Genomic DNA, 55,026 nt, shown 5'->3' on the forward strand with positions numbered 1-55,026 from the left:
GCAGCGTCCAGTCGCCCGGTGCGGCGAAGAACCGGAAGTCGCCGGTCGCCGACGCCACCACCTCGGCGGTGAACTCATCGGAGGAATCCAGCAGGCGCACAAAAGCACCGCCCACCGTCTGGCCGTTGCCATCGACCACGCGGCCGGTGATCACGGTTTCCTTCTCCACGTCGACGCCCGCCGGAATGGCCAGGCCCTGCTTCGGTGCACTGCACATAACTAGCTTCCCAACTCGATCGGGGCTCCCACCAGAGAGCCGTATTCGGTCCAACTGCCGTCGTAGTTCGTCACGTTCTGGTGTCCCAGGAGTTCCTGCAACACGAACCAGGTGTGCGAGGAACGCTCACCGATACGGCAGTACGCGATGGTTTCTTTTTCACCGTCCAGCCCCGCGTCGGCGTAGAGCTTGGCCAGCTCTTCATCCGACTTGAAGGTGCCGTCTTCGTTGGCTGCCTTGCTCCACGGGACGTTGATGGCGCCGGGGACGTGCCCGGGGCGCTGGCTCTGCTCCTGCGGGAGGTGCGCGGGAGCCAGGATCTTGCCGGAGAACTCGTCGGGCGAACGCACGTCGACCAGGTTCTTGGCACCGATGGCGGCGATCACCTCGTCGCGGAAAGCGCGGATGGAGTTATCCGGGGCGGCGGCCTGGTAGGACGTCGCGGGCCGGGAGACGGTGTCGGTGGACAGCGCGCGGCCATCCAGCTCCCACTTCTTGCGGCCGCCGTCGAGCAGCTTCACGTCCTGGTGCCCGTACAGCTTGAAGTACCAGTAGGCGTATGCGGCGAACCAGTTGTTGTTGCCGCCGTAGAGGACCACGGTGTCGTCATTGCTGATGCCCTTGTCGGACAGCAGCTTCGAGAACTGCTGCTGGTCGACGAAGTCACGCTTGACCGCGTCCTGCAGATCGGTCTTCCAGTCCAGCCTGACGGCGCCCTCGATGTGGCCGACGTCGTACGCGCTGGTGTCCTCGTCCACCTCCACGAACACCGTGTTAGGGGCGGAAAGGTTGTCTTGCGCCCATTGGGCGGAGACCAGTACGTCAGAGCGTGCCATAAAGGGCTTCCTTTCAGGGTAATTAGTTGGTTTTGTCGGGTTACTGAGCCGACGGTTGTGTGCGGCGAAAACGGGTGACGAGAGGGTACAGCTGGCAGCCCAGGCAGATGCCGAAGGCGGCGTTCAAGAAGGCAGCGCCCAGCGCGAACGCCGTCGCGATCAAACCGAGCAATGTGACGCCGGTGGCGAACCCGATGGTTCCGACCGCGGCGAAGGTGAAGCCCAGCAGTTGGGCGAACTGCAGCGGCGGGATGGGCTCGCGCTCGGTAACCGGGCTCAGCCTGGGCTGAATCAGCGTCCGGAAGATCGTGCCGTAGGGGCCGCGATGCGGCCCGAGCAGCGCGCCGATCGCAAAGACCACCGCTTGGAGTCCCAGGATGACCGCGGCCGCCACCGGCGACACGGCAGATACCGCCAGGGTGACGATGAGAACAGTGGTGGTGACCCAGGCGACGAAGCGGGGTCCGCGAACGTCAACCTGCGTGATTGCGGGCGTTGAGTTGGCAGTGGTCATGGGTTGTTGTGCTCCTAAGGGTGGCGGATATGGCTACACCTGTTACGGCACACTCGAAGGTGGCCGCGATTAGCAGCAACAACAGCAGCAGCCCGCGACGCGGCACAGATCGACGGCGCGTCGTTTGGTGAGCATCGGCTCAAGGCGGGCTTGCACGGCGACGAGTTTACCCCGGCTGCGTCAGGCCTTGCAGGGCAGTGCGCAGGTCCGCGGCCTTCGGTACTCCCGAGACTCGATATGCCTGCCGTCCGGTGGCATCGAAGATGAAGGTGGTCGGCAGTGACAAGACCGACAGGGTCCGAGCCGCGTCGGGGTTTGCGTCGATATCGACCTCTATATGCGCCACCTCGGGCTGCTCGGCCGACACCTGGTCCACGACGCGACGGACCGCCGCGCACGGGCCACACCACACCGCGCTGAAGTGCACGATTGTCGGTCCGGTGGCCGAGAGCGCGATACCGGGCGGGGCCTGCGCCTCGTCCGCGCCACCGGGGCCGGCACGCAGCTTGCCGGACTTGCTCTTGATGGCGACCGCGATGAGGCTCGACGCCAGCAGTGCGACCGCGATCGCGATGACCGCGGTCACCAATGGCGATGAGCCGCTCGCCGGAAGAGCGGACAAACCTGGCGTCATGACTGCTTGAACGCGTCCAGGGAGATGGTTACTCCCTTGGCGATACCTTCGATGATCACATCTGATCCACGTGCGCCGACCGTTGTTGGTTCGATGGCAAAGGGGAGCTTCTGCCGGGGGACCACTTTGGTGAACGCGGCGAACACACCCGCCTGCTGGTCCTCGGGCACGTCGCGGTCGGCCGTTCCCGGGCCTGTGACCACGGATGTGGCGACGAACTGAAGGTCTGTCTTGTCGCGTCCCCCGACGGAGACGTCTACGGACACGGTCACCTTATGTTGGAAATCACCCGTCTTCGGAGTGCCGGTGAACAGCAGACCGGTTCCGGTGGAGATGCCCGATTCGGTGGTGCCGCCGGTGGCGTCGTTCTGTTCTTTCGGAGGTGGTTCGACGGCGAGGTCGTTGATCCCCATGAATCGACCCAGGTGATTGGAGTCGATGATGATCCGGCTCTCCACCCGATCCACCCGCAGCGGGGAGTCCGGGCGGATCAACCAGGACGCCTGGGAGATATCGATGCCGTGCAGCGTGCCTTCCAGCGTTGCCTTCCCCGTCTCCGCGTGGTCCACGCCATGCGCCTTGATCTCTACTTCCTTGTACCGGTGCGCCAGAGCCTGGGGGATGAACGGGAACACCAAGATGGCGACGGACGGATCGGAGCTCAGGTTCGCCTCGGCGCGCAGGGTCCGGGACAGCCGGTATTCGGCGTAAATCGCAAACCCGAAATCGGTGCCGGTGGCCACGATTGCCAGTGCACATACCGCCGCGATAGTGGCGATCAGGGGTTTGCGCATCTGCACATTCTGGCGTACTCACGCGCGTTCGCGGTTCCCGGCCACGGACTGCTGGTGTTCATGCAGGCGGCTCATCCACGCTTACAAGCAGGTGGCGCGGTACATTATGGAACACCTGGAGACCGAAGCACCCGGGTGTTGGAGGGCTCGTTGGACCTGTTGCTGCTGACCGCTGACCCAAATCCGGACGCGGTGCTGCCGTCCTTGTCGCTGCTCGCCCATACCGTGCGACCAGTGCCCAGCGAGGTGTCCTCGCTGTTAGAGGCGGGCTCCGCCGACGTGGCGATCGTCGATGCGCGCACCGATCTGGCGTCGGCGCGCGGACTGTGCCGACTGCTGGGCGCGGCCGGATCCTCGGTTCCGGTGGTCGCCGTGGTCAACGAAGGCAGCCTGGTGGCAGTCAACGTCGATTGGGGTCTGGACGACATCCTGCTGCCCGGGACGGGACCCGCTGAGATCGACGCGCGGCTGCGTCTGCTGGTGGGGCGCCGTGCTGGTGCGGTCAACGTGGAGAACGCCAGCAAGGTGGTGCTCGGTGAACTGGTCATCGATGAGGGCACGTACACCGCGCGGTTGCGTGGCCGCCCCCTCGACCTCACCTACAAGGAGTTCGAGCTGCTCAAGTATCTGGCGCAGCATGCCGGCCGGGTATTCACCAGGGCCCAGCTGCTTCAGGAGGTGTGGGGATACGACTTCTTCGGTGGCACCCGCACCGTGGACGTCCATGTGCGACGGCTGCGCGCCAAGCTGGGCGGTGAGTACGAATCGCTCATCGGCACCGTGCGCAATGTCGGCTACAAGGCGGTGCGCCCACCGCGCGCGAAGGGCGATGCCGGCGGATCCGAGAGTGCCGGTGCCGTGGACTCTGATGACGACGCCGAGCTGGACGACGACGTGCTCGATGACGTGGACGATGACGGCGCCGACGAGGACATCACCGCCGAACCAGGGGCGCGCAACGCGGGCTGAATCCCGACTAGCGTGGCGGTATGACCGAATGGGTCCCGCTTCTTGATGATCAGCGCCAATTACAGATACGTGAGTTGATCGTCGAGGCCACTCGCGTCGACGGCATTGCCCCGGTGGGGGAGCAGGTGCTGCGGGAGCTGCGTGGAACCGGGGCCAAGCATCTGGTGGCTGAGGACGGCGACGATGTGGCGGGGTACCTGAACTTGGTGCTGCCCGATGAGGGCGCCGCCGACGAGAATGCCACGGCGATGGCCGAATTGGTGGTCGCACCGGAGGCGCGGCGCCGCGGAATCGGCTCGGCGATGATCCGGCTTGCCCTCGCGGAGGGTGGTGACGGTACCCGGATCTGGGCGCATGGCGACCTTCCGCCCGCCCGCACACTGGCCGCGACGCTCGGACTGGTCGCGTTGCGGCGACTGCACCAGATGCGCCGACCGCTGGCAGATCTGCCTGCCATCTCCGCCGATGCGAGTGTCGTAATCCGCCATTATGCTGGGCCCCAAGATGATTCGGATATTCTGCGGGTCAACAATGCCGCATTCGCCTGGCATCCGGAGCAGGGAGGCTGGGGTCAGGACGATCTGTCCGCCCGGTTTGCCGAACCGTGGTTCGATCCGGATGGTTTGTTCCTCGCGCACGATGCGCAAACTGGCAATCTTCTCGGATTTCATTGGACCAAAACGCATTTGGACAAGCCCGGAGTGGGCGAGGTGTATGTCGTCGGGGTTGACCCCGCCGCGCAGGGCCGGGGACTAGGCCATCTGCTGACTCTGGTGGGGCTGCACCATCTGGCCGACGCCGGTCTGGGCACCGTGTTGCTGTACGTCGAGTCGGACAATGGCGCGGCCCTGCGGACATATGAGCGGCTGGGATTTGCGGTGTTCCACACCGACGCGGCATACGGTCGGGCCTGACAAGGCGTTTACCTGCGATAACGACCGGACTGTCAAGTCTGTGAGTTCACTTTCCGTTCACCTGCGGTCGGGTGCCCGTCCATCGTCTGCCTTTAGTTTCCGGGGTGCGCGTAGAAGATCCACCCCCATCACCCGTCTTCCCATCACTCATGCGAGAAAGCGAGAGCCGTGAACCTCAAGGCCGTGAATCTTAAAAGCACCGGCACCACGATCTTCGCGGCAGCCGCCGCGGTCGCCTTGACCGCCGGCCTCGCCGCCTGCGGCAGCGACAACACCACGGGAGGCTCCTCCTCGAGCGCATCGGGCGCTGCTTCCGGCTCGGGTGAGTGTGCGGGCAAGGCCAAGCTGAGCGCCGAGGGTTCGTCGGCCCAGAAGAACGCCTTCGACATCTTCGCCAACGAGTACTCGACCGCGTGCTCCGGCAAGTCGATCAACTACAACCCCACCGGCTCGGGCAAGGGACGCGATAACTTCATCGCCGGACAGGTCGACATCGGCGGCTCCGACTCGGCGCTGTCCGAAGAAGAAGCGGGCAAGGCAAAGGAGCGCTGCAGCGGCAACGAGGCGTGGAACCTGCCCGTCGTCTTCGGCCCAATTGCCTTGGCGTACAACCTTCCCGGTGTCGACAAGCTGGTTCTGAACGCGGACGCGGCCGCCAAGATCTTCACCGGAGCCATCACCACCTGGAACGACCCGGCCATCGCCGCCCTCAACCCGGGTGTGACGCTGCCGGACACCAAGGTCACCCCCGTGTACCGCAAGGACAAGTCCGGTACCAGTGAGAACTTCGGCAAGTACCTCACCACCGCCGCGCCGGAGAGCTGGACCAAGGGCAGCAGCGGTACCTGGGAGGGCGGCGCCGGTGAGAGCGCCGAGAAGTCCTCGGGTGTGGCCGAGAAGGTCAAGGCTCTGCCCGGTGCCATCACCTACGTGGAGAAGGGCTACGCCGACGACCTCAAGATGCCGTACGCCCAGATCGACAGCGGTGCCGGCGCCGTCGCGCTGACCCCGGAGACCGCCGCCGCCTCGGTGGAGACCGCCAAGTTCGCGGGCGAGGGCAACGACCTCAAGCTGGACCTGGCCTCGATCTATGGGACCAAGACAGCCGGCGCCTACCCGATCGTGCTGGCCACCTACGAGATCGTCTGCTCCAAGGGCTACAAGGACGCCGACGTCGCCGCCGCGGTGAAGTCGTTCCTGACGGTCGCGGTGAACCAGGGTCAGAAGGGTCTGGCCGATGTCGGCTACGCCCCGCTGCCCACGCAGTTCAAGTCCCGTCTGGAGACGGCCATCAAGGCGCTCTCTTAGCAGCTGATTCGTCCCCACCCGGTGAGCTTGGGTGACCCGGGTGGGGACGTACCATCAACGACATAGACAGCGAGTTCAATGAGCAGCCAGACCAGCGGGATCGATCCCGTGGGGGTAGCCCGTCCGGCGGATCTTGACGGATCGGTCTTCGAGGAGAAGCCACAACCCATGAGCGACGAGGGCGACCATCAGCCACCCGCCAAGGCCACCAATACGGTCACGAAGACGGTCACCCGTCCCGGCGACCGCATCTTCTCCGGACTCGCCAAGGGGTCAGGTGTATTCGTTGTCGCGCTCATCGGTCTGGTGGCCGTATTCCTGATCCTGCGTGCCGTGCCGGCGCTGAGTAACGACGACGAGAACTTCTTCCTCTACAACGGGCCGTGGCGCACTGACGACACGTCGCACATGCAATTCGGCGTGCTCGATCTGTTCCAGGTCACCGTCTTCGTCTCGGTCTTCGCGCTCTTACTCGCGATGCCGGTGGCTCTGGGCATCGCGATCTACCTGACCGAGTACGCACCCGCGCGGGTGCGTGGCCCGCTTGCCTACGTCATCGACCTACTGGCCGCGGTGCCGTCCATCGTCTACGGCCTGTGGGGCATCTACGTACTGGCTCCGGCGATCGCGCCGGTTGCCCTGTGGCTCAACAGAAATCTCGGATTCATCCCGCTCTTCGCCGATAGCCCCGTGAACATCGGAGGCGGCGGCAACCTGTTCACCGGCGGCATTGTGCTGGCGGTGATGATCCTGCCGATCATCGCGGCCGTGACGCGCGAGGTCTTCATTCAGACCCCCAAGGGGCAGATCGAGGCCGCGCTCGCGCTGGGCGCCACCAAATGGGAAGTGGTGCGCACCACCATCATTCCCTTCGGTACCTCCGGATATATCAGCGGTTCCATGCTGGGGCTCGGCCGTGCGCTGGGTGAGACCATCGCGCTGATGCTGATCCTGTCGGGCACCTCGGTGGCGTTCGGATGGTCGCTGTTCGACAGCGGAAGCACCTTTGCAACCCATATCGCTTCCAACGCATCGGAATTCAATAACGAACTAGAGGCCGGAGCATACATCGCGGCCGGGCTGGTGCTGTTCGTGCTGACATTCCTGGTGAACTCGGCGGCCCGTGCCGTCGTCGGCGGAAAGGGCCGGGCATGACCTCGACTCTCGACAGGCCCGTGAAGGAGCCCGCCTTCCATCCGCTCTCGGGCCGGCGCAAGGCCACCAACGCCCTTGCCACGGTGTTGGTCTCGGCCGCGGTGCTGATCGCGCTGATCCCGCTGGTGTGGGTGCTGTACACGGTGTTCGACCGTGGATTCACCGCCATCCTCAGTGCGGACTGGTGGTTCAAATCGCAGAACATGATGACCAACCGGATCGCGGGCGGCGGCGCCTATCACGCCATCGTCGGCACGCTGTTCCAAGGTCTGTTCTGCGCGATCATCTCGGTGCCCATCGGCATCTTCGTGGCCATCTACCTGGTCGAGTACGGTGCGAACTCCCGGTTGGCCAAGGTCACCACGTTCATGGTCGACATCCTGACCGGTGTGCCGTCCATTGTCGCCGCGCTCTTCATCTATGCCCTATGGGTGGCCACGCTCGGGCTGCCGCGGTCGGGCCTTGCGGTCTCACTGGCTTTGGTGCTGTTGATGATTCCGGTGGTGGTGCGTTCCTCGGAGGAAATGCTCAAGATCGTCCCGAATGATCTGCGCGAGGCCTCCTTTGCTCTGGGCGTGCCCAAGTGGAAGACCATCGCGCGCATCGTGCTGCCGACGGCACTCTCGGGTGTGGTCACCGGTGTGATGCTGGCGCTGGCACGCGTCATGGGCGAGACCGCGCCGCTGCTCGTGCTCGTCGGTTACAGCAAGCTGATCAACTACGACATGTTCGGCGGGGAGATGGCCTCACTGCCGGGCATGATGCTCGATCAGCGCAGTGGTTCGGTGGTGGGTCTTGCCGAGTCCCGGCTCTGGGGCGCTGCCCTCACCCTCATCTTGTTGGTCGCGATTCTCAACGTGATCGCCAAACTCATTTCGCGTTTCTTCGCGCCCAAAAAGGTCTAGGAAGGTAGTCATGGCCAAGCGTCTCGATCTGAAGGACGTCAACATCTACTACGGCAAGTTTCATGCCGTTCAGGATGTCGCGCTGTCGGTTCCGCCTCGCAGCGTGACGGCGTTCATCGGCCCGTCCGGTTGCGGCAAGTCGACGGTGCTGCGCACCCTCAACCGGATGCACGAGGTGACGCCCGGTGCCCGTGTCGAGGGTTCGGTGCTGCTCGATGGAGCCGACATCTACGGTGCCGGGGTTGACCCGGTGTCGGTGCGTAAGACCATCGGCATGGTGTTTCAACGGCCAAACCCATTCCCCACCATGTCGATTCGCGACAACGTGGTGGCCGGCCTGCGGTTGCAGGGTGTGCGCAGCAAGAAGACCCTTGACGAGGTCGCTGAGCGTTCGCTGCAGGGCGCCAACCTGTGGAACGAGGTCAAGGACCGTCTCGACCGCCCGGGCGGCGGGCTCTCCGGTGGTCAGCAGCAGCGTCTGTGCATCGCCAGAGCCATCGCCGTGCAGCCGGACGTGCTGCTGATGGACGAGCCGTGCTCGGCCTTGGACCCCATCTCCACGCTGGCTATCGAGGATCTGATCTCCGAGCTCAAGCAGGAGTTCACCATCGTCATCGTCACGCACAACATGCAGCAGGCCGCGCGCGTCAGTGATCAGACCGCGTTCTTCAACCTGGAGGCCGCAGGCAAGCCGGGCATGCTGGTGGAAATCGACGACACCGAGAAGATCTTCTCCAACCCCAGCCAGAAGGCCACCGAGGACTATATCTCCGGTCGTTTCGGCTGAGCCAGATCGCACGATTGGCGCCGAGTCTGCATCTCACGACGGTTTTGTGCCTCGAAACGTCGTGAAATGCAGACTCGGCGGAATACCTAGGGCCGTGCGACTGTCTTAGTCGGCATGACAAAGGCAGTGCAGTTCGACCAGTACGGCGATATCGATGTCATGCAGGTGCGTGAGGTGCCGCGTCCGGTACCCGGGCCCACGGACGTGCTTGTGCAGGTGCGTGCCGTGGGAATCAACCCCGGTGAGGCGAAGATCCGTACCGGGATGCTGCACGATCGGTTCCCTGCGACCTTCCCCTCCGGGCAGGGCAGCGACCTAGCGGGTGTCGTGGTGGAGGTCGGTCACAGCGTGGCGCGTTTTGCACCAGGGGACGAGGTGTTCGGCTATACCGACGATCGGGCCAGTCACGCCGAGCTCGTCGTTGTTCCGGCCAGCCAGCTGGTGACCAAGCCCGAGAGTTTGTCGTGGGAGGTGGCAGGCAGTCTGTTCGTGGCGGGTACCACCGCCTACGCCGCGGTCGGTTCGGTTGATCTGGCTCCGGGTGACGTGGTCGCCGTCTCTGGCGCGGCGGGTGGAGTGGGCACCATCGCCGTACAGCTCGCCAAGGCCGCTGGTGCGACCGTGATCGGTATCGCGGGGCCGGGTAACGACGAGTGGCTCACCGCGCATGGCGTCATCCCGGTCAACTACGGCGACGGGCTGGCGGACCGCATCAAGGCAGCAGCGCCCGAGGGGCGGGTCGACGCCTTCCTCGACCTCTTCGGCGGGGGCTACGTGGAGCTGGCGCTCACTGAGCTTGGAGTGGAGCTGCGGCGAATCGACACCATCATCGACTTCGCGGCGATCGAGCGATACGGCGTGCAAAGTGTGGGAAACGCCGAAGGCGCCTCCGCGCAGGTGCTCGCCGAGCTGGCCGCACTGATTGTCGACGGAAAGCTGGATGTGATTGTCGCGCAGACGTTCCCGCTGGACGAGGTGCGCAATGCGTACGAACTTCTAGAGCGGCAGCACACCCGGGGAAAGATCGTTTTGGTGCCTTAGCCGCTCAGAGCGACGTCAGGTGGTCGTGGCCCTGTCCCTCGGGCGGCAGGGTGCCGGTCACCTGGAAGATGACCCGGCGGGCGACCTCGACCGCGTGGTCGGCGAAGCGCTCGTAGAAGCGGCCCAGCAGCGTCACGTCGACGGCGGCGGCCACTCCGTGCTTCCACTCGCGGTCCATGAGCACGGTGAACAAATGCCGGTGCAGGTCATCCATCGCATCGTCTTCCTCGTTGATGCGAGCGGCCTTCTCCGGGTCGCGAGTCAGCAGCACCTCTTGCGCACTGTTACCCAAATCGACCGCGACGCGGCCCATTTCGGCAAAGTATCCGTTGACCTCTTCGGGCAGTGCGTGCTGCGGATGGCGGCGCCGGGCGATCTTGGCGACGTGCAGCGCCAGAGCGCCCATCCGGTCCACGTCGGCGACGATCTGGATGCTGCTGACAACCTCGCGGAGGTCTCCGGCCACGGGAGCCTGCAGGGCCAAGATGGCGAAGGCGTTTTCCTCGGCGGCGGCGCTCATCGCGGTGATCTGCTCGTGGTCGGAGATGACCTGCTCGGCGAGCACGAGATCGGCCTGCAGCAGTGCACGAGTGGCCCGCTCCATGGCGGCTCCGGCCAACCCACACATCTCCCCCAGCTGTGCCGATAGTGAGGACAGCTGCTCCTGAAACGCGGTACGCATGGATCAAGCCTACGGACCCGCCGTCGTTGAGTCATGGCCCTGGCGTGAACGGCGAGTGAATGCCGCCACAGGTTCCGTGAAAGAAACTGATATCAGCGTCTAAATAGACGGACTATCCGCAGGTAGCGTCGCCGGCGTTGACGACCGTCAGGTCCATGGGGAGCTCGGCGGGCGCCATCGCGCCCGAGGACAGCTGTAACGGCACGGTCGAGCCGGCGGCGGGCGGAGCCTGCAAGTTCGCGGTGGAGGCGTAGTCACTGCCGAGGACCACACGCACGGTGGTTTGCGCGCCGTTGATTCGCTGGAGCTTGGCACCGCCGAAGGAGGCGGCAACGGTCGCGGCCTGCTGCTCGTGCCCCGGCGAGAAAAAGACTGTGGTGGAGGGCAGAGCGGACGGATAGTCGTCGGTAGTGGTGATGCCGAATCCATAGTGGGTCAGTTGGCTCGCAGCCGACGCTGCCAGGCCCGTTTGGCCCGTGCTGTTGGACACGTGAACATTGATCTCGCTGGGCTCGGTGGTCACCAGATCGACAGGCTCACTTGGTGTGGCGGCCGGAGTTGGTGTGGCGGTGGATGTTTCGCCGAGTTCGCTTGCTGCTCCGTGCTCGCTGGACGCCAACGTGGTGTCCTGGGTGGTGGTGCCGGGCATCGGAACGCGGGTGCCGTCGGGCTGCAGCTCACCGGGCAGCGGATCGTCATTGATGATGGCGTCGAAGATCTTTCGGATATCCGTGGTGCGGGGCGTCTCATTGCCTTCGGAATCGGTGCCGTCGGTCGGCACCGTCAGGAAGGTGATTCGGCCGGCCTTCACGTCCTGGAGCGACTGACCCAGGTCCACAAGGTCTTTGGTCCTGATGTTGTCGACGTAGGAGTCGTCGATGAAGGTGTTCACCACGTTGTTGAGCTTGCTCAACGAGAAGAACGTGTTGTGCGAGATCATCGAACGAAGCAGGGACGACAGGAACAACTGCTGGCGTTTGATGCGTCCGTAGTCGCCGTTGTATTCGGTGGTGACCTGGCGTGCGCGCACGTACTGCAGGGCGGTGTGCCCGTCAATCGTTTGGCGCCCAGCGTTTTCCAGCACGGTGCCCAGCTCGTAGTCTTCGATCGGCGTGGGCGTGCACACCTCGACGCCGCCGAGCGCGTCGACCATCTTGGAGAAGCCGGCGAAGTCCACCCCGAGGAAGCGGTTGATGTTCAACCCCGACATCTTCTGGATGACCTTGACCAGGCATTTGGGTCCGCCGAATGCGAATGCCGAATTGAGTTTGGTTTCGGTGTACGCCTTATCGGGTCCGTAGGACCGGGTGTCTTCGTTCCAGACCTCGCACAGTGTCGGCTGGATCGCCAGGTCGCGCGGGAAGGAGACCACCGCGACACGCTTACGGTTCGCCGGGATGTTGACCAACATGATGGTGTCCGAGCGGGTGCCTTCGGCATCGGAGGTGTCTCCGGCTCCCATGCTGCTGTTGGCCCCTGCCCGGGTATCCACGCCGATGATCAGGAAGTTCTCGTCGCCGTATTGAGCGTTGGGATCGCGAATATCGTGAGAGTTGGGGTCCAGCGCCTCGACGCGGTTGAGTCGGTTGTTCTTGACATTGCTCCACTGCCACGCACCGCCAGTCAGAGCCAGGGAGCACACCGCGACGACGGCGGCGATGGAGCGTCCGAGGTAGATGGGCCGCCGCGAGCGCTTGGGTTCAGGTTCCCGAACAGAGGCTTCCGGATTGCCCACCCGGATCGGGATGGCGCGGGTGTCGATGTTGTCGTCCAGATTCGATGCCCGGACGCGGCGTGCGGCGGCCTTGTCGTAGAGGGGGGCGTCGTCGGGGTAGTCCACAAAGTCGGGGTGCTCATCGACCGGTTCATCGGGGTGGTGATCGAGATGGGGCATGTCCTGCGGCACCTGCGGCAGGACATCGGTGTGGCTCTCGTCGGCGATCGGGCCGGGAGCGGGCTCCTCGGCGCGGTCCTCGTCCTCTGAGCGGGCGTGCCGCCGCGATCGGCGCCCACCGCCAGCACCCTCGCGGGCCAGGAGGTCGGCCACGGACAGGGAGTGCGAGCCGGTCTCGTGTGCCGACGGCGCGGTCTCCTCCGGCGCAGGAGTTGGCTTGGCTCCGCTGGGAGCCGGTCGGGGAGGCCGTGCGGCCGGTCTGGGTGCGGGCCGGGGAGAACGCGACGACGGCTCGGCGCGCAGCGTCTCGCGCACCGACTGCTCGATCTCCAAGCGCCGGGTCCACTCGTCGTCGGTGGGGTCAGGCAGCGAGTGATTCAGCGCCGGCGGTGGTGTCCACGGTGTGTTGGATCGTTCCGGCGCCACGTCGATGTCAGGATGACTGCCAACGGGCTCGATGGCGCGTTCCCATGGGGCCGCGCCATATGCGCGTGGTTGGGCAGGAGTGGCGTTGGGGCCATCACCCATGTTCAACCTCGCTTAAAACGTCTGGACAGTTGCAAGTACACGGCACACCGGCAGCACATAGCGCCGTGCCCGGGGCACGGTCGTCGTCACATGCTACTGAGCATTGCCGCAGATCACCATGCCCAGTGACCGAGATGTGACCCCACGTCACCCGCCAGAGTGCATGACATCGGCGGCCGAGGGAACAGTGCAATCGTCGGGGTCATTGAGCCAGCCATCGGGTAGCGACACCTTGCCCGGTGACCCCTGGCGCCCGCGGGGGCCGTTTCCGCCTTCGGGGAAAGGAGCCGTGGCGTCCAGCTGATGGAGAAGGGTGTCCAGCTCGGCGAGGGTACTGACGAGTGCGAGCGCCCGGCGGAGGTCTCCACCGGCCGGGAAGCCGTGCAGATACCACGCGATGTGCTTGCGCATATCGCGCAACGCCTTGTCCTCCCCAAAATGGTCGACGAGCAACACCGCATGACGCCGCATGATGTCCGTGACCTGACCGAGATTCGGGGGCTCGGGAATCGTCTGACCGTTGAATACGGCACTCAACTCGGCGAAGAGCCAGGGGCGGCCGAGGCAACCGCGACCGATGACAACACCGTCGCAGCCCGTCTGCTCCATCATCACGACCGCATCGGCGGCATCGAAAATGTCGCCGTTCCCGAGGACGGGGATGGTTGTGACGTGATTCTTGAGTGCGGCGATCTGGTTCCAGTCGGCGGCCCCGGAGTAACGCTGCGAGGCGGTGCGCGCGTGTAGTGCGACGGCCGCGGCGCCCTCTGCCTCGGCGATGGCTCCGGCATCCAGATGGGTGTGGTGGTCGTCGTCGATGCCGACGCGGAACTTGACCGTCACCGGTATGTCGGTGCCCTCGGTGGCCCGTACGGCGGCGGAGACGATCTGGCCGAACAGTCGCCGTTTGTAGGGAAGCGCGGCGCCTCCGCCATTTCGGGTGACCTTGGGTACCGGGCAGCCGAAGTTCATATCGATGTGGTCGGCGAGATTCTCGTCGACCACCATCTTGGCGGCGCGGTAGGTCGTTTCCGGATCCACCGAGTAGAGCTGCAGCGAGCGTGGCGACTCTTCGGGGGAGAAGGTCGTCATGTGCAGGGTGACGGGGTGGCGTTCGGCGAGTGCCCGCGCGGTCACCATCTCGCAGACATACAGTCCGCTCACGGTGCCGGTGGTGGCCAGCTCGAGCTCCCGGCACAACGTCCGGAACGCCACGTTGGTGACACCCGCCATCGGCGCCAGTACGACCGGGCTAGGCAATGCCAAAGACCCGATCCGCAGTTCGCGGGATCGGGCCTTCGGGAGGTCGACGGATGCGGTCACGTGTCAGTCGATTAGACGCTGACCGCTTCCCTGGCCGCCTTGGCGGCGTTGCGTTCGGCGCGTTTGGCCTGGCGCTCCAGGTACTTGGCCTTGACTTCCTCGAAGTCTTCGGAGGTCTTCCTGAGGTCGCCGATGATGCGTTCGACACCCTCGCGGTACTCGTCGCCCTCGCCGTTGATGTCGTCACGATCGAAGATGCGCCACTTGCGCAGCACCGGCAGCACCACCTCATCGAGGTGAGACTGCGGGTCGTAGACACCGCCGGTGGCGATGGTAACCGCGTTACGGCGGAAGCCCGGAATCGTGTAGCCGGGCATCTTGAAGTTGTCGAGCACCCGGAAGATGGACTTCATGGCCTGGTTCGGGGCGATCTTGAGACCGGCCTCGACCATGTTGCGGTAGAAGATCATGTGCAGGTTCTCGTCGGTGGAGATGCGCTTGAGCAGCTCATCGGCGATGGGCTCGGCGCAGGCCTTACCGGTGTTGCGGTGCGAAACACGGGTGGCCAGCTCCTGGAAGGTCACGTACACCACCGAGTCGAACAGGCTCTCGGCGAAGAGCTCCTCGCCGCCCTGCCGGTTCTGGCCGGGGGAGAAGCCGCGGGTCATCTGCTCCACGCGCAGCTTCTCGAGTTCGAACGGGTCCACCGAACGGGTCACCACCAGGTAGTCGCGGATGGCGATGCCGTGGCGGTTCTCCTCGGCGGTCCACCGGTTCACCCAGGTGCCCCACGGTCCGTCCATGGTGAAGTTCATGGCGATCTCGCGGTGATACGAGGGCAGGTTGTCCTCGGTGAGCAGGTTGGTGATCATGGCGACCTTGGCCACCTCGGAGAGCTTGGACTGCTCAGGATCCCAGTCCTGGCCGCCTAGGGCCTTGTAATTTTTGCCCTCTGACCAGGGGACATAGTCATGCGGGTTCCAGTCCTTGGTGACGCCGAGGTGGCGATGGACATTCTCCTCGACCACGGGCTCAAGCTCATGGAGCAGCTCCAGGTCGGTGAATTCCTTCTGCATGGACATCCCTCAGGTTCGACAGAGTTATCTGTATCTGGAAGTTGCAGTCAATATATCTGTAAACGGCGGTTGCATACAAGTGGACGAACTGTGGCGCACAACAACCTGCCCGCGGGCCCTCTGGCGTGGGGATAAAGGCATTTCTCGCTCGAGCTGCGAGGCCTGCACACCCGCAGTATGCTTGCTGACAACCCAAGGTGGAGGTGTAACCAGTGAAGTCTGTAGTCAACGCGGCCATTGTCACGGTTGCGGGTGCGGGTTTTTCGTTGGCGATGGCTGGGCTGGCCCATGCGGGTGGTCCGACCGATACCACCGGGCAGTTCTACAGCGACGCCTCCTCGACCCTCAAGGGTGAGGGCTACACGGTCGTTGTGGCCGGTCGCTCCGGTGATCAGGTAGGCCTGGACAACTGTCTTGTCTCGCACCAGGAAGCATTCACCGTCAAGAAGGGTCAGGACGACCGCGGAAAGATGGTTCATGTGACCCTGCGCTGCTACAAGGCAGAGGTCGCGGCGGCTAAGAAGGCTGCCGAGGAGAAGGCGAAGTCTGCGGCGGCGTAGTCGGCCCCGTCGTTGTCGTCGGCGCCGAGTTCGCGCCCTGTAGCAGTATCTGTACGCAGTAATCCACGAACCGCTGGCGTTCCACCTTCAGCTCCTCATTCAGGTATCCCCTGAAAAGGCTTGTCAGCGCACCGACCAAACTGGTCGCGACCAGTTGTTGCTGCACCTCGTCGGCCAGATTGGTACTGAGCTTTCCCTGCAACAACGCGACGAATCGCGGCAGCCAATCGTAACCGGACTCCGAGAGCGTTGGCTCAAATGTCGGCGCTATCAAGAGAACTCGCCCCATGGTGGGTTCGTCCACCATCAGCCGGACGAACGCGTCGACACCTTCGTGTGCCGACCGCGCGCCGCTGAGCGCTTCGATCGCACGAAATCCCACGTGGTCGTAGACCGCCCGGACAAAGGTGTCGCGGTCGGAGAAGTTCTCGTAGAAGTACCGTTCGGTCATGCCGGCGGATCGACATACGGCACGGACGGTGACGGCAGGCCGTGGGCTCACGCCGAGTAGCCGCACGCCGGCTGCCATGAGCTCGCGCCGCCGCTCATCGGCGCGCTCGGCCGCCGAGATACCCGCCCAGCTACGTCGCTGCGCTTGACCGTTCGTCACGGGCCTCCTAATCTGATACCAAAGTTGACAACCTTGATTGTCACTATACTTCGAACTGCAATGGAGCGTTCCGAATGGTCAACGATATGTCCGAGCTCGCCCAGTCTGCCGCGGAATCCGGTGCGTTCGTGTCGGGCTGCCCGGTGAGTCATGGCGCGGCCTCGTCGACCACCGTGCCGCTTGGCCCGGAATCGTTGACGTGGAAGTACTTCGGCGATTGGCGTGGGGTGCTGCAAGGCCCCTATGCCGGGTCCATGCAGAACATGCATCCACAACTGGGCGCGGCCGTCGAACAGCACTCCTTGTTCTTCCGGGAACGTTGGCAGCGGCTCCTGCGCTCGTTGTATCCGATCGGTGGCGTCGTGTTCGACGGGGATCGCGCACCGATGACGGGTGCCGAGGTGCGCGACTATCACGTCAACATCAAGGGAGTCGACGATCAGGGGCGCCGGTACAGCGCACTCAATCCGGACGTCTTCTACTGGGCGCACGCGACCTTCTTCATGGGCACGATCGTCGTCGCGGACTGGCTCAGCGGCGGTATCGGTGAGGCCGAGAAGCGTCAGCTCTTCGATGAGCACATCACGTGGTACCGGATGTATGGCATGAGTATGCGGCCGGTGCCGAAGACCTGGGAGGATTTCCAGGAGTACTGGGATCACATGTGCACCAACGTCTTAGAGGACAACAAGGCCACGCGCGATGTGCTTGACCTGTCCACTTTGGCGGTGCCGCCGTTTGCGCCCTGGATTCCCGAGGGGCTGTGGCGGTTCCAACGGCGTTTGGTGGCGCCGATGTTTGTCTGGCTGACCGTTGGGCTGTACCACCCGGCCGTTCGGGAACGTTTCGGCTACACCTGGTCTGCGCGCGACGAATGGTGGCACCGAAAGTTCGGGCAGGCCGTAAACGTGCTCTTCAAGTTCGTGCCCGAGCGCAAGCGCCGTCACCCCCGGGCCCGCGCCGGATGGGATCGCGCGGTTGGGCGTACACCGGCGGATGCGCCGCTGCCGCAGACCCCGGACCGCAACCTGCCACCGCTGGATACCTGGGGCAGCCCCAACCACTACAACCCCAAGGTGTCATAGCCGTTGTTCGCCTTTCGCCGGTGACAGCGCGGTCTACCTGCCATGATTTCTGCTCATGGCAGGAAGTTGGGGCTCTGTCCTTACCGGACTCGTTCCGCTCGGATTGGTTGTCGCGCTCTCGCCGATCACCGTCATCCCGGCAGTGTTGGTCTTGCAAGCGCCACGGCCACGGCCGAGTGGGCTTGCCTTCCTAGCCGGATGGCTCTTCGGCCTCGCCGCGCTCACGGCGCTGTGTGTCTCGGCCACAGGTTTACTCGGCGGGCTACACCGATCGGCGCCGAACTGGGCCTCATGGGTGCGGGTGGTCCTCGGATCGGCGCTGATCCTGTTCGGTATCTATCGATTGCTGACCCGGCATCATCACACCGACTCACCAGCCTGGATGCGAACGTTCTCCACCATCGGCCCGGCCCGGGCGGCGATCACCGGGACGGCCCTGGTGCTGGTGCGGCCGGATGTCCTGTTCATTTGCGTCCCAGCTGGATTGGCGATTGGTGCCAGTGGGCTGGATCTCGCTGATCGGTGGACGGCAGCAGCGTTCTTTGTCGTTGTCGCCGCCTCGACCGTCGCTATCCCGATACTGGCCTACGCGGCGGCGGGCCACCGGCTCGATGACACGATGAGCCGGCTCAAGGATTGGATGGAGAAGAACAACGCCGCCCTGATGGCCACCATCTTGATCGTGATCGGTGTGATGGTGCTATACAACGGAATTCACGCGTTGGCCTGAGGCCGTGTTCAGCCGCGTGACGGCTTCGGGTAGTCGTTGTAGAACCCCTCACCGGATTTCACGCCCAGCTTGCCGTCATCTACATATCGCTGCAGAAGGTCCCGCGATGTGGTGGGGATATGGGGGAAGTGCTTGATGTAGTTTTCTTCGATGTCCAGTGCGACATCGAGGCCTACCTGATCGATCGCGCGAAACACACCCACCGGGCTCATGTGTGCAGCGACCCAGATCCGGTCGAATTCTGTCGGTGTCGAAACACCCTCGGCGACAACGGCCAAGGCTTCCCGCTTGATGGCAGCCCACACCCGATTGATGATGAAACCAACACTTTCCGTGCGTGCGACGGCCGTGACGAAGCCGTGCGTAGGCAGCTCTGCACTAAGGATGTCGAAGATCCGTTCATCGGTCTGCCCATCGGTCATCAGCTCGGCCTGCGGCGCTTCGGGAGGCTGGCCGTAGTGGGTGTTCAGAAATCTTTCTGGGTGTTTGACCTTGCCGATGAGCTCGCTGCTCATGAAGGACGACGAGTTGGTGCCGATGATCGCGTCGGGTGCGGCGATGTCATCGAGCTGGCCGAGGATATCGATTTTGAGTGCCTGCACCTCGGGAACGGATTCGACAACATACCAAGCGTCTTTCACCGCGCTGGGCAGATCGGTGAAGAACTCGACACTCGCCGGTGTGGCGCCCACATCGGCTCTGGCTTTGACCAATTCCGGAATTCTTTGATCGAGGAATTCCTTGGCCGACTTCAGTGAGTCCTCGGATACGTCGTAGAGATGCACCGTGCCGCCACGCGTTGCGAAGGTGAGGGCGATGCGGCGGCCGAGTGTGCCCGCTCCCAAGACGGTGACGGGTCGATTGGCGATGTTTGTCGGGGGTGAGTACGTCATGTTTTGTTCCGATCTATGTTGACGATTGGCGAGTTTCGTTTAGATTCCAACGATTCCGGTGAGGTTGCCTTCGACTTTCGCGAACGAGCGCTCGCCGCTGCCGTCGAGGTTGACGGCCCGGATTTCTCCCGCCATGTCGCTCACGTAGGCGATGCCGGCTTCCTTGTCGATTGCCAGGCCGATCGCTTCGCTGAATCCCGAAGCGAGAATCGTGACCTCTCCACCTCCCTGTCCGGGTGCAGGAATCTTGGCTCTGTTCAACGTATTGCCCAAGGGCGCTGCGCCGCGGTCGGTCCAGTAGATCAATCCGGCGTCAAGATCTAGTTCGATGTCGATCGGCTCGGGCAGGGCGGTCCAGAGCACCTCTATGTCTCGGTGCTGTGGAGTCTGTCCGTAGGGGATCTCCAAGGAAGTTCTAAAGATCCGTCCATCGCCGCCCTTGGTAGGGCCCTTCTGCGTCCAGTACAGAAGTCCGTTTTGTTCGTCGACCGCTACGCCGACGCAGTGATTGCGAACTATGTTGCGGTCCGATTCGTTCACCGCGACGGTCACCTCGTCGCGTAGGTCACTGCCGTCCAGCCGCGCGCTGCGGACAGCCGCGCCCTCGCGATCGGACCAGTACAGCCGTCCGAGTGACCACGCTGCCGAAAGTTGTTTACCAGTAACAAAACTTCCTGTTGGCAGGAGGTAGGATCGCTCGGTTCCATCGATGGCTGCTCGCTCGATGGAACCGTTCTTTCCGTAGAAGTCGAGGTTGTGCTCGGTAAGGGGTTGGTTGGCATCGGTGAGCGTGGGCACGCCCATGTTGGTCCAGTAGATGTTCTGCCGCGCGGGGTCGACGACTATGCCGTCGGGCAGTTCGTTGAGTTCGGTCACCAATTCCGTGGGTTCTCCACCCGAGACGGGGAACTTCAGGATCGCCCTCTGGAGCTGATTCAGGGCAAGAAGGTGTCGAAACATGCTGTTCTCCTTGGGATGTCGTGCTATTCAGGCATCTAGTTGATGTAGTGCCGCCAAGATCGCACGGGTGCGTTCGTTGCGTCGCGTCAGTAGCCGGTGGTAGTTCTCGTCGCCGGTCCCGTAGGCGGTGTCGATTGCTTCGAGGAGCTGTTCGATGATCTGTGGGTCCGATGGGGGAGTTCCCGGCGTGATCTTGCCTACCTCGGCACCGAGGCCCTTATACAGATGCCGCGCGCCCTCCGGGCCGCCGCCCAGTGCGTTTCCTTCGAACAATCCTGTTGCGGCCCAGCGTAAGCCAAGCGAGTTCTGGAGGGCGAAGTCGAGGTCCGGGACGCTGACCACACCGTCCGCGACGAGGTACAGGGCCTCGCGCGTGAGTGCTACCTGGAGCCGGTTGGCGACAAAACCGGGGACCTCGCGACGAATCACGATCGGCGCGCGGCCCAGAGCTCGATACAGTTCGAGGGCGGTCTGAAGCGTGGAATCACTCGTATGCGCTCCGGGAACCACCTCAACGAGAGGCATCAACTCGGGCGGGTTGAAAGGATGACCGACAACGATGCGGTCGCTTGCATCGAGGCCGTCGGCGATGAGCGTCGCGCCGATCGAGGAACTTGAGGTGGCCAACACCGCGTGCTCGGGGGCCGACTCCAGGAACTGGCCGAATAGGTCGTGCTTGACGGCTAGGCGCTCGGGACCGTTTTCTTGGACCAAGTCTGCTTCGGCGACGACCTCGGCGAGTGTGTGGCTCGCGAACACGTCGGGGTCACCTGCGCCGAAGGTTGCTTCAACCACCGCATCGAGGTCCTCGCGGGGATCGGTTATACCAACGCGCCACCCATGGTCACGGGCCAGCCGTGCCCACGACAGTCCGATGACGCCGGCACCGACGACTGCCATGGTCTTCTGCTGATCGCTCATTGTTCCTCCTGCCTCTTGTGTGGCGTAGCAACGGCAGATTCCGGTTCTTGCCTTGCCACGTGTCCGCGGCTATCCGGGTGACGCCTCACCGTGCTCTATCGACTTGATTCTGACTCTACGAACAACGTATCTAGCTCTAAGTCGCACGTCGATGGTGTATAGGCCAAGATTGATTGTCCATTTGAACAATCTGTGGCGTGGGCGAAGCAGTAGCCTGGTCACCGTGGGTGAGTCACTGTCGGACGCCGCGAAGGCAAATCTGAATGTTGTCGGACGTCAGCTGCTTGTTCGAGTGGATGAGATGTGCGCCGAACAATGTCGGATCATTCGCGAACGCGTCGCCGCATACCGGGATCCTGCGCTGGTCACCGATGACGATCTGTTCGCGGCCGGCCGTGACCAGATGGTGTTCGTCTTGGAGGTAATGGGAGCGGGAACTCCCGATACGAGTGTGGCGGGGCGGGTTGGCAGACTGCGCGCAGAACAAGGGGTGCCGTTGGCCGACGTGATGTCGGCCTACCGGGCCGGGGGCCAATTTCTATGGGACCAAATATTGCAGGCGATTGACGCAGCCGGCTTGTCACGGCAGGAATTGCGGGCCGCAGCTTCACAGGCGTGGCAGAACCAAGACATCTATACCGACGCGATGGCCGAGGGGTACCGCGAGGTCGTCGTCGAGCAGCTCATCCACCGGGATCAGGAACGTTCTGCGCTGGTAGGTGGGCTTATCGACGGCCGCCTACCAGCGGGCATGACCGCAGGGGATGCGGCACATCTACTCGGGCTACCGGAATCTGGGTGCTTCGTCGTGGTTGCCATTGATTCGGGGCCGCTCGACTACCGCGCGTTGCGTGCTGCGGAGAAGACCCTGGGCGACCGTGGTTTTGCCTCAGCATGGCGGGTTGAACCCGATATGCAGGTGGGAGTCGTTGCGCTCGTTATGCGTTCGCGGCTCGGAGAGCTGGGCGAAGCGCTACGCGGTCTTGTCGTGCAGCGAATAGGGGTTAGCCCGGTATATGACGGCTACCCTCCGCATGGTTCGGCTCTGAACTATGCGAAGGCCGCTTTGTTGGCGGCCACGGGGGACGAGGCGGTTTTGGCGTTCGACGTGAATCCCTATGCGATAGCGGCGGTTACCGATCCACCGACCATGGAGCGATACTGCGATCTGGTGTTAGGTGGCCTCGGTGACATTGGTGCCGCGGATCGGCAATTGCTCGTGAGCACCTTTCAGCAGTGGGTCACCTGTGACGGTTCCATTCCGGCCACTGCAGGGGCGATGTTCTGCCATCCCAACACCGTGCGGTATCGGTTGCGCAGGCTCAAGCAACTGACGGGACGCGATATCGCTCGCCCCCGTGACATCGCCGAGCTGCATCTCGCCATCGAAGCCGAGCGCCGCCTGAACCTTTCCTAGCCGCGGACCGGCAACGGCTCGACACCGACGAGCTCGCAACTCTTGGCATACAGGTCGTCCTGCGCCGCTTGATTTTTGGTGTAGCGCCGAACCGGGCTCGGTGTTTGTGCGGCGAGGTATTCCCCATTGCGTCCGCGGTGCACTTCCGACACCGCCATGTCGGTGATCAGCTGACTCGGCCGCTCCGGTGTGATCAGCGCCAGCATCACCACTGACCGCACGGGCTGCGGTATCTCGCGCCAAATGTCGGATCTGACATTACCGGGATGCAGTGCGTTCGACGTGACACCTTTGGGGAGACGGCGGGCCAGCGCATTGCTGAACAGAAGATTGCCCATCTTGGACTGCGCATAGGCAGAAAAAGTGAAGTAGAAACGCCTTCCTCGCCAGGTGTTTTCGTTGATTCTGCCCACGCTGTGGGCGACCGAAGCCAGATGGATGATGCGGGCATCGCCGGTCGGTGCGGCCTGCAACTGAGGAAGCAACAGGTGCGTCAGCAAGAAGGGGCCCAGATAATTGGCTCCCCACTGCAGCTCGTAACCATCCTCGGTTTTCGACTGGCGCATGGGCGAGGCGCCGGCATTGTTGATCAACACATCGACCTGGGGATGCTGCGCTGCCAGCTCACCGGCGAAACGTCGGATGTGCCCGAACGAAGACAAATCCAGCGACAAGACGTCGACTCGAGCGCCCGGCGTCGCTTCCAGGATTTGATCGCGGGCGGCGTTGGCCTTCGCTTGATTGCGGCACGCCATGACGATGGTGTGCCCATCCGCGGCCAATCGGTGCGCACTGGCCAGGCCGATTCCGGCGTTGGCGCCGGTGATGACGATCGTCTTGGGCATGCCCACTCCTCGCTGAGATGGCTAAATGAGATCGAGTGTCACAGGTTAAGGGATCTGCGTCGATGTCCGCGCGCGTACTTTGGTCAATGCCCCCAGGGCAAACACCAGTGCTAGTGCCGTCACCCCAACCCGGACGAGGTTGAGCAGGTTCCATTGCAGTGCGAGACGGTGGAGCTCGTCGGGAGTTTCGCCAAGCGATCCGAAGAAGAGCGTCATGTTGAGCTTGACAATGATGTAGATCGAGAGAGTGACCGCCGCTATCTCGGCGAGGCTCGCGATAAACAGTGAGCGCTTCTCCGGGGCCCGCCATGGGGTGCGCACGAACCAGACGATCAGCGTGACGGCGGCGATCTGGGTGAGCGGGATGTAGTAGTATACCGGGTTGGTGACCACGGTGAACTGCTGAAAGGCCCGTAGCTGTTCCTTGGTGTCACCGGCGATGTTCGGTCCGATCACGACCGCCTCGTAGAGGTTTCCGAAGAACCACATCGCGATTCCGAACACGGTGAAGTACATCAGTATCCGACGGCCCATCGGCACATACTCCCAAGATTGTGGCGTGATACGGCCGAAAGTCGTCGAAATATGGCCAGCTGCAGGCTTTCGGCATTGCGGTAGTACCGATACCGTCTGCGCGTGACCAAGCTATTGCTCTCCATCCATGTGCTGGCGGTGATTCTCGCGGTGGGGCCAATCGCCGTGGCAGCCAGCATGTTTCCGGCATTCGCGCGGCGGGCCGCCGCCACGCCCGATGGTGGCGGCGAGCTGGGAAGTCTGCGCACCCTGCATCGGGTCTGCCGGGTATATGCCGTGGTAGGGATTGCGATTCCGATGTTTGGTCTGCCGCTGGCCGATCTGATGGGGGTGCTGGGCAGCCCTTGGCTGATCGCATCGCTGGTGCTCACCGGCATAGCGGCGGTGGTGCTGGTGTTTGTGATGCTGCCGCGCCAACAACGGGTGTTGGTCCAGCTGGGCGATGGTGAGTCCCTCGATGCGCGGGTATTCGCGCGGTTGGCGATGTTCACCGGGATCTTCAACCTGTTGTGGGCAGCGGTGACCGTGCTGATGATCGTGCGCCCAGGGTCCAGTACCGGCGTCTAGATGGCGGAAAACCGCTAGCGCGGGCGGTTGGGTGTGCTGTGGAATTGCTGGGTGGACACCGCGACTGCCGCCCCTGCCCGTAGCCGCTGGCTTCCCTTGAGGTTCGCCGCTCTTGCTTTGGTGTGGGGTGCGAGTTTCCTTTTCATCAAGGTCGGGCTGCAAGGACTGTCGGCGCTACAGGTGGCTGCCGCGCGTTTGGACTTCGGTGCCCTGACGCTGGCATCTCTGGTTGTGCTGCTGCGTGTTTCGCTGCCGCGCGAGCTCAAGGTGTGGGGGCACATCGGCGTTGTCTCGCTGACCTTGTGCGTCATTCCGTTCGTGCTCTATCCCTGGGCTGAGCAGAGCATCGACTCGGGGCTGGCCAGCATCTACAACGCGGCGACCCCACTGATGACCACATTGGTGACCCTTGTCGCCTTGCGCGCTGAGCGACCGGGCCGGATGCAGCTGCTCGGATTGGGGCTCGGGTTTCTGGGGGTGTGCGTGGTGTTGGCCCCGTGGCAGTTGATCGGCCACGGAGGGCCGGTGCTGGCGCAGTTCGCGTGCTTGGGGGCAACCATGAGCTACGGGATCGGGTTTGTGTACATGCGCAAGTACGTCACGCCGCTGGGGCTACCCGCGCTTGCGGTTGCCGGTATTCAGGTGGGTTTGGGAGCGGTGCTGATGACCGCCGTGGTGGCGCTCGCTGACCATCACCGGATGGCGATCACCCCCGTCGTGCTGCTGAGCATGGCGGCTCTCGGGGTGCTGGGCACCGGACTGGCGTACGTCTGGAACACCCAGATCGTCAACGGATGGGGTGCCACCGCCGCGTCCTCGGTCACCTACCTGGCCCCGGTGATCGGGGTGCTGCTGGGGGCCCTGGTCTTGAACGAGCGAATCGGATGGCATGAACCCCTGGGAGGGGCGATCGTGGTCGCAGGAATCATATTGAGCCGCAAGGGAAGTCGTTGACCGGTGGTCACCTGGACCGGTGCCGCATGCGCCACCGCAGCGGAGGCTCGCCGAATCGGCGTTGGAACGCCCGGCTAAACGCGGCGTCGGAGGTGTAACCGACGGCTCTGCCGACCTGGCTCACCGTGTCGGTGCTGAAGCGCAGCAGATGCGCTGCCCGGTCGAGCCGTCGCTCGGTGATGTAACCGGCGGGCGGTTGCCCCAGCAGCGCGGTGAATCGTTGGGTGAAGGCCGAGCGTGACTGCTGCGCGTGCTTGGCGAGCTCCGCGATGGACCAGGGGTGCGCCAGGTTGTTGTGTATCGCGGTGAGGACGGGTGCAAGCCGGGGATCCAGAGCCGCGGTGAGCCAGCCTGGTTCAGCGCGGTCGGAGGTCGACCACTCCCGCAGTGCGTGAATAAACAGCAGGTCCAGGATCCGTGAGAGCATCACCCAGGAGCCCGGGCTGGGCGTGACGACTTCGGCCAGCACGAGCTGGAGAGACAGTGATAGCCATTCATGTCCGGGCTGGTCGGTCCGCACGACGATGGCTGGCGGCAGGACCGACAGTAGGGGGTCGGCGGCCTTCTTCTCCGCGGTGAATCGTCCACTGACCCAACGGGTTGCGGTGTGGCTATCACGCGCGCTCACGTGCCCGTCCGCCGCAGAAAGATTTCGGACACAGGTTGGCTCGCCCTGGGCGAGGCGGTGCGCCGTACCCCGTGCCAGCAGCACCATGTCCCCTGCGCCGAGGATGTACTCGAGATCTCCGTCGATGTGCACGCGAAGGCCCGGAGTTTCTGCGATGTGCAGCACGCGCTCGTTCGGAGGTAGTGCGATGTCGAAAGGCGGCTCGGAGGAGCAACGCATTACGGTTTCTCCGCGCAACCCGATGGCGGACAAGACTCCCGAGAAGGCGTCGATATCGGGAGAATCTGAGAACCAGCTGTGTGATTTTGGCTGATCGGCAAAATATTCAGGATGATCGGTCATACCACTTGCTCCATAGTCCAAATATGTTGGTGGAGCCCCGGTAAGTCAACAGCGCCGCCGAGAGCGGACACGACGGGGTCGAGGTCGTCCAACATCTACTGAGAGGCAGATATGTCCAGCAAACCGGCTATCGTCCTGGTCCACGGATTCTGGGGTGGCGCCGCACATTGGGGGAACGTGATCGTCGAGCTGCACAAGCGTGGCTACGGGGAGCTATATGCGGTCGAGAACCCATTGACGTCACTGGCCGATGACGCTGCCCGCACACGGCAGATGGTGGAGCAGATCGACGGCCCGGTGCTCCTTGTCGGGCACTCCTACGGTGGCGCGGTGATCACCGAGGCGGGCGATCTCCCGAACGTGGTGGGCCTGGTCTATGTCGCGGCGTTCGCTCCCGACGCGGGGGAGAGCCCCGGTCAGCTGACCGAGCAGCTGCCGCCTGCTGCGGCGGCCAATCTGGCCCCCGACAGCGATGGCTATCTGTGGATCAAGCAGGACAAGTTCCGTGAGAGCTTCGCGCAGGATCTGCCCGAGGACGCGGCCCTCATCATGGCCGTCACTCAAAAGGCGCCACTGGCATCGACATTCGGTGACGCCATCACGGCACCCGCATGGAAGGTCAAGCCTTCCTGGTACCAGGTATCCACGCAAGACCGGATGATCAACCCGGATAACGAGCGCAAGATGGCGCAGCGGATCAACCCCCGCAAGACCATCGAACTGGACGCCAGCCACGCCTCGCTGGCGTCGCAGCCCGTTGCTATCGCCGATCTCATCTCCGAGGCCGCTGAGGAACTCGCCGGCTAAGAGAATCACGCGAGTTGGGGGCGTCGGCACATGCTGCCGGTGCCCCCAACTGCGTTCGTCAGGTCGTCAGGTCTTCGGTAAAGGCCTCGTCGGCAAGCTCTTCGAGCTCGCTGCCCTTGGTTTCAGGGCCCAGCAGGTATCCGGCAATCGTCAGGATCCACAGCCCACTGAGCGCAAGATAGGGCGTCTGAATTCCGTAATGCGTTATGGTCCAGCCCACCAGGGTGGGCGCGGCAATGGAGACAACACGGCCACCGCCGACCGCGATACCGAATCCGGTGCCGCGCAAGACAGTGGGGAACAGTTCGGCGACATAGGTGTCGCCGACGCCCCACAGCCAACCGAGTGTCGCGATGGAGATGGCGCCGAACACTAGATACTCGGACAGCGATTCTGACGTGGCCCCCAATGCCGTAGAGGTGATTTCGATGACCGCGGCGAGGATGGCCGAGGGACGCCGCCCTATCCAGTCGGCGAGTGCGGTGCCAATGAAGACGAAGACGGCTTGCAGCAGAAAGAAGATCAGGGCATAGCGGATCGCTTCCACCGAGGTGGCGTGGAATTTCTTGACGATGTACGTGGTCAGGAAGAGGGTCATGCCCCAATAGCCGACCGCGTTGGCGGTGTAGACCAGCCAGCCGACAATGAGCCGTCGACGCACACCGGGGACATGCCACAGCTTGGGTTTGGTGGCGCCGCTTTCGATCTTGGCTTTCGTCTGGGTGTAGCGGTGAGATTCCTTGATGCCTTGCCGGGCAAGGAAAAGTACGACCGCGGGCACGATCGCGACGACGAATGCGGCTTGCCAGCCGAACCGTGGTACTAGGACCAGGGCAACGCCGGCGGCGAGCACGTATCCCAGCGAGAACAGTGAAAAGATGACGCCGCCAACGCCTATGGCGCGGGTCTTGGCCGGCCACACTTCGGCGGTGTAGGGGGCGCCGACCGCGAGCTCGCCAGCCCCGCCGACGCCCGTCAGGAACCGCAGCCCGGTGAATGCGGCGACGTTCGTGGTGAGACCTGCCAGGGCGGTCGTGATGCCGTACAGCAGGATCGAGGCCCCGAGTGTGGTCTTGCGACCCCACCGGTCGGCAGCGAGACCGAAGCCGATGGTGCCGATGGTGTACCCGAGCAGAAAGATCGAGCCGATGTAGCCCGCCTGGGCCTCGGTGATGTGCAGCGTCTTCTTGATCTCGGGCAGCACCAGACCGTAGATGTTCACTGCATACGAGTCGAAGCCGTACCCGAGGCCCGCTGTCACGGCGACGAAGAACGCCTGCCGGAAGGTCACCGGGCGGGATTGCCGCGCGGGTGTCTCGGTGGTTTCCTCGGCTGTCGACGTCATTGCCCGAACGGTAGGCAGCGGGCGAGGGCCTGATAAGGCTCCTGCTCCCGCTGATCACAACCAGCGATGTGGTGCCCCCACCAGGGCTCGAACCTGGGACCTGCGGATTAAAAGTCCGTAGCTCTACCAACTGAGCTATAGGGGCGCGGAGAGACAGGATACTGGTTGGCTCACCACGCGAGCACCGTGGTTATCCGGTTTGGGTTCTGGGCGGGTTGTGCCCTAAGCTGGGCGAGCTCCCAACGCGACAAGCGTTGTGGGTACCCCGGAGAGATTCGGAATGGGCCCCCATCGTCTAGTGGCCTAGGACGCCGCCCTTTCACGGCGGTAGCACGGGTTCGAATCCCGTTGGGGGTACGCAACCAGTCATACTGGGAGCAGAGTAAGGCCCTGTGGCGCAGTTGGTTAGCGCGCCGCCCTGTCACGGCGGAGGTCGCGGGTTCGAGTCCCGTCAGGGTCGCCAGTACGGCGAGGCAGTATCTGTGGATCTGCCGTCCGGCCAGGTAGCTCAGTTGGTACGAGCGTCCGCCTGAAAAGCGGAAGGTCGCCGGTTCGATCCCGGCCCTGGCCACCATTTCTGACCTGCATGAACACAAATTCTGCACTCTACGGATGTTTCGGGGTGTCCGGTTTCTGTCCGTTCTTTGTGGACAAATCAGATGAATGAAGACGGTCAAGATTGATTGCGACCTGATCGAGTTCGTCTGAGTAAAGGTCACTGTAGATATTCGCGGTCACGGTGGGCGTCGAGTGGCCCATGGTCTTCTGTACGTAGCGGAGATCAGCGCCGGAGGCGCGGGCCAAGCTGGCGTAGGTGTGCCGGAGATCATGAATCGTGAGTGGCGCAAGTTTGGTGGCTTGAAGGGCCTTTGACCAGTGGCTGTGGCGGCGCCAATTGTTGGAGCGGAGCATAGCGCCGTTCGGCGACGTAATTGCTGGGTCAGCGGGGGCGCGGCCCTCGATACGCAGTGTCAGGGCATCTATGACGACTTGGGGCAATGGAACAGTACGGACAGCGGCGCGGGTCTTAGGCGGACCGACAACTATGCGTCCGTTGACCTCGGGGGCTGCTTGCCGGACGTACAGGCGACGCGCGGACAGGTCTACATCGCAAATACGCAGGCCAACCAGTTCGGACCAACGCAGGCCTGTGTAGGCCAGGATCGTCACCACGTCGCCTTGATCGCCGCATGCAGTAGCCAGGCTGACGACTTCTGATGCCGTGAGGTATCGATGGCGGTCACGTGGCGGTATACGCCCGGCCGACACTCCCTGCGCCGGGTTGCGATGGATGCGGCCGTCTTCCCGCGCGACCTCCAAAATCGATCGCAGCAGCCGCAGTGTTGAGACTTTGGCCCACGGACCCACCGTGAGGCAGTCAACGAACTCCTGAACCTTCTGGCGGGTTATTTCATCGACCGGCATGTGGCCGAAGCGACGAGCGATGCGCAGTTCCCAGTGCTGTACGTAACCGCTCCATGTCTTGGGCGACACTGCGGGCCGTTTAGAGGCGCTGTACTGCGACCAGATGCGGTCTAACGTCGCCTTCCCAAGACGGGGGTCGAACCGTTGAGTCCCGAGGGCGGTCTCGTTATCCCGATCGGCCTTAAACGCTCGCGCCTCGCGGAGGCTACCGAACGTGGTGGATGTTTCCGTCCAGCCGGTTGTCGTCGCCGGGTCGCGCACTAGGTAACGGACCTGATAACGAGGCTGGCCAGAACTGTTGAGGCGCTTGCGTATACCACGAGGAACCGAGCCTGCCATCTAACGGCGAACCTGGCGAATCCACTTGCGCACGTCAGCTGCGTCCCAGCGACGGACACGATCAGACAGTGAATAGCAAGGCGGGCCGACGTCTTCGCCTTGGTCTCGTAAGGCGCCCCAGCGGTTCACCGTGGCAGCGGAAACGCCGAGTAGATCTGCTACCTGGTCGGCTGTCAGCAGCTCGGGAAAATCTTCCGGGGCCCGTGTATTCGTACTGAGCTGGCGTACCGTCATGATGCTTCCTTCTGGTGGTCGATGCTCACGCGGAACCATCTTGCGATGATTCCTTGTGCCTGAACGAAATTCATGTCGTCTTTCCGAGTCTTCCGAGATTAATCGGGTGCGTTGAATAGGGCTTGGCTCAGCAGGTCAAGGGGATCGGCGGTCAACTGCTGGTGCTGTAATACCGATTCCACAAGGACAGGCTCGGGGGTGAAAGGTGCACGGAATTTGCATAGTTCGCTGTTGACGTATGCAACGCCTACGCCGGTTGGCAGCCCGAGCGGGGAAACGAGATCGTCGGTTGACCATTCGCCGAGGACAGCGACAGCCGACTCGCGGCTTCTGACGTTGAAGCAGACCCGCAGCTCTGCGTTGTCGCGGATTGGGGTACTGATCGCGTCTGCTGTCGGACGTTGGGTCGAAAGGACAACCACGATGCCTGCGCTCCGCCCGAGACGAACCAGATCCCTTATTAACAAGTCGATCTCGGTCGCCAGAGCCTTATCTTCCTTCGTGACGAATGCGGTGGGCTGGAGCTGCTGAACCTCATCGACGACTACGAACACAACGGGGTTCGATGGCGAGATCGGAGCCGACCAGAAATTCGGCGTACCGATCAGTTCGATCATGTTCTTGCGGCGGTGGTTCATCAGCAGTTGAACTTCGCGAAGTCCGTCGCGGACATCAAGCAGGTCTGCTTCGGCGGCGAGGTACCGATATGAACGGGGTGCCAGAGCCGCCAAATCGTGCCCGTGTTTCGCGTCCACTAGCACCCATTGGCACAGCGGGCTGGAGGCAAGCGCGGCGAAAACCCCTGTGAGCCAGGCTGTTTTGCCCGAACCGGGAAGTCCGCCGACCACGAGTCCGCCAGTGTTGGCCACAGGTAGCGACAACCAGTTGCCGTCTTCGTCGAAGCCAAGCCCGAGCGATAGGTCAGAAGCCGGAATCACGTGATCGGCGACGATATCCGTACTAAGCGGATCTTTGACCCGCAGCTGTACCTCCAAGTGATCGGAACGATCGATCACAACAATGCTAGGAACAGAGAGAGCTGCTTGCAGCCGAGGCGCAGCTGACTGCCATGTCTCAACCGAGTGCCCCAGAGCCGGAAGTACGGCCAGCGATGCGCCGTACGGAGTCGGTAATGCGCTACCGACAACTGTCGGTAGGTGCTCCACCGGCTCGATAGCCGTGGACCAGCCGCTTCGAGCCTTGCTGGTGTGAGTGAGCCCCACAGAGCGGCAGAGGTTCTGAAACTTCTTGGGAGACTGCAACAACTCGATGGCTGTCGAAAGTGGAGGATCGAAACTAGACCGGACCTCGGCGGACCGTTGCCAGTGAATCAACGCCCACACAATTGCCGCCAGGGCGGCTATCAGAAGTAAACCCAACCGCAGATCCGTTGGTAGTACGGCGCCGACGACGAGGAAGGCAAATAGACTGAGGACGATAGCCTTAACCGGCATTTTGGTCACCGCCGGCAGGACGGCGCGAAGTGGTTGAGACAGACGGCGTGGGTTCCACAGATCCGACCGACAGCCACAACCCTGTCTTTGGGCGGACATTGCCCGGTGCGGTGGCCCACGGGGCGGCACGGACACCTCGCAGCTTGACTGGGCCAGAGTACGTTGGCTCGGTACCCCAGACGGTCCACGAGATAGTTCGTACCCCAGTCTCTGTACGTACCAAGGCATCCACTACCCAGCCGCACTCACCGGACTTGTTTCGGGCCTCGACCTCCTGCCCATCCCTGAACTCTGTCTTTGAACGAACCTGAACTACGTCTACCTGGCTGAAGAACTCATCGGCCACTGGTACGTCATTGAGACGGTCTATCGCCATTTCTTTTACTCCTTCGGATCTCTCGTGCAGAGCCTTAGCGGGAACGTTCTGCTGGTGTTTGGGCGGTGCCCGGCGGGGGTGCTAGAGCGCCACCGCTGGGTGGCAAAGATGGCGAAATAGTTGGCTTTGCAGCGGACCCGATCATCGGCATCGGCGCATCGTTGAATACCCGAACAGTCATCGTCGAAGGCCCCGGGTTAGGTAGCGGCACTCGGCCGGCTTGCAGAACCCCGAGAGTGAAGGCGAGTGCTACTGACGACACTAAAATTGCGGCGGCAGCCGCAGCTAGTACAAAACGGGAAAGCCCCGTAATCGATCTGTGGTGAAACATGGAATCTATCTCCAGGGATGTCAAGTCCACGGCTAACCTCCAATTGCTGAATGCGGTGCATGAAAATCATCTGTTACCCAGTGTGAGCGCAACTGTTTCAATCCGTCAATCCAGTCGCGTTTCAGAACCAAAAAATCGTCGTTTAGCTGCATATATACCGGTCGTGATGGAAGGCCTTGTTGGCATTTCAGTGCGTCGATGAGCGACATGTTTTGTGTTCGATATCGGTATGCATGAGTGCGGTACAGCGAATCATTACACGCATGAGTGCGGTACAGTTTTACCCAGGTGATATGTGTGTGCCGACCGTTGGTTCATGTATGTGTGACAGATGTTGGTTCATATGTGTGTAGACCATGTGTGTCGGCGCGGAGTGATCCAACGAGTGAATTGACGGACTTCAGCAAGCGCGTCACTGTAGATCTATGACATCGATAGCAGGCTCCATTACCGGAGAGCTTCACGACCCTGGTAGCCCGTTGCGAAACTGGCTCTGCATGCATCTGCCGAATACAAAGAGGATTCAAAAAGAATTCCGCGAGTCGGTGGTAAATAAGTGTCTTGAGCCTCCGAAAGGCGCGCGTGTTGGCACGATAGGTACGGCATTCGACTGTTTGATTCGATTTACCGTCACGCCGGACGAACGCCCAGAGGCGGCGGCACTCGGTGCAGCTTGGGCTCAAGTGCAAAGTGGCAAGAATGGTCCCGACTGGATGGATCGATTCGAAAGCATCGCGTCGCGTCTCAGTGAGATCGCCGAGTGTTTGTCGCGGAACGGCGGCGAAGATCAAGACGTAATTGAGGAACTGATCCGGGGATGCTGGGCGCTAGCGCTTTTCACTGAGGTCGGTAGAGCCATCGATTTGCGCCAATCTCCACTATCGGCCAGCTCTGGGTGTGACGTTGAAACATGGTTCGGGTGCTCAGATTCTTTGAGAGCGGATGAGTTGAAAGACCTTGCAGCTCTGTACAACACCAGTAGGAACAACCTAATACCCTTCATTCGGGAGTGTGGTGGGCCCCTCCGTGAGGACACCACCATGATGGGCCCGCTGGCGGGTGACGCCGATATCATGGCTGGGCCATGGACAATCGAAATCAAGGCCATTGTCGACAGACGAAAGCAAGACGGGACGCCGCGATACGGGCTGGATTTACGGTTGTTATACCAAGTCGTTTGTTACGGTCTTTTGAGTCCGCCTGAGAGCGGTATCCAGCATTTGGCGCTGTACAACGCACGGTACAACCATCTGTTCTCATGGAAACTTGACGACATGGTGTCAGAACTTGCTGGTTACCGCATCGGGGCCAAGGATCTTGCGGCACAGCTTATTTCGTATTTGTATGAGAGTTACGCTACCTAGTGTCATCGCGCAGCGACATCAGGGCACCAGATTCTTGGACGTGGAGAAGGGCTAAGTAGATGAGATCAAGCCAGGCACCCCAGATCTTCGAGCGTGTCGACGCCTCGCCGCAAGAACTTGAAGCCATGCGCCGCGAGGCCGAAGAACTCAGGAGGCGAGCGAGCGAACAGTGCAGCGCCGGCGGCGAACAATGAGGTCAAGCCGGGCGCCGCAGATCTTCAAACAGGCCGACGTAACGCCGGAAGAACTTGAGGCTGTACGACAGCGCGTAGAAGAGCTCAAGGCGCAAGCTCGCGCTCAGTACTGCGGCGAGCATTACAAATGACGGGTAGGCGGCGGCACACTAGGCGCGGCGGGGAAGTGCCGGACAGTGCTGCACACGGCCAAATATCTGATGCCGCACCCGCGCGAGCAGAAGCGCAGCATGAGTACGAAGCTGATCCCGAACTGCGAGACCTGATGGCCCGTGCAACAGCGTCGCCTACCGTACGTCGGGTTCGAGTTCGCAGAACTTGAGTGCGGGCAGTCACTATCGTTCAGAACAGGGCGGCGGCTACGGCGTGCCAGTGCTGACTAGGTATCCAAAAATCTGTGATCGGAATCTCGCTGAGCCCCCACCAGGCGTTGTAGCGTTCTTGGCATGAGCGATGGCAGTGGGTGGTACGCACTGGCTGGGGTTGGCGTTCAAGTGCTCGCTAGCTTGGTTGGGAAGGTTTACCTCGGTTCAGATTCTCGTCTGATCCGTAAGGTTGAGAAAGAAGCAGCACTCGCTGATGTGCTTACCGGAGACGCGAAGACAGTTATAGAACAGCTCATTGAGTTTGACGTTCATCAGCTCGCACTCCAGAGAATCAAGAGAGCCTCCCGAAAAATTAGCTGGTCCTCAGTCACGGCGATAGTCTTCGTTGCTCTAATTACGGCCGGAATTGGTTGGGGGCTAGCCTATCTGGCGCTCAACCACGGATGGTACTGGTGGATACTGTTCACGATTACGACATTTTTTGGAATTGCTCTTGCGGTAGCGGGCGCTGGTCAGTTGTTCGAGTATGACGACGAGACCGACCCAGATGACACACCAGAAGGTCCATCTAGCGGCCTGAATGCGGCCTGACTGCGGGCTCGGCCAGCGCCTGGCCTGGGGATCGCCGAGCACACAGACGCTTGGGCGAAACGTCCGCGCAGGAGCGTGAAGCTATGCGCGGGGGCGGCCAAAAACCCCGTAGGAAAGCACGAGTGGCCCAGCTGCGAAAACGGTTAGTAGACAGCAAGAAGTATCGGGCTGAGGTCAGATTCGACGGGGGGTCTGGCGCTGCGCGCGTAGATTCCGGATCTAGTTATCCTGGGGTGGCTCGTCAAGAAGCTCTGTAATCGTGATGGTGGCATCCTTAACGCTGCGGATGCGGAAACGCATGTCTAGTAAGTGGGACATCTGACGAAGCAAATCGAATGGGTCGACGCCATGGATTTGAATGTCAGCCGCTTTCACGTCAGACACATCTGAAATATGACGCTCGCCTAAATCCGATCGGCGCACGGCGATGACGTGGGGATTGTGCATGCCAGACTCGCCGCCGCCGAAATCAAGGCCCACTATCAACCACTCGGCCGGATCAAGTCCTGTCAGTTGGTAGACACTCCCGGACTCGGCCATCTTCTGATCGATTTGTGCTGTGCCAATCCAGTCGGGGTAGGTCACCACGGCATCGCCCCACGTGTATTCGTCCATGCTCTCTCTTTCCGACGCGTGAAAATTGTTGACAGATATGCATACTAGGCAACTGCACGTGAAAGTTGTGCCGCAAACGTCGGACCGTTGTTGACCAACGCATACCCACCGGCAAGGCCTCCTTGGTCGCACAACGCTCGTCGGCGGCGTACTTTTCGGTACTTCACTCGGCCGGTCGCCTTATCTACTCTTGGGACGATCCGATGTGCTGTCCGGGGTACGACCGCCGATGGAAATCGTTCACTAGCGGCGCTGTAGGCAGCCTGGGAGCGCGACCATCGGCGGATGATCCGACGAGTTGCAAGGTAGGCGTCTACGCCAACCTCGGCCGTAGCGGTAGCCTTCCGGAGCCCGTAAATCCCCCAAAACCGGCCGGGGCCTCGACCGGGTTCCCTCCAAAGGCTCGGCACAATGTGTTGGTATTCCTTGTCTCCGTGGGTGTTTGGTGACGAGTGTTTAGTGAAATATATTGCTAGTCGCTTTGGATCACAGGCCCGCAGACCCGACAGAATGTCGATGGCAGTTCCGGCCTGACAATGGCGGCTTCTCTGCTCATGATCGGGGTGGTCCACGATGTCGGCCCAGGTGTCAGATAACCAGGCGGCGAAAGAAGTGCCAGTCTTGCCGGGGGAGCGCGGCGGGGCCATCCATAGGTGAACGTGCGGCGCGCCGCGGCGCTGGAATTCCAGTTTCCAAATGTAACGGACAGGTTCTCCGTATTCGCGTTGAAATCGCTTGCGCCACAAGACCATGTGTCGTTTTACGGCCGCGCCGGTCGGGGCGACAATTTCCCAGTCACCGGGGTAGGTGAGTGTCACCATCACTGGAATTCGGCCCGATTCTACCAAGGGTGTGTAGTCGAGTTCAGCAAAAGCCCTGCACATCATGGATCTGGACTTGCGTGACCACTCGGTGATCAATCGGCCTTGGCGGCCTTGGACGATATCTATCCAATTACCCTCGGCGACAGCGATGATCGGCCGCGGATCGAGTCGAGAGGCACGGGCGAGTAGATCTTTCACGCGGTCGTGCCAACCAGCCACGCCTAAGTTGTGCTGCTGTACAGCTCGTTCGGATGCTTTCTCTTGGCGTACTGGGTTTTTCCAGCTGAGACGCACGACGCCGGGACCGATCGTGATCTGAAATCGAGCGGACTCGGGTTCAACACCCAGACGGTCGCGACCAGCGGCCCACGGGGCGGCCTTCTCGAACAACGCGGCGGCAGAGGCCACCATCTCCGGGCTCGGAAACCGCAAGCCCAGAGCATCAGACGCCCGCAGCTCACGGGCCTCACGATCTCCAGAGACCTGGGTGCGGACATTTTTGGCACATATAACAAGCCCGGCGGCGGTGGCCGGGTTGGGGCCTGCGCCGCTCCCGCCGTCCGGCCAACCGCTGACGCTCTCGCGCCCTACGGCCCTTCGGGCCTCGGGCGCTCGCGACCGGCCGACGTCCACGGCTTCGGCCGAGGCATCTCGTCTGCACTGGCGGGGTTTCCTGGTGCCGGAAGTCGTCTCCCGGTCAGGGTTGTCGAGGGTGACTGATGGTGCGATGCTGGGCATCGGAGTACCTGCTCCCTGGGGCCCCGACGCAGATCACTGGAATGAGGAGCGTCGGGGTTTTCCCATGTCGGGAGTGCAGGCGTCGTGTCCGGTTTATGTCCGATCGTCAGACAGGCTGAATGCGTCGGACCTGCTCAGTGCGCCGTATTCGACGTACGAAAGCAGTTAAATCGCAGGTCAGTGGCCATTTTATCCACCTGAAAAGCGGAAGGTCGCCGGTTCGATCCCGGCCCTGGCCACCACGAGAGCCCGCCGGAGACGGCGGGTTTTTCTGTATCTGTGGACCAATCGTGTCTATTACCTGAGGCATAGTCACTGCCGTCGTCGACTCACGAAAGCGGTATTGTTAATTAATACTTAACCAGTATAGTATCTAGTTATGGTTAAGTTTGCCCCTCGAGACCGGTCCCATTCAGCGTGGCGGGGGACGTACTGGCGGACTGGACTGCTTGCTATCGCGGCCGTCGGCATGATCGGCGCCGTGGGCTCCCCGGGGCTTGCTCACGCGGGTCCTGCGGGGGTCGGTGATGCGAGTGCCGTTATTAACGACCTGAAAGCCAAGGGCTACCGGGTGATCGTCTCCAAGAGTGGCGCTGCGACAGATTTGAGTAGGTGCGTTGCTTCCGTGGAGGAGCAGTCCCCGGTCTACTCAGCGCAGCCGGCCCGGGACGTGCGGAATGCTCCGACAACTGTGTCGGTGATCGATCACAAGGTCGCTCTGGTCTCGATCACCTGCTAGGCGCACACCGAATGCGGCGCCGCTAATCTTCGTCGGCGCCGTCCGGGTCCCAGGTGTTCGGGATCATCGGCGCCCGAGCGCCCTTGCTGAAGTCGTCATCGTGGCCCAATGTGGCCAATCCGGTTGCCGCCAGGCCTGTCCTGGGCACAGTGCCGGTGAACCCCATAGGTCCGGCTCCGCGGTGTGAAGCCGTCGCAGAGGGCTCGCCCCTGTCAGAGGTCACGGTGGCGTCCATGTCCATGTATTCGACGGCGCGGCCTTCTTGCTTGCTCCGATCGCGTCGTCGGCGTGCCTGTCGCGCCGCGGCCGTCGCGGTAGTCCCCGCGCGTTCTGATGCTGAGTTCCTGGCTGACGTACTGGCTCTCGTGTGGACCTGGCTCGCCAGAGCCAATCCGGCGCCGATGCGGGGGCCGCCACCGACCGCATACGGGAACGAGAAACCTGGATCGCCGACGGGTGGGGGAGGAGACGACGGCGCAGGCGCGGTACCTGGAGTGGTTGGCGCTGGTGCGCCGGAGGGGGCCGGTGCGGGAGCCGACGGCGATGAACCAGAGGCGGGGGCTGTGCCAGCAGCCGCTGCGGTGGGGGGTTCCGGGACGGGGTTCGGTTCCGTCGCAAGGATTTCGGGCGACGGTTGGATACCGGCCAGGCCTGCCAACCCGACCACCGAGCCCAGGCTGGCGATCGCCAGGGCGAGCGCGGGCTGGATCAGCGCCGGGGCGAACTGGCCGATTGTCGAAGCCAATTGTGCGGCATGAAAAGCCACATCAGCCAACACCAACGGAAGGTTGGTCAACAGCGCGGCCGGATCGGTCAGCAGGTTGTTCCACAGCAGCTTGAGGTGCTCGACCATCTCACCGGCCACATCCACCCACCACTCCGGGTCGGTGGGGTCCAAATCCCCATGGCCATGGCCGTCGTCGTGGCCGTGCTCGTGGTCATGATCGTGATCGTGATCGTGATCGTGATCGTGCAGGATCGACGGAGGCGGTGTGGAAGGCGGCGTAGACGCCAGGGCGACCTCGGACGCGGCCTGGTATGCCGCCATCGTCGTGGCGGCCTGAACCCACATGCGGACGTAGTCCGCCTCGGTGGCAACGATGGGAATTGTGTTGATACCGAAGAAGTTTGTTGCCAATAACGCTGTGTGCGTGGCGTGGTTGGCGGCCAGCTCGGCAAGAGTGGGCATGACCGCCAACGCGGTGCTGTATGCGCCGGCAGCGGTCCCATGCTGAGCCGCGCGGGCATTGCTTTCGATGGCGCCTTGGGTCAGCCACTCCAGATACGGAATATGCGCCGCCACATACGTATCCGCGCTTGGTCCCTGCCACGTTGCCGCACGGGTGGCGGCCAGAATCGCCCGGAGCTCATCTGCCGTCGCGGTGTAATGCGCACCCAGCGAAGACCATTCGGCTGCGGCTGCGAGCAGCGGCCCGGGCCCGGGACCTCCACTGAGCAGGGTCGAATGCACCTCCGGCGGCGACGCCATCCACACCGGCATAGCCACTCCGCAACCTCCACCGCACTAATGACAACGATAACGATATTCATTTACATTAGCGTGTGGGATGCAAGGCGGTGCCGGTACCCCATAGGGGTTTAGTTTGTTCGGTCTCGCGTGCGACGGAGTTGATGACGAAGACTCCGGAGAGCCGTTGTCGTCCAGCCGTATTCAGAGATTCGGCCGTCAGGCGCCGATCAGATGAGCGCACCCTGCAGACTTCGGCAGGCCTTGGCCACGAAGTCCTTCGATACCCCGGCCCACGGCACGAATCTGTCGAAGCCATGGAAAGCGCCCTCCACGACTTCCAGCTCGCAGGGCACTCCGGCGGCACGCAGACGTTCGGCGTACAGGAGGTCCTCGTCGTGAAACAGGTCGGCCGTCCCGATGCCCAACCAGGCCGGCGCTACTCCGGCCAAGTCCGACCGCCGACCCGGTACGGCGACATTGCGGTCGGTGTCCGCCAGGTACGAGTCCCAGCCAAACCGGTTACTTTTGGTGCTCCACATCCGCAGGTTGGTTTCGTCGACGTCGGTGCGCGTGGTGGTGCGGTCGTCGAGCATCGGGTAGACCAGCAGCTGCGCCGCCGGTGCGACCTCGCCCCGATCACGCGCCAGCAGCGCAAGTGCTGCGGTCAGTCCGCCGCCGGCGCTGGCGCCGCCAATGGCGATGCGTGTTGGGTCGATCCAGCCTTGCACCGATAGCCAGCGCAGCGCCGCATAGCAGTCTTCGACGGGTGTCGGATAGGGATGTTCGGGTGCCAGCCGGTAGTCAACCGACACGACGGGAAGCCCCGTTTCCCGCATGACCTTGCGGCAGAAGAAGTCATCCTGACGTGCCGTGCCCATCACATAACCGCCGCCGTGAATCCACAACAGAGCCGGGGACGGCTCGGTCAGGTTCTTGGGAACGTGTGCACGAACCGTCACGTCGTCGTTCACCGCTACGGTCCGCACCCCAAATCTGGGAAACAGTCCCGAGGTGCGGATCAATCCGCGCAGGGTGGAAAGGGTTCGTGGCAGGCCGACCTGTCGTGGAAATACCTTGGCCGCCAAACGGAGGCTGGGGTGAATGTCAGGTGACGACACACAGCGAGTATGCCGGTGGGAAACGCATAACGTGGCGGTTTGGCATGACGGGGAATGTTTCGGACCCGAGTCCACTTGACCCGTGCGTACCTACGGAAGGACCACCATGACTCCACCACTGAAGGGTCGCCGCGCGTTTGTCACCGGCGGATCGCGCGGAATAGGCGCAGCCATCGTGCGCAGGCTCGCCGAAGATGGTGCGCGTGTCGTCTTCACGTTCTCGAGCTCACCGCAACCGGCCGCGGATGTCGTGGCCGATGTCAAGGAGGATGGCGGCTGGGCGCTGGCGGTCAAGGCCGATGTATCGGACCCGGCCCAGCTCACGGCCGCTGTCAACGAGGCAGCCGAACACCTTGGCGGACTGGATATTCTGGTCAACAATGCCGGCATCGCATCCTTTGGGGACGTGGACACCGCAACCTTGGAAGACTTCGACGAGATTGTCGCGGTGAACGTGCGAGCTGTTTTCGCGGCCATCAAGGCGGCATCCCCGCATCTGGCCGAGGGCGGCAGGATTGTCACCATCGGCAGCATCAACGGCGACCATTCACCTACCCCCAACGCATCGCTGTACTCGATGTCGAAGGCGGCCGTCGCCGGCCTGACGCGCGGGCTGGCGCGTGAATTCGGCCCCCGGGGCATCACGATCAACAACGTTCAGCCGGGCCCGGTGGACACGGATATGAACCCAGAGAACGGCGAGCTGGCGCAGATCCTGCTCCCTAATATCGCGGTAGGGCGCTATGGCCAGCCTCGCGATATCGCCAGCTTGGTGAGCTATCTGGCATCGGATGAGGCCTGGTACATCACGGGAACCGCGATCAACATCGACGGGGGATTCACCGTCTAGCGCTCGCGGGGTCGCTAGGGTCAGATCCATGGCCACTAGCGATACCCGGGAAATCGTCATCGAGGCGACCCCCGCGCAGATCATGGATGTCATCGCAGACTTTGAGGTTCTGCCGAAATGGTCTTCGGCGCATCAGAGTTCGACGGTGCTGACCACGGGCGACGATGGTAGACCGCATGAGGTGAAGATGAAGGTGAAGACGGCGGGCATCACCGACGAACAAACCGTCGCCTACACCTGGGGCGCCGATACGGTCAGCTGGACCCTGGTGAAGGCCAGTCAGCAGCGCCGTCAGGACGGTAAGTACACCTTCACGCCCAAGGGTGATAAGACGCACGTGAAGTTCGAGCTGACGGTCGACCCACTGATCCCGCTGCCCGGATTCGTGCTGAAGCGGGCCATCAAGGGCGCCATGGAAACCGCCACCGACGGACTGCGCAAGCAGGTCCTCGCCACCTACCGGTAGACCCTTCCCTCCGCCAAGCCGCCCTAGTATCGTTATTTCCAATATCGAAACTAGGGAGTCTTGGGATAGTGGATAGACGCCAGGGGGGACGTCCCCGCGATCCGGACAAGGATGACGCGGTACGCGAGACCGTGCGCCAGATGTTGGCGACCGAGGGGTATCAGGGCACCACCATCCCCGCCGTGGCCCGCGTCGCAGGCATCGGTGCTCCCACGATTTACCGGCGTTGGTCAACGCAGGCCGCCATGGTGGAAAGTGCGATCGCGGACCGCCCGTGGCCCGTGGCCCTCGCTGATCGCGGCGAATTCCAGGACTATCTGCCCGTTTTGGTGCGCGCTGTGGTCGAGTACTTTGCCGATCCCGCTACCCGCGCCGCGATGCCGGGACTTCTCGTCGAGTACCACCGCGAACCGGGGCAGTATGCGGATTTGGTCGCGCGCACCGAAATGCCTCTGCGCGAAGCGTTCCGGACTGCACACGCCGAGGCTGTCGCCGCCGGCTGGTGTGCGGACCGGCCCGGGGCGGATGCGCTCTTCGACACCGTTGTGGGTATGGCCGTCTACCACGGCGTCTTGCGCGGCACCGCCGACGAAGCGCTCATCGAGCAGATTCTTGGTGTGGTGGGCGCGGCGAGCATTGTGGACCAGCGAAAAGTGAGGAAACGATGAACCGAGAAACCTTCTCCAGCCTGTTCGACCTCACGGGGCGTACGGCCATCGTCACCGGGGGCACCCGTGGGATCGGGCGATCTCTCGCCGAAGGTTATGCTTACGCAGGCGCCAATGTGGTTGTCGCAAGCCGCAAACCGGAAGCGTGCGCCGAGGCGGCCGAGCATCTGCGCTCCCTGGGCGGCCGGGCGCTGGGCGTACCGACGCACACGGGCGATATCGAATCCCTGGAGCACCTGGTGCGGGCCGCCGTCGAGGAGTTCGGCGGTGTCGACATCGTGGTGAACAACGCCGCCAATGCACTCACCGAACCGGTGGGTGCCTTCACCGTCGACGGGTGGGACAAGTCTTTCGGTGTGAACCTGCGGGGGCCGGTGTTTCTGGTGCAAGCCGCGCTGCCGCATTTGGTGAACAGTTCACACGCGGCAGTGCTCAACGTTGTCTCGGTGGGCGCTTTCATGTTTGGCCAAGGGGTCTCCATGTACTCGGCGGCCAAGGCGGCGCTGGTCTCATACACGCGGTCAGCGGCGGCCGAGCTCGCTTCGCGGGGTGTGCGTGTCAACGCACTCGCCCCCGGCGCGATCGACACCGACATGGTGCGCAAGACCCCGCCCGCCGAGGTGGAACGAATGGCCAATGCCAATCATCTTAAACGGCTCGGAGTTCCCGACGAAATGGTAGGTACCGCACTGCTTTTGACATCCGATGCGGGCAGTTACATCACCGGTCAGACCATCATCGCCGACGGAGGGTTGGTGGCACGATGATTCACACGGAGCATCGCGACAACGGAATCCTGGTGGTCACGATCGATCGTCCCGAGCGCCGTAATGCACTGGACCCGCAGACCGTGGCCGAGCTGCATTCCGTGGTCGAGAAGACCGATGGTGACCCCAAGGTGCGAGTGGTGGTTCTCACCGCCGTCGGCGCATCATTTTGTGCCGGAGCCGATCTGAAGTCGCTGCCCACTGATTTCACCAATATCGGGGCGACCTCCACGGCCGCGCTACTCGGTGCCACCGACTCGGAGCTGGTGCGGACGCTGGCGGCCCAGGAGTTGATGGCCTCGCTGTTCGAACGGATTCACCGGATGCGTCAGCCGGTCATCGCTGCTGTCAATGGACACGCGGTCGGTGGCGGGTTCGCATTGGCGCTAGCCTGCGATATCCGATTCGCCTGCCCGGAGGCCTCATTCGGCGCCGTGTTTATCCGTCATGGGGTATCCAACTGCGATATGGGAACCAGCTATCACCTGCCGCGGTTGGTGGGCGCGGCGCGCGCCGCAGAGCTGATGTTGACCGGACGGGTATTCGGCGCCGACGAGGCGCAACGGATCGGCTTGATCTTCGACGTGGTGCCCACTGAAACCCTCCTTGAGGCGGCGCTCGCGAAGGCCGAAGAAATCGCCGTGCACTCACCGTTGGCGGTATGGATGACGAAAGAGACGATGTGGCAGACGGTCGACGCGCCGAGCTTGCGTCATGCGCTGGACCTGGAAAACAGGACTCAGGTGATGTGTACTGCCACCGGCGAATTGCGCCGGTCCTTCGACGCTTTCAGGGAGGGGCGTGCCTAGTTCTCTGCCGGAGGTCCGGCCAGGATGGCGGTCACCATGTCGATGAGCTGCGCATTCATCTGCCCGTCGTCGAGATAGGTGCCGCTCAGGGACATCAGTCGATTGGTGTGCGCGATGTCGCCCAGAACTACGCAGGTCAGTGTGACCGCCTGGGTGACCCCGAATCGGATCGACGGCAGTGAGGCCTTCGGGCGCAGCCGTACGATCAGTTCCTGTAGTCGCGCGGCCTGAGGCTGAAAGCTCACGCTCATCGGGATAAGCGCGGGGTGCCCGCTGATGAGGAGCTTGCCGAGGGTGGAAAGCCATGCGGTTCCGCCCTCTTCGCCGATCTCGGACAGTGGGACGACGATCGCCTCGGCAATGGCGCGCAGTGTTCCGGCCCTTTCGGCGATGTCCAACAACGCGAACCGGCGCTTTTCGAGCTGATTCAGGTATTTATCGAGAAGCGCCTCGATGAGACGTTCCTTGGATCCGAAGTGATAGTGCACCGACGCGACATTGGTGCCCGCCGCCGCCATGATGGCGCGCAGTGACACCGCATCCACACCACGCTCGGCGAACAGTCGCTCGGCGGCACTGAGCAATCGCTGATCGGTGGAATCATGTGCAGGGGTGTCTGTTTCAGATGCGATGTTGGTCATTGGCCGGTGAACCGCGCCTCTCTCTTCTCGCGGAATGCGGACAACCCCTCGCGTGCATCTGCAGAGCTGATCACCTGGCGGGTAAGGCGGGCTTCGATCGCGCGCGCGTCTTCCTCGGCGATCCAACCGCTGTGTACCACGGCTTCCTTCGCATTGCGTACCGCGAGAGGTCCGTTGCGCGCCACGCGTTCGGCGAGGCTTCGCGCCTTGTCCAATGCGGTGCCCGCCGGCACCACGTGGCCCACCAGGCCGAAATGATAGGCCTCCTGGGCGGTCAGCGGCTCGCCCGTGAGGATCATTTCCATGGCCTTGGTGTAGGGAATCTGCCGTTTGAGCCGGACCATGGAGCCGGCACCGGGCACCAGCCCACGCTGCACCTCCGGAAGACCGAACGTGGCCCGATCATCGGCAACACGGATATCGGTCTGCTGCAACATTTCACATCCGCCACCCAGGCACGCACCGTTGACCGCCGCGATGAGCGGTTTGGTCAGGGTGTGGGTGAGTAGCAGTCCTTTGCCTATGGCGGCGGGATCGAGTGGCGGTGCGGAGCCGTCCCGGACCATCCAGCCGTCGCTGAGATCACCTCCTACGCAGTAGGCGCTACCGGCGCCGGTGATGATGGCCGCCCGGATACCGTCGTCCCCGTCGATCTCGTCCCAGGCCTGGGCGAGCTGTCCCACCATATTGGTAGACAATGCATTTCGCCGATGCGGACGGTTCATGGTCAAGATGACGATCGGGCCGTCCCGCTCGACGAGAAGTTCTCGATCTTCGGTCATGGTTTCTCGCTCCCCACCACCCATAAAGCATGGAACTGCGATGCGCCGCCCATGGCGTGGCCTATCGCGCGTCGGGCACCGTCGACCTGATGTTCTCCCGCCAGCCCCCGCACTTGCAAAGCGGCCTCGGCGAATCGAAGCAGGCCGGTCGCGCCGGTGGGGTTGCCCGAGAGCACGCCACCGGACGGATTGATCGGGTGTCTGCCCCCGAACGCGGTGTGGCCCTCGTCGACGGCGCGCCAGCCCGATCCCTCGGGAGCCAGCCCGATGTTCTCCATCCACATCGGCTCGTACCAGCTGTAGGGGATGTAGAGCTCGGATACATCGGCCTCGGTGGCCGGATCGGTGATCCCCGCCTCGCGGTACGCCGCAGCGGCACACTCCTGCCCGGCGCGTGGATTCACCTCATCGCGGCCCGCGAAATGGCCTGTCTCGGTTCGCCACCCGGTGCCGTGAATCCAGGCGGGCGGTCGTGGCGCATGCGTCGCGAACAGTTCGGAAGAAACGACGACCGCACACGAGCCGTCGGACGACGGGCACGATTCCAGGAACCGGATGGGATCCCAGAGCATCGGGGAGCTGCGCACCTCCTCGACGGTGATATCGGGCTTGTGGATATGTGCGTATGGGTTACGGATGGCGTTGAGGCGATGATTCACCGCGACTTGCCAGCCGATGTGTTCCGGGGCGCCCGATCGGCGGATGTACTCACGGATGACGGGTGCGAAATGCCCACCCGCGCCGGCACCCAGCTGGGCACTGAACGGTAGCGGCCGGGACAGCGCCCAGGTGAAGTTGCCCTCTGACTCCTTGGAATACGCGACGACCAGCACCCTTCCGGCAAGTCCGGCTTGCACCAGATGTGCGGCATAGATGGCCGCGTGCCCTCCGACGCTGCCACCGGTGAACACCCGGGTGACCGGCAGTCCGCGCGCGCCCATCGCGTCGGCGAGGTATAGCTCCGGATTCATCACGCCGTCGAAGAGATCGGGGGTCTTCGCGAGCACGATCGCATCGATATCACCGAACGTCAGCTCCGCGTCGGCCAGCGCGCCGTCCACCGCCTCGCGCACCAGCGCCGCGATGCTGACCTCACGCTTCTTGGCCTGCTTGCTTTGGCCGACACCGACTACGGCGACACGGGCGCTCATCCGCTCGCCTCCATGAGACACACCAGATTGTGCTGCAGTGCAGCGCCGTTGGTGGCGTGGGCAAGTGCTCGAGTGGCGCGGCCCTGCATGATGGCGCGAGCCGATTCACCGATGCGGATCAACCCGGTAGCGGTAGCGGGCGCACCCGCCAGCGGCCCACCGGATGGATTCACGAGCACGTTGTCGATGCCCAAGGCTTTGGTCAGTAGCGGTTCCACATAGCTGTACTCGGTATGCAGCTCGGCGACTTCCACACTGGCGGCAGTGAAACCGGCCATGGCTCCTGCCTTCTCGGCGGCGATGCGCGCCGAGTCCACTACCGTGAGATCCCGCGAGCCGGGGTAGTGCGTGTCCATCCGGTGATCGATCGCCCTGATCCACGCCGGACGCCGGGCCAGGCGGCGTGCCACATCACCGGCGGCCAGGATCAGTACCGCGGCGCCGTCACCGACCGGCGCCACATCGTGTGGACGCAGTGGTGAGGCGATGTACGGCTGATCCAGCAGCGATTCGACTCCCGGAGCACCTGCCCTGAGCGCGAAGGGATTCGACAACGCATCGGTCAGCGATTGGTTCACCACATCGGCCATCTCTCGCTCTGTGGTGATACCGGCCTCGACGACGGCCGCCGCCTGCAGACCGGCGATCGCATGCCGATGCGGATGAAGGGGAGTCAGGTAGTAGGGGTCCAGTGAAGCGGGCGCCACCTGGTCCAGGTCGGTGGGCAGCGCGCCGCGGCCGATGCCGTACACCAGGGCGATATCACCGTGGCCCAGTTGGAGCCATGACCAGGCCTCGTAACACGCCCATGCGGCGTCCATTTCGACATGGGATTCCGATATCGGCGGCCAGGCGCCGACAGCATCGAGGGACTCGATGTACGCGAAGGTACGGCCCTCGAAGAAGTCATGGCTGCCCGATGCGTAGAAGTCGATGTCCTCGCGGCGCAGTCCTACCTGTTCGAGGGCCTCGCGGACCACGGGTAGCAGGATCTCGGCCATATCGTCACGAAGATTTGCTGCAGTACAAGCCGATTGGGAAAAAGAAACCACGGCAACATCACGCATGGGCGGCCTTGCCTGGCACTGGCCGGAAGTAGCGGATGCTCTGCATGCTGGCGCCGAGCTCCTCATCGGTCACCCAGACCGGCTCTACGGTCATGCCGATGTGAACGAGGTCTGGCGCGGTGTCTCCGATCATGTGCATGAGTCTGTTGTCGGCGCCGTGCAACTGGATGTGCGCCACTGCGTAGGGCGGCGCGAACACTTGTCCCGGAAAGGGGAAGCTCACGATGCAGAAGGTCTCCACCGTTCCCGTTCCCGCGAGGGGAAACGGTTCACCCAGTTCCGTCAGGCATCGTGAACAGAATTGCGGCGCAGGACAGTACGCGCGTTGACAGCCAGGGCATCGGCGTGCCAGCAGGCGCCTGTGCGCCAGCCCGCGCAGGAAGATGGAACGACCGGATCCCGCCACATACGTGTAGTCCATGCGGAACGGGCTGGCGATCGAATAGACCGGTTCGGGTAGCGCGGTCACTGCGGGACCGCCGGTTCGAAGCAGACGATATCGGTGATGGCGCCGACACGGTCCGGGCGCCATCGTGCGACGACGGGCAGTCCCGTTTTCATGGTCAGGGGATTCCCGCCGACATCGACGGCGTGGAACATCGCGTTAGTGGTTCCGTCGATGCGGATAAGCGCCCATGCGAAATCGTCCCGCAACTCGTCTGCCGGCCGTGACCGTACCCAGGTCCATTGCAGGACAACGCCCTTCGGTTCGAGTTCTACCAGCTCGCCGGTAGGGCCGGCATCGGCCGGGTCGAACTCGAGTACCGGGCACAAGACCTGACCATGGATTGTCCGCACTCCGAAAAGTCGCGCGTCCCGCAGTCCGCCGAGGAAGGTGCCGATCTTGGGGCCGACGGTGCGCTCGAATCCGAACTCGATCGTGTACGGCGCGCGCAGGGATTCGGAGGATTGGTCGCTCACAGCCCTCCCGACGCGGTTCTATCAATTGATTGAATCGAGCGATAGGACCGTAACACGGCAGTGATGGCGGCCACAGATTTACGTGGACACCAATGCGGCGAGGGATGGCGGTTATCGCGGAGGGGGTGGCTTCAGGGCCTTTTCGAGCTGGGGTGTCAGTTGTTCGAGGGCATAGATCCGGGCCAGTGGGCCTCCGAGCCGAAGGGCGCTCACCACCGGGCTGTCCGCTGGGATGTAGACAGCGCGCCCCTCGGTGACGGCACGCAAATCGGCGAGACCGTTCGTGGACTTCGCCTGCTGTTCAGTGGCTCCCACCACCACCAGGAGGTCCTCGTCGGCCTTGGCCTTCAGCTCGTTATCCGGCACCGGGCCGGAGTATCGCTGGCTGAGGAACCCCAGACCGTCGAACACCGCGCGGCGTGGGTCGCGGAAACCCAAGAGGAAGGTGCCTTGTCCGTCGGCGACCCAATCGACCACGGCCGTGCGGTTGACCCAATGCTGATGTCCGGTGCGTATCTGGTTGTACCGAGTCCCGACCTCTTCGGATCGCATGCGCGCCCGATCAGACTTGCCCAGGGCTCGACCGATGGTGAATAGCTGTGTATACCAAGGTGTTTCGGCGCGATCGACTCGATCTTCCGAGACCACGGTCGGCGCGATTTTGGCCAGCTTGTCGTAACTGGGTCTGTCGATATCGGCGCCGGTGGCCAGGATGACATCGGGTTTGGCGGCCGCGATGGCGTCGAAGTTCAGTTCCGAGCCCGAGACGACGGGGGGATAGGAGACCTCCGGAACGACCCAGGGGTACATCGGGTACTCCGGCAGGGTGGACCGGACGCCAACGGGTTTAGTGCCCAACGACTGCACCAGATCCTGGTCGTTCCATCCCAGGGTGACCACGCGATTGGGTCGTGTCGCGAGGAACGCACCGCCGTACCGGTGGGGGATGCTGAGCGGGAACCCGTCGGGAGACAATGTCGGCGGGGCGGCGGGTGGCGGACTTTGGTTGCGAGAACACCCGGCAAGTGCCAGCAGCGTCAGCAGCGCGGCAATGAAGCGCCATCCGGCAGTTGCCATGCCGAGCAAACTACCATCGCCCGACGCCGATATACGAACGTGATCGCAATCGGCTCGGGGTGAATCGAACGGGCAGGCACCGGGTTGCACGCCCACCACCTGCGAGAACGTCACCAGGCGGGACGCCGTTTGCTGGACGTTGCCATTGACGCTGGGGTGGGACCTTCATACGTTTGCGCCGTTCCCAGCTCGTGCTACGGGTCAGAGCAACAGTCCAATAGGAAGCCGATGATTAAGCATCTCACCCGCCGCGCGACGGTCGCCCTCGTCGTGGCAGCCGCGGCGATGTCGCCTGCCGCCTACCCGGCAGTGGCCGATACGGCCACCCCGCTCAACGGCCTGTTCGCGTTGACTCCCGGCAGCTGCGCGGAGGGTCGAGCCACGGGCTCCTACTTCCGCATGATCTTGCCCGCGGGTGACGCCTCCGGCCCCTATCTCGCCAACGGCGATTCCACCTGCTCGGATAACACGGTCACCCTGCTGGCGCCCGGTACCGATGGTGGCCTGAAGTCCGGTGAGTATCAGCCGCAGCCCGGCAACGCATTCGATGGAAACGGAAATGCGGTGTCCGGCAGTATTACTCAGCCAGTGAAGTTCTACGGCGTGGGCTTTGCCACGGCGTCCAACCAGACCGATCCGCAGACCGGCCAGGGCACTGCCACGCCCCAGATCACCGTCAGTGGCAACAAGCTCGGCGGCGACCTCAGTGCCTTCGGCGTGACCTGGAACAACCAGGTGTTCAACCAGGGATCGCCGAAACCCGGTGGCGCGTTTCCGGGTAAGACCACGCCGGTGACCGGCACCTACGACCGCAACACCGGCGCATTCATCGTCGAGTGGACCAGCCAGATCGTGGGCGGTCCTTTCAACGACTTCACCGGACTATGGCACCTGGTCGGCAAGGTCGGGGGCAGCCCCGGTGGCGCCGCGGTGGCCGAGCCCCCGCCGCCTCCTCCGCCGGGCGCCCCACCGGCAGCGGCGGATGCGCCTCCCGCCGTGGCCGCGCCGGCGGCCCCCGGGCAGGTTGTCGTGCAAGCTGGGCAACAAGTGGTGGCACCGCCACCGCTGTCGGCCGGCCAGCAGCTCATCGCGCTGCCGGTTGACGACAATCCCCGCACCATCACCCCGCCATGGGTCATTGCCCTGTTGGTGTTCGTGGCGATCGGCGGCGGAATCCTGTTTGTGGTGGGGGAGCGGATCTTCAGCCGTGGCCGCTGAGCGGTTGGCTGAGACGTCTCAGCCGGCCCTGCCTTCTTACGCCGACATCGTCGGTGAGGAGGCTGTTGTCGCCGAGGCCGGACCGGCCCCGCGACCCCGGTGGCGGTTTGTCGCGCTCATCGCCCTTGGTGTGCTCCTGTTCGCGTTGCCGGTGGTCACCGGAATGTTCACACGTGCCGCGGGCGGTCAGCAGCTGCTGACCGAGTTCCGGCCCTACGTGTCGTCGGAGGTGATCGCCAAGTTCCGCGGTTACCTCGATACCGTCGACGCGGCCCGTGCCGATGTGCAGGCGACCCAGTCGATCGCGGGAGGACACTACGAGCGACTGGATACCTTTGTGGCGCAGTATCCGTCGATCCGTCAGGACATGAACGGTCTGCTCGATGCGGTCGAGGGTCAGGTGGGCAACTACGGGCAGTTGCGCGCCGTGGGCCCGTTCGACGTGCTGCCGTTCCTGCTGGCGGTGCCGGGACTGGTCTTGATAGGTGCCGGCGTGTGGGGACTTCGCCGTACCGGCAACGGTGAAAAAGCTTTCGGTGCACGGATTCTCGCGATCCTCGCGGCGGCGGTGCTCATCGCCGTGCCCTTCGCGGACGGGCTCTTCTCCCGTGCCCCGGCGGGTGCACAGCTCATCGATGCGTTCACCCCGATCATGACCCACGAGCGGGTGGCCGCGGTACAGCGGCACTTCGTGGTGCTGGTCGCGGCGGAAGGGGAGTTGGATACCCAGTTCCTGGGTGATTTGCGGCAGCATGACTCGGCCCGCGCGGTTCCGGGTATCGACGCCTTCGTTTCGCAATGGCAACCCATGACAGCGGATTTCGCTTCGCTGATCGGGGTGATGGCCGACAACGTCGACAATTTCGGCAGGGTGGTGGCGCTCGATCGGATCACGGCCCCGCTGGGATTCCGATCATTCGACTACTTCGGGTGGTTCTTCCTCGTGCCCGGTGTACTGGCGGCCGCTGCCGCTATTGACGTGAAAGGAGCCGCACGGTGGCCCAGAAAACGATGACGCGCGGCACATTTGGTGTAGCGCTGGCGGCCGTGGTGCTGGTGACGGCTCCGGCCTGTGGATCGGAGAAGCCGACCGAGTCTCCACTCATCGGGCTGCTGGCATTGGAGCCCGGCAAGATCGAGGGGAACAAGCTCAGCGGCACCTGGTTCAAGATGGTGCAGCCGGGCGGCAACCCCCAAGAGGGTCCGTTCATGCCCAATGCGAATTCTCCTGTGCCGCAAGGGGCGGCTACTCTGCTCTCGCCGGGCGCGGATGGCGGTTTGGTACTGGGCGACTACCAGGGTGAGCCGGATCCGGCGTTCGACGAGGCCACCGGGTACTCGCTGGCGGCCCGCGTCACCCAGCCGACGAAGTTCTTCAATATCGAGTTCGGCATCTCCACCAACAAGATCGACCCGCAGACTCAGCGCGAGCTGCCGGCGCCCTCGGCCACGGTGGCGGGTGACCAGATTTCGGCGGACGTGTCCGCATGGGCCGCCTCGTGGAACCGCCAGGAGTTCAACCAGGGCGCGCCCAAGCCGAAACCCAAGGAGCAGGCCCAGATCCCCGGCGAGGCGCGCGCCAAGCAGGTGTGGGAGTTCGTGGCCGGGCGCTGGGTCGGCCGCGATTCCGTGGACGGCGAAAGCCCCAAAGCCACCGGTACATACGACAAGGACACCAAGAAGTTCACTCTCGACTGGACGAGTCTCATTGTGGGTGGCCCGTTCAACAGCTTCACGGGAGTCTGGCACCTCGAAGGCGTGGTGAAAGACCGATGAGTTCGACACCAGCAGAAGAGACCGCTCCGATCGCTGCTCCGATTGCTTCCGTTGGCCGCAGGCCCACCAAGGAACGCGTATTCGGGATAGCGGTAAGGGCATTCGCTGCCATCACGGTGATCGGCAGCGTGGCCGCCATTACCCAGCTCTCGTATTCGCCTGCGCGTGCACCCATCGTCGGATACCAGATCGTGAACCGTGACGGATCGATTCCCGAAGGTGCCATCCCGATCCCGGTACCCCCGCCGGGGCCGCAATTGATTGCGCCGCTGCCGCGGCCTCAGGTGCCTTCGCATCCACCGGGTCAGGCTGCGGGACCGTTTGGCGCACTGCCTTCGGTGACCGACCGCGGGCTTCCGATATCCGTCGCGCAGCCCTGCCCCTTCGGCTGGCCGGCGCCCGGTCCGGATGAGCAGGGCGGGTTGGCCTCGCTGATCGATGTGGCTCCGGCCGCGGGTGTGTTCTCGTCCGAGGCGTTCGCTCCGGCTACGGCGTATGAACCGATCCTGAAGATGATGGGTCCGGTGCTGGCCCGGATCTCCCCGCTACTCTCGCGGCATCCGTGGGCGATCGACCAGTTCGTCACCCGGTTCCAGACCGTCATGGTGCGCGTTCTCGAGGCGATCCTGCCCTACTACGGCCCCTACCGGAACGACGTCCTCAAGGCCGAGGGCGATCTCGCAAAGGCGTTGACTCCCTTCCTGGAAAGCCTGTACAACACGCCGACGGCGCAATGCCTCGTCGCGTGGGAGGCGCAGCGCATTCGGGACGCGCGTGGGGGCCGCCCACCGGCGCTGCGCCTGCATGATCTGGGCAAGGTGATTGATCTGTACCGTTCGACGCACTGGCGTGAGGGCGACGATGATCCGCCACCTCCGCCGCTGCCGGCCTACGAGTTCACGCCGGCGCCCGCGCCCCCACCGGCCTCGGATGCTCCGGCCGCCCCGAGCACGTCGCGACCGGTGATCCCCAACTTCCCGACACCGACCCCGGCCCCGGCGCCCACACAGACGTCGTCACCGGCCATCTCCTCGTCTCTCTAGCCGCACTTCCCAACCAACGGGTTGAGTGGCTAGGGTGACCCTCATGGGTGACACTGGCGTCAAGACAGGCCCTCTCGCGGGCGTAAAGGTGATCGAGCTCGGCGGTATCGGCCCTGGGCCGCATGCGGCGATGATGTTGTCCGACTTGGGGGCAGACGTCATTCGGGTGCGCCGTCCCGGTGGTCTCGCCATCCCCGCCGAGGAGACGGACCTGTTTCACCGCGGTAAGCGCCTGGTCAACCTGGACGTCAAGAAGGACCCCGAGGCGCTGCTGGCGCTCGTCGACAAGGCCGATGTGTTGCTGGATCCCTTCCGGCCCGGGGTGTGCGAGCGAATCGGGATCGGACCCGACGAATGCGCCAAGCGCAACCCGCGGCTGATCTTCGCCCGGATGACGGGCTGGGGTCAGACCGGCCCGATGGCCGACCGGGCGGGCCACGACATCAACTACCTGTCGCTGACCGGCGCGCTGGGGTCGATGGGCTACAAGGACCGCCCACCGATGCCGCCGATGAACCTCGTCGCGGATTTCGGTGGTGGCTCAATGCTTTTGGTGCAGGGCATCCTGGCCGCACTCTACGAGCGCGAGAAGTCGGGCAAGGGGCAGGTCATCGATGGCGCGATGGTCGACGGCGTCAGCCAGTTGGCTCAGATGCAATGGACGATGTACAACAACGGACTGCTGTTCGACGAGCGCGAGTCGGGGCTGCTCGACGGCGGCGCGCCGTTCTACGGCACCTACGAGACCGCCGACGGCAAGTACATGGCGGTGGGATCCATCGAGCCACAGTTCTTCGCGATTTTGGTGCAGGGCCTGGGGCTGGACCCCGAGAGCGTTCCGTTCCAGCTCGACAAGGCGCGCTACCCCGAGATGCGCAAGCTGTTCGACGATGCGTTCAAGACCAAGACCCGCGACGAATGGACCGAGATCTTCAT

At 63.2% G+C, this 55,026-nt stretch carries 60 protein-coding genes and 4 tRNA genes (2 of these 64 running past the window's edge); 30 read left to right on the forward strand and 34 right to left on the reverse strand.

The window, feature by feature from the left end; all coding sequences use genetic code 11:
* From RHO23_RS24715 to RHO23_RS24745, 7 genes are all read right to left on the reverse strand, one after another.
* On the reverse strand, nt 1–217 hold the 5' portion of the coding sequence (locus tag RHO23_RS24715) for a DUF1416 domain-containing protein (RefSeq protein WP_005064245.1). 89 nt of this gene lie to the left of the window's left edge; only the first 217 of its 306 coding nucleotides appear in the window; its start codon is at nt 215–217; the stop codon falls past the left edge of the window.
* Between the two features lie 2 nt (nt 218–219).
* Nucleotides 220–1,053: a sulfurtransferase gene (locus tag RHO23_RS24720; protein WP_030094247.1), complete on the reverse strand. Its 834-nt coding sequence runs from the start codon at nt 1,051–1,053 to the stop codon at nt 220–222.
* Nucleotides 1,054–1,093: 40 nt separating this feature from the next.
* Nucleotides 1,094–1,567: a DUF4395 domain-containing protein gene (locus tag RHO23_RS24725; protein ID WP_064407800.1), complete on the reverse strand. Its 474-nt coding sequence runs from the start codon at nt 1,565–1,567 to the stop codon at nt 1,094–1,096.
* Nucleotides 1,568–1,636: 69 nt separating this feature from the next.
* The gene (locus RHO23_RS24730) at nt 1,637–1,702 is read right to left on the reverse strand and encodes an Ms5788A family Cys-rich leader peptide (protein ID WP_369598577.1); all 66 of its coding nucleotides are present in this window, start codon (nt 1,700–1,702) and stop codon (nt 1,637–1,639) included.
* Nucleotides 1,703–1,733: 31 nt separating this feature from the next.
* Complete coding sequence (locus RHO23_RS24735; protein WP_078343127.1) at nt 1,734–2,153, reverse strand: thioredoxin family protein; 420 nt, start codon at nt 2,151–2,153, stop codon at nt 1,734–1,736.
* 44 nt (nt 2,154–2,197) lie between these two features.
* Complete coding sequence (gene lmeA / locus RHO23_RS24740) at nt 2,198–2,995, reverse strand: mannan chain length control protein LmeA (protein ID WP_064407802.1); 798 nt, start codon at nt 2,993–2,995, stop codon at nt 2,198–2,200.
* 81 nt (nt 2,996–3,076) lie between these two features.
* On the reverse strand, nt 3,077–3,217 hold the full coding sequence (locus RHO23_RS24745; protein WP_227457815.1) for a hypothetical protein: 141 nt from the start codon (nt 3,215–3,217) through the stop codon (nt 3,077–3,079).
* On the opposite strand from RHO23_RS24745, the gene RHO23_RS24750 reads away from it, so the two are divergent.
* The 7 genes from RHO23_RS24750 to RHO23_RS24780 all read left to right on the forward strand — a co-directional run bounded on the left by RHO23_RS24750 (nt 3,152) and on the right by RHO23_RS24780 (nt 10,074).
* Entirely contained in the window at nt 3,152–3,964 is an 813-nt protein-coding gene (locus tag RHO23_RS24750; RefSeq protein WP_227457861.1) for a winged helix-turn-helix transcriptional regulator, read from the forward strand. The two genes, RHO23_RS24745 and RHO23_RS24750, sit on opposite strands and share 66 nt — an antisense overlap.
* Before the next feature lie 20 nt (nt 3,965–3,984).
* Entirely contained in the window at nt 3,985–4,878 is an 894-nt protein-coding gene (gene mshD / locus RHO23_RS24755) for a mycothiol synthase (RefSeq protein WP_264922568.1), read from the forward strand.
* Nucleotides 4,879–5,046: 168 nt separating this feature from the next.
* Nucleotides 5,047–6,186, forward strand: a complete 1,140-nt coding sequence (gene pstS / locus RHO23_RS24760) for a phosphate ABC transporter substrate-binding protein PstS (RefSeq protein WP_057965196.1) — start codon at nt 5,047–5,049, stop codon at nt 6,184–6,186.
* A gap of 78 nt (nt 6,187–6,264) precedes the next feature.
* Complete coding sequence (pstC, locus tag RHO23_RS24765) at nt 6,265–7,341, forward strand: phosphate ABC transporter permease subunit PstC (RefSeq protein WP_064407804.1); 1,077 nt, start codon at nt 6,265–6,267, stop codon at nt 7,339–7,341.
* Nucleotides 7,338–8,246, forward strand: coding sequence for a phosphate ABC transporter permease PstA (gene pstA / locus RHO23_RS24770; protein WP_030094255.1), 909 nt, complete (start codon nt 7,338–7,340; stop codon nt 8,244–8,246). The genes pstC and pstA overlap by 4 nt, the downstream gene beginning before the upstream one ends.
* A 10-nt stretch (nt 8,247–8,256) precedes the next feature.
* Complete coding sequence (pstB, locus tag RHO23_RS24775; protein ID WP_030094256.1) at nt 8,257–9,033, forward strand: phosphate ABC transporter ATP-binding protein PstB; 777 nt, start codon at nt 8,257–8,259, stop codon at nt 9,031–9,033.
* A gap of 114 nt (nt 9,034–9,147) precedes the next feature.
* The gene (locus tag RHO23_RS24780) at nt 9,148–10,074 is read left to right on the forward strand and encodes an NADP-dependent oxidoreductase (protein WP_423488464.1); all 927 of its coding nucleotides are present in this window, start codon (nt 9,148–9,150) and stop codon (nt 10,072–10,074) included.
* Nucleotides 10,075–10,078: 4 nt separating this feature from the next.
* Here the strand turns inward: RHO23_RS24780 and phoU are convergent, their stop codons facing one another.
* The 4 genes from phoU to RHO23_RS24800 form a co-directional block, all read right to left on the reverse strand.
* On the reverse strand, nt 10,079–10,756 hold the full coding sequence (phoU, locus tag RHO23_RS24785; RefSeq protein WP_030094258.1) for a phosphate signaling complex protein PhoU: 678 nt from the start codon (nt 10,754–10,756) through the stop codon (nt 10,079–10,081).
* Nucleotides 10,757–10,868: 112 nt separating this feature from the next.
* Complete coding sequence (locus RHO23_RS24790; RefSeq protein ID WP_264922572.1) at nt 10,869–13,178, reverse strand: LCP family protein; 2,310 nt, start codon at nt 13,176–13,178, stop codon at nt 10,869–10,871.
* Between the two features lie 147 nt (nt 13,179–13,325).
* Nucleotides 13,326–14,501: a tRNA dihydrouridine synthase DusB gene (gene dusB / locus RHO23_RS24795; protein WP_057965195.1), complete on the reverse strand. Its 1,176-nt coding sequence runs from the start codon at nt 14,499–14,501 to the stop codon at nt 13,326–13,328.
* Nucleotides 14,502–14,512: 11 nt separating this feature from the next.
* Nucleotides 14,513–15,517, reverse strand: a complete 1,005-nt coding sequence (locus tag RHO23_RS24800) for an acyl-ACP desaturase (protein WP_030094261.1) — start codon at nt 15,515–15,517, stop codon at nt 14,513–14,515.
* A gap of 212 nt (nt 15,518–15,729) precedes the next feature.
* Here RHO23_RS24800 and RHO23_RS24805 point away from each other — a divergent pair, with 212 nt between their 5' ends.
* Nucleotides 15,730–16,077, forward strand: a complete 348-nt coding sequence (locus tag RHO23_RS24805) for a hypothetical protein (protein ID WP_064407806.1) — start codon at nt 15,730–15,732, stop codon at nt 16,075–16,077.
* Here RHO23_RS24805 and RHO23_RS24810 read toward each other — a convergent pair.
* Nucleotides 16,034–16,687, reverse strand: a complete 654-nt coding sequence (locus tag RHO23_RS24810; protein WP_064407807.1) for a TetR/AcrR family transcriptional regulator — start codon at nt 16,685–16,687, stop codon at nt 16,034–16,036. The two genes, RHO23_RS24805 and RHO23_RS24810, sit on opposite strands and share 44 nt — an antisense overlap.
* 74 nt (nt 16,688–16,761) lie before the next feature.
* Between RHO23_RS24810 and RHO23_RS24815 the strand changes: the two genes are divergently transcribed.
* Nucleotides 16,762–17,772 (forward strand): oxygenase MpaB family protein, encoded by a 1,011-nt coding sequence (locus RHO23_RS24815; RefSeq protein ID WP_064407808.1) that lies wholly within the window; start codon nt 16,762–16,764, stop codon nt 17,770–17,772.
* Nucleotides 17,773–17,827: 55 nt separating this feature from the next.
* On the forward strand, nt 17,828–18,502 hold the full coding sequence (locus RHO23_RS24820) for a GAP family protein (protein WP_423488465.1): 675 nt from the start codon (nt 17,828–17,830) through the stop codon (nt 18,500–18,502).
* 8 nt (nt 18,503–18,510) lie between these two features.
* Here the strand turns inward: RHO23_RS24820 and RHO23_RS24825 are convergent, their stop codons facing one another.
* From RHO23_RS24825 to RHO23_RS24835, 3 genes are read right to left on the reverse strand one after another with little or no spacing between them, the layout of a single operon-like run.
* Nucleotides 18,511–19,395: a 3-hydroxyacyl-CoA dehydrogenase family protein gene (locus RHO23_RS24825; protein ID WP_423488466.1), complete on the reverse strand. Its 885-nt coding sequence runs from the start codon at nt 19,393–19,395 to the stop codon at nt 18,511–18,513.
* Nucleotides 19,396–19,434: 39 nt separating this feature from the next.
* Nucleotides 19,435–20,355 (reverse strand): hypothetical protein, encoded by a 921-nt coding sequence (locus RHO23_RS24830; RefSeq protein WP_070916659.1) that lies wholly within the window; start codon nt 20,353–20,355, stop codon nt 19,435–19,437.
* A gap of 27 nt (nt 20,356–20,382) precedes the next feature.
* Nucleotides 20,383–21,276, reverse strand: a complete 894-nt coding sequence (locus RHO23_RS24835; protein ID WP_264922577.1) for a 3-hydroxyacyl-CoA dehydrogenase NAD-binding domain-containing protein — start codon at nt 21,274–21,276, stop codon at nt 20,383–20,385.
* A 301-nt stretch (nt 21,277–21,577) separates the two neighbouring features.
* On the opposite strand from RHO23_RS24835, the gene RHO23_RS24840 reads away from it, so the two are divergent.
* Nucleotides 21,578–22,693: a PucR family transcriptional regulator gene (locus tag RHO23_RS24840; protein ID WP_264922639.1), complete on the forward strand. Its 1,116-nt coding sequence runs from the start codon at nt 21,578–21,580 to the stop codon at nt 22,691–22,693.
* On the opposite strand, the gene RHO23_RS24845 is transcribed toward RHO23_RS24840, so the two are convergent.
* Together RHO23_RS24845 and RHO23_RS24850 are read right to left on the reverse strand one after the other, a co-directional pair.
* Nucleotides 22,690–23,538, reverse strand: a complete 849-nt coding sequence (locus RHO23_RS24845) for an SDR family NAD(P)-dependent oxidoreductase (RefSeq protein ID WP_264922578.1) — start codon at nt 23,536–23,538, stop codon at nt 22,690–22,692. The two genes, RHO23_RS24840 and RHO23_RS24845, sit on opposite strands and share 4 nt — an antisense overlap.
* Before the next feature lie 45 nt (nt 23,539–23,583).
* Nucleotides 23,584–24,072 carry a DUF1772 domain-containing protein gene (locus RHO23_RS24850; RefSeq protein ID WP_264922579.1) on the reverse strand — a complete coding sequence of 163 codons (489 nt, stop codon included), beginning with the start codon at nt 24,070–24,072 and terminating at the stop codon, nt 23,584–23,586.
* A gap of 102 nt (nt 24,073–24,174) precedes the next feature.
* Between RHO23_RS24850 and RHO23_RS24855 the strand changes: the two genes are divergently transcribed.
* Together RHO23_RS24855 and RHO23_RS24860 are read left to right on the forward strand one after the other, a co-directional pair.
* Nucleotides 24,175–24,639 (forward strand): hypothetical protein, encoded by a 465-nt coding sequence (locus RHO23_RS24855; protein ID WP_070916655.1) that lies wholly within the window; start codon nt 24,175–24,177, stop codon nt 24,637–24,639.
* A 51-nt stretch (nt 24,640–24,690) separates the two neighbouring features.
* Nucleotides 24,691–25,593 (forward strand): DMT family transporter, encoded by a 903-nt coding sequence (locus tag RHO23_RS24860; RefSeq protein ID WP_070916654.1) that lies wholly within the window; start codon nt 24,691–24,693, stop codon nt 25,591–25,593.
* A 7-nt stretch (nt 25,594–25,600) separates the two neighbouring features.
* On the opposite strand, the gene RHO23_RS24865 is transcribed toward RHO23_RS24860, so the two are convergent.
* Nucleotides 25,601–26,563 carry an AraC family transcriptional regulator gene (locus RHO23_RS24865; protein WP_264922581.1) on the reverse strand — a complete coding sequence of 321 codons (963 nt, stop codon included), beginning with the start codon at nt 26,561–26,563 and terminating at the stop codon, nt 25,601–25,603.
* Between the two features lie 111 nt (nt 26,564–26,674).
* On the opposite strand from RHO23_RS24865, the gene RHO23_RS24870 reads away from it, so the two are divergent.
* Entirely contained in the window at nt 26,675–27,370 is a 696-nt protein-coding gene (locus RHO23_RS24870; RefSeq protein WP_057969393.1) for an alpha/beta hydrolase, read from the forward strand.
* Nucleotides 27,371–27,428: 58 nt separating this feature from the next.
* On the opposite strand, the gene RHO23_RS24875 is transcribed toward RHO23_RS24870, so the two are convergent.
* Nucleotides 27,429–28,715 carry an MFS transporter gene (locus RHO23_RS24875; protein ID WP_423488467.1) on the reverse strand — a complete coding sequence of 429 codons (1,287 nt, stop codon included), beginning with the start codon at nt 28,713–28,715 and terminating at the stop codon, nt 27,429–27,431.
* 69 nt (nt 28,716–28,784) lie between these two features.
* Nucleotides 28,785–28,860, reverse strand: a tRNA-Lys gene (locus tag RHO23_RS24880).
* Nucleotides 28,861–28,999: 139 nt separating this feature from the next.
* On the opposite strand from RHO23_RS24880, the gene RHO23_RS24885 reads away from it, so the two are divergent.
* The 3 genes from RHO23_RS24885 to RHO23_RS24895 all read left to right on the forward strand — a co-directional run bounded on the left by RHO23_RS24885 (nt 29,000) and on the right by RHO23_RS24895 (nt 29,289).
* Nucleotides 29,000–29,072: transfer RNA gene (locus RHO23_RS24885), tRNA-Glu, on the forward strand.
* Between the two features lie 29 nt (nt 29,073–29,101).
* A tRNA-Asp gene (locus RHO23_RS24890) sits at nt 29,102–29,178 on the forward strand.
* Between the two features lie 34 nt (nt 29,179–29,212).
* Nucleotides 29,213–29,289, forward strand: a tRNA-Phe gene (locus RHO23_RS24895).
* A gap of 32 nt (nt 29,290–29,321) precedes the next feature.
* Here RHO23_RS24895 and RHO23_RS24900 read toward each other — a convergent pair.
* From RHO23_RS24900 to RHO23_RS24910, 3 genes are all read right to left on the reverse strand, one after another.
* Nucleotides 29,322–30,479, reverse strand: coding sequence for a tyrosine-type recombinase/integrase (locus RHO23_RS24900; RefSeq protein WP_423488468.1), 1,158 nt, complete (start codon nt 30,477–30,479; stop codon nt 29,322–29,324).
* Nucleotides 30,480–30,713, reverse strand: coding sequence for a helix-turn-helix transcriptional regulator (locus RHO23_RS24905; protein ID WP_074367546.1), 234 nt, complete (start codon nt 30,711–30,713; stop codon nt 30,480–30,482).
* A 98-nt stretch (nt 30,714–30,811) separates the two neighbouring features.
* Nucleotides 30,812–32,176, reverse strand: a complete 1,365-nt coding sequence (locus RHO23_RS24910) for a cell division protein FtsK (RefSeq protein ID WP_423488469.1) — start codon at nt 32,174–32,176, stop codon at nt 30,812–30,814.
* A gap of 1,123 nt (nt 32,177–33,299) precedes the next feature.
* Here RHO23_RS24910 and RHO23_RS24915 point away from each other — a divergent pair.
* Nucleotides 33,300–34,238 carry a hypothetical protein gene (locus RHO23_RS24915; RefSeq protein WP_423488470.1) on the forward strand — a complete coding sequence of 313 codons (939 nt, stop codon included), beginning with the start codon at nt 33,300–33,302 and terminating at the stop codon, nt 34,236–34,238.
* 640 nt (nt 34,239–34,878) lie between these two features.
* Nucleotides 34,879–35,349 carry a hypothetical protein gene (locus tag RHO23_RS24920; protein WP_423488471.1) on the forward strand — a complete coding sequence of 157 codons (471 nt, stop codon included), beginning with the start codon at nt 34,879–34,881 and terminating at the stop codon, nt 35,347–35,349.
* A gap of 219 nt (nt 35,350–35,568) precedes the next feature.
* Here the strand turns inward: RHO23_RS24920 and RHO23_RS24925 are convergent, their stop codons facing one another.
* Both RHO23_RS24925 and RHO23_RS24930 read right to left on the reverse strand, forming a co-directional pair.
* Complete coding sequence (locus tag RHO23_RS24925; protein ID WP_423488472.1) at nt 35,569–35,964, reverse strand: hypothetical protein; 396 nt, start codon at nt 35,962–35,964, stop codon at nt 35,569–35,571.
* Between the two features lie 44 nt (nt 35,965–36,008).
* A complete protein-coding gene (locus tag RHO23_RS24930) occupies nt 36,009–37,526 on the reverse strand; it encodes a rolling circle replication-associated protein (RefSeq protein WP_423488473.1) in 1,518 nt (505 codons plus the stop codon).
* A 379-nt stretch (nt 37,527–37,905) separates the two neighbouring features.
* Between RHO23_RS24930 and RHO23_RS24935 the strand changes: the two genes are divergently transcribed.
* A complete protein-coding gene (locus RHO23_RS24935) occupies nt 37,906–38,265 on the forward strand; it encodes a hypothetical protein (protein WP_234798246.1) in 360 nt (119 codons plus the stop codon).
* 22 nt (nt 38,266–38,287) lie between these two features.
* Here RHO23_RS24935 and RHO23_RS24940 read toward each other — a convergent pair whose 3' ends face one another.
* Complete coding sequence (locus RHO23_RS24940; protein ID WP_423489291.1) at nt 38,288–39,766, reverse strand: PPE family protein; 1,479 nt, start codon at nt 39,764–39,766, stop codon at nt 38,288–38,290.
* 197 nt (nt 39,767–39,963) lie between these two features.
* Complete coding sequence (locus RHO23_RS24945) at nt 39,964–40,854, reverse strand: alpha/beta hydrolase (RefSeq protein WP_070941952.1); 891 nt, start codon at nt 40,852–40,854, stop codon at nt 39,964–39,966.
* Nucleotides 40,855–40,960: 106 nt separating this feature from the next.
* Between RHO23_RS24945 and RHO23_RS24950 the strand changes: the two genes are divergently transcribed.
* The 5 genes from RHO23_RS24950 (at nt 40,961) to RHO23_RS24970 (ending at nt 44,414) form a co-directional block, all read left to right on the forward strand.
* On the forward strand, nt 40,961–41,704 hold the full coding sequence (locus tag RHO23_RS24950) for an SDR family NAD(P)-dependent oxidoreductase (protein ID WP_264921858.1): 744 nt from the start codon (nt 40,961–40,963) through the stop codon (nt 41,702–41,704).
* Between the two features lie 28 nt (nt 41,705–41,732).
* A complete protein-coding gene (locus tag RHO23_RS24955) occupies nt 41,733–42,170 on the forward strand; it encodes an SRPBCC family protein (protein WP_030094281.1) in 438 nt (145 codons plus the stop codon).
* Nucleotides 42,171–42,238: 68 nt separating this feature from the next.
* Nucleotides 42,239–42,838 carry a TetR/AcrR family transcriptional regulator gene (locus RHO23_RS24960; protein ID WP_264921856.1) on the forward strand — a complete coding sequence of 200 codons (600 nt, stop codon included), beginning with the start codon at nt 42,239–42,241 and terminating at the stop codon, nt 42,836–42,838.
* The gene (locus RHO23_RS24965) at nt 42,835–43,605 is read left to right on the forward strand and encodes an SDR family NAD(P)-dependent oxidoreductase (RefSeq protein WP_070920554.1); all 771 of its coding nucleotides are present in this window, start codon (nt 42,835–42,837) and stop codon (nt 43,603–43,605) included. Before RHO23_RS24960 ends, RHO23_RS24965 begins: the two co-directional genes overlap by 4 nt.
* On the forward strand, nt 43,602–44,414 hold the full coding sequence (locus tag RHO23_RS24970; RefSeq protein ID WP_064407831.1) for an enoyl-CoA hydratase/isomerase family protein: 813 nt from the start codon (nt 43,602–43,604) through the stop codon (nt 44,412–44,414). Before RHO23_RS24965 ends, RHO23_RS24970 begins: the two co-directional genes overlap by 4 nt.
* On the opposite strand, the gene RHO23_RS24975 is transcribed toward RHO23_RS24970, so the two are convergent.
* From RHO23_RS24975 to RHO23_RS25005, 7 genes are all read right to left on the reverse strand, one after another.
* Complete coding sequence (locus tag RHO23_RS24975) at nt 44,411–45,055, reverse strand: TetR/AcrR family transcriptional regulator (protein WP_070920552.1); 645 nt, start codon at nt 45,053–45,055, stop codon at nt 44,411–44,413. The two genes, RHO23_RS24970 and RHO23_RS24975, sit on opposite strands and share 4 nt — an antisense overlap.
* Nucleotides 45,052–45,837 (reverse strand): enoyl-CoA hydratase-related protein, encoded by a 786-nt coding sequence (locus RHO23_RS24980; RefSeq protein ID WP_070920654.1) that lies wholly within the window; start codon nt 45,835–45,837, stop codon nt 45,052–45,054. The genes RHO23_RS24975 and RHO23_RS24980 overlap by 4 nt, the downstream gene beginning before the upstream one ends.
* Complete coding sequence (locus RHO23_RS24985; protein WP_064407834.1) at nt 45,834–46,988, reverse strand: thiolase domain-containing protein; 1,155 nt, start codon at nt 46,986–46,988, stop codon at nt 45,834–45,836. Before RHO23_RS24985 ends, RHO23_RS24980 begins: the two co-directional genes overlap by 4 nt.
* On the reverse strand, nt 46,985–48,055 hold the full coding sequence (locus tag RHO23_RS24990; RefSeq protein WP_264921855.1) for a thiolase domain-containing protein: 1,071 nt from the start codon (nt 48,053–48,055) through the stop codon (nt 46,985–46,987). Before RHO23_RS24990 ends, RHO23_RS24985 begins: the two co-directional genes overlap by 4 nt.
* Nucleotides 48,048–48,524, reverse strand: coding sequence for a Zn-ribbon domain-containing OB-fold protein (locus RHO23_RS24995; protein WP_264921854.1), 477 nt, complete (start codon nt 48,522–48,524; stop codon nt 48,048–48,050). The genes RHO23_RS24990 and RHO23_RS24995 overlap by 8 nt, the downstream gene beginning before the upstream one ends.
* The gene (locus RHO23_RS25000; protein ID WP_064407836.1) at nt 48,521–48,976 is read right to left on the reverse strand and encodes an OB-fold domain-containing protein; all 456 of its coding nucleotides are present in this window, start codon (nt 48,974–48,976) and stop codon (nt 48,521–48,523) included. Before RHO23_RS25000 ends, RHO23_RS24995 begins: the two co-directional genes overlap by 4 nt.
* Nucleotides 48,977–49,087: 111 nt before the next feature.
* Entirely contained in the window at nt 49,088–50,053 is a 966-nt protein-coding gene (locus RHO23_RS25005) for an ABC transporter substrate-binding protein (protein WP_264921853.1), read from the reverse strand.
* A gap of 228 nt (nt 50,054–50,281) precedes the next feature.
* On the opposite strand from RHO23_RS25005, the gene RHO23_RS25010 reads away from it, so the two are divergent.
* The 5 genes from RHO23_RS25010 to RHO23_RS25030 form a co-directional block, all read left to right on the forward strand.
* Entirely contained in the window at nt 50,282–51,271 is a 990-nt protein-coding gene (locus RHO23_RS25010) for a hypothetical protein (protein ID WP_030094292.1), read from the forward strand.
* A gap of 163 nt (nt 51,272–51,434) precedes the next feature.
* A complete protein-coding gene (locus RHO23_RS25015) occupies nt 51,435–52,286 on the forward strand; it encodes a hypothetical protein (RefSeq protein WP_234798270.1) in 852 nt (283 codons plus the stop codon).
* Complete coding sequence (locus tag RHO23_RS25020) at nt 52,283–53,047, forward strand: hypothetical protein (RefSeq protein ID WP_217340272.1); 765 nt, start codon at nt 52,283–52,285, stop codon at nt 53,045–53,047. Before RHO23_RS25015 ends, RHO23_RS25020 begins: the two co-directional genes overlap by 4 nt.
* Nucleotides 53,044–54,090, forward strand: a complete 1,047-nt coding sequence (locus tag RHO23_RS25025; protein WP_030094295.1) for a hypothetical protein — start codon at nt 53,044–53,046, stop codon at nt 54,088–54,090. The genes RHO23_RS25020 and RHO23_RS25025 overlap by 4 nt, the downstream gene beginning before the upstream one ends.
* 43 nt (nt 54,091–54,133) lie before the next feature.
* Nucleotides 54,134–55,026, forward strand: the 5' portion of a protein-coding gene (locus RHO23_RS25030) for a CaiB/BaiF CoA transferase family protein (protein ID WP_264921852.1). The gene runs 199 nt beyond the window's last position; the window shows 893 of its 1,092 coding nt (coding positions 1–893); its start codon is at nt 54,134–54,136; its stop codon lies beyond the right edge, outside the window.

Source organism: Mycobacteroides sp. PCS013 (assembly GCF_049532645.1).
Classification (GTDB): domain Bacteria; phylum Actinomycetota; class Actinomycetes; order Mycobacteriales; family Mycobacteriaceae; genus Mycobacterium; species Mycobacterium gwanakae.

Excerpts from the sequence above, each read along its gene's own strand:
- RHO23_RS24720 (WP_030094247.1), bottom strand. The coding sequence starts at position 1,053 with ATGGCACGCTCTGACGTACTGGTCTCCGCCCAATGGGCGCAAGACAAC.
- RHO23_RS24725 (WP_064407800.1), bottom strand. The coding sequence starts at position 1,567 with ATGACCACTGCCAACTCAACGCCCGCAATCACGCAGGTTGACGTTCGC.
- lmeA (WP_064407802.1), bottom strand. The coding sequence starts at position 2,995 with ATGCGCAAACCCCTGATCGCCACTATCGCGGCGGTATGTGCACTGGCA.
- RHO23_RS24745 (WP_227457815.1), bottom strand. The coding sequence starts at position 3,217 with ATGGGCGAGCAGCGACAAGGACGGCAGCACCGCGTCCGGATTTGGGTC.
- mshD (WP_264922568.1), top strand. The coding sequence starts at position 3,985 with ATGACCGAATGGGTCCCGCTTCTTGATGATCAGCGCCAATTACAGATA.
- pstC (WP_064407804.1), top strand. The coding sequence starts at position 6,265 with ATGAGCAGCCAGACCAGCGGGATCGATCCCGTGGGGGTAGCCCGTCCG.
- pstA (WP_030094255.1), top strand. The coding sequence starts at position 7,338 with ATGACCTCGACTCTCGACAGGCCCGTGAAGGAGCCCGCCTTCCATCCG.
- pstB (WP_030094256.1), top strand. The coding sequence starts at position 8,257 with ATGGCCAAGCGTCTCGATCTGAAGGACGTCAACATCTACTACGGCAAG.
- RHO23_RS24780 (WP_423488464.1), top strand. The coding sequence starts at position 9,148 with ATGACAAAGGCAGTGCAGTTCGACCAGTACGGCGATATCGATGTCATG.
- phoU (WP_030094258.1), bottom strand. The coding sequence starts at position 10,756 with ATGCGTACCGCGTTTCAGGAGCAGCTGTCCTCACTATCGGCACAGCTG.
- RHO23_RS24790 (WP_264922572.1), bottom strand. The coding sequence starts at position 13,178 with ATGGGTGATGGCCCCAACGCCACTCCTGCCCAACCACGCGCATATGGC.
- RHO23_RS24800 (WP_030094261.1), bottom strand. The coding sequence starts at position 15,517 with ATGCAGAAGGAATTCACCGACCTGGAGCTGCTCCATGAGCTTGAGCCC.
- RHO23_RS24815 (WP_064407808.1), top strand. The coding sequence starts at position 16,762 with ATGGTCAACGATATGTCCGAGCTCGCCCAGTCTGCCGCGGAATCCGGT.
- RHO23_RS24820 (WP_423488465.1), top strand. The coding sequence starts at position 17,828 with ATGGCAGGAAGTTGGGGCTCTGTCCTTACCGGACTCGTTCCGCTCGGA.
- RHO23_RS24825 (WP_423488466.1), bottom strand. The coding sequence starts at position 19,395 with ATGACGTACTCACCCCCGACAAACATCGCCAATCGACCCGTCACCGTC.
- RHO23_RS24830 (WP_070916659.1), bottom strand. The coding sequence starts at position 20,355 with ATGTTTCGACACCTTCTTGCCCTGAATCAGCTCCAGAGGGCGATCCTG.
- RHO23_RS24835 (WP_264922577.1), bottom strand. The coding sequence starts at position 21,276 with ATGAGCGATCAGCAGAAGACCATGGCAGTCGTCGGTGCCGGCGTCATC.
- RHO23_RS24840 (WP_264922639.1), top strand. The coding sequence starts at position 21,578 with ATGTGCGCCGAACAATGTCGGATCATTCGCGAACGCGTCGCCGCATAC.
- RHO23_RS24845 (WP_264922578.1), bottom strand. The coding sequence starts at position 23,538 with ATGCCCAAGACGATCGTCATCACCGGCGCCAACGCCGGAATCGGCCTG.
- RHO23_RS24850 (WP_264922579.1), bottom strand. The coding sequence starts at position 24,072 with ATGGGCCGTCGGATACTGATGTACTTCACCGTGTTCGGAATCGCGATG.
- RHO23_RS24865 (WP_264922581.1), bottom strand. The coding sequence starts at position 26,563 with ATGACCGATCATCCTGAATATTTTGCCGATCAGCCAAAATCACACAGC.
- RHO23_RS24870 (WP_057969393.1), top strand. The coding sequence starts at position 26,675 with ATGTCCAGCAAACCGGCTATCGTCCTGGTCCACGGATTCTGGGGTGGC.
- RHO23_RS24875 (WP_423488467.1), bottom strand. The coding sequence starts at position 28,715 with ATGACGTCGACAGCCGAGGAAACCACCGAGACACCCGCGCGGCAATCC.
- RHO23_RS24900 (WP_423488468.1), bottom strand. The coding sequence starts at position 30,479 with ATGGCAGGCTCGGTTCCTCGTGGTATACGCAAGCGCCTCAACAGTTCT.
- RHO23_RS24905 (WP_074367546.1), bottom strand. The coding sequence starts at position 30,713 with ATGACGGTACGCCAGCTCAGTACGAATACACGGGCCCCGGAAGATTTT.
- RHO23_RS24915 (WP_423488470.1), top strand. The coding sequence starts at position 33,300 with ATGACATCGATAGCAGGCTCCATTACCGGAGAGCTTCACGACCCTGGT.
- RHO23_RS24920 (WP_423488471.1), top strand. The coding sequence starts at position 34,879 with ATGAGCGATGGCAGTGGGTGGTACGCACTGGCTGGGGTTGGCGTTCAA.
- RHO23_RS24925 (WP_423488472.1), bottom strand. The coding sequence starts at position 35,964 with ATGGACGAATACACGTGGGGCGATGCCGTGGTGACCTACCCCGACTGG.
- RHO23_RS24930 (WP_423488473.1), bottom strand. The coding sequence starts at position 37,526 with ATGCCCAGCATCGCACCATCAGTCACCCTCGACAACCCTGACCGGGAG.
- RHO23_RS24935 (WP_234798246.1), top strand. The coding sequence starts at position 37,906 with ATGGTTAAGTTTGCCCCTCGAGACCGGTCCCATTCAGCGTGGCGGGGG.
- RHO23_RS24940 (WP_423489291.1), bottom strand. The coding sequence starts at position 39,766 with ATGCCGGTGTGGATGGCGTCGCCGCCGGAGGTGCATTCGACCCTGCTC.
- RHO23_RS24950 (WP_264921858.1), top strand. The coding sequence starts at position 40,961 with ATGACTCCACCACTGAAGGGTCGCCGCGCGTTTGTCACCGGCGGATCG.
- RHO23_RS24955 (WP_030094281.1), top strand. The coding sequence starts at position 41,733 with ATGGCCACTAGCGATACCCGGGAAATCGTCATCGAGGCGACCCCCGCG.
- RHO23_RS24965 (WP_070920554.1), top strand. The coding sequence starts at position 42,835 with ATGAACCGAGAAACCTTCTCCAGCCTGTTCGACCTCACGGGGCGTACG.
- RHO23_RS24970 (WP_064407831.1), top strand. The coding sequence starts at position 43,602 with ATGATTCACACGGAGCATCGCGACAACGGAATCCTGGTGGTCACGATC.
- RHO23_RS24975 (WP_070920552.1), bottom strand. The coding sequence starts at position 45,055 with ATGACCAACATCGCATCTGAAACAGACACCCCTGCACATGATTCCACC.
- RHO23_RS24980 (WP_070920654.1), bottom strand. The coding sequence starts at position 45,837 with ATGACCGAAGATCGAGAACTTCTCGTCGAGCGGGACGGCCCGATCGTC.
- RHO23_RS24985 (WP_064407834.1), bottom strand. The coding sequence starts at position 46,988 with ATGAGCGCCCGTGTCGCCGTAGTCGGTGTCGGCCAAAGCAAGCAGGCC.
- RHO23_RS24990 (WP_264921855.1), bottom strand. The coding sequence starts at position 48,055 with ATGCGTGATGTTGCCGTGGTTTCTTTTTCCCAATCGGCTTGTACTGCA.
- RHO23_RS25005 (WP_264921853.1), bottom strand. The coding sequence starts at position 50,053 with ATGGCAACTGCCGGATGGCGCTTCATTGCCGCGCTGCTGACGCTGCTG.
- RHO23_RS25010 (WP_030094292.1), top strand. The coding sequence starts at position 50,282 with ATGATTAAGCATCTCACCCGCCGCGCGACGGTCGCCCTCGTCGTGGCA.
- RHO23_RS25015 (WP_234798270.1), top strand. The coding sequence starts at position 51,435 with ATGTTCACACGTGCCGCGGGCGGTCAGCAGCTGCTGACCGAGTTCCGG.
- RHO23_RS25020 (WP_217340272.1), top strand. The coding sequence starts at position 52,283 with ATGACGCGCGGCACATTTGGTGTAGCGCTGGCGGCCGTGGTGCTGGTG.
- RHO23_RS25025 (WP_030094295.1), top strand. The coding sequence starts at position 53,044 with ATGAGTTCGACACCAGCAGAAGAGACCGCTCCGATCGCTGCTCCGATT.